This window comes from Catenulispora pinisilvae (assembly GCF_015356865.1).
GTDB classification, from domain to species: Bacteria; Actinomycetota; Actinomycetes; order Streptomycetales; family Catenulisporaceae; genus Catenulispora; species Catenulispora pinisilvae.
Genome location: NZ_JAAFZA010000030.1, coordinates 1 through 57671 on the forward strand (window position 1 = coordinate 1; position 57671 = coordinate 57671).

The 57671-nt window shown below is 70.3% G+C and carries 42 protein-coding genes and 2 pseudogenes (1 of these 44 running past the window's edge); 19 read left to right on the forward strand and 25 right to left on the reverse strand.

From position 1 onward, the window contains the following. Nucleotides 1-74: 74 nt before the first annotated feature. Nucleotides 75-2084 carry an ABC transporter ATP-binding protein gene (locus IZR01_RS11020; RefSeq protein ID WP_194923750.1) on the reverse strand — a complete coding sequence of 670 codons (2010 nt, stop codon included), beginning with the start codon at nt 2082-2084 and terminating at the stop codon, nt 75-77. 185 nt (nt 2085-2269) lie between these two features. On the opposite strand from IZR01_RS11020, the gene IZR01_RS11025 reads away from it, so the two are divergent. The 5 genes from IZR01_RS11025 to IZR01_RS11045 all read left to right on the forward strand — a co-directional run bounded on the left by IZR01_RS11025 (nt 2270) and on the right by IZR01_RS11045 (nt 8604). Beyond that, nucleotides 2270-4510, forward strand: coding sequence for a beta-sandwich domain-containing protein (locus IZR01_RS11025; protein WP_194923751.1), 2241 nt, complete (start codon nt 2270-2272; stop codon nt 4508-4510). A 92-nt stretch (nt 4511-4602) separates the two neighbouring features. Continuing rightward, on the forward strand, nt 4603-6429 hold the full coding sequence (locus IZR01_RS11030) for a KAP family P-loop NTPase fold protein (protein WP_194923752.1): 1827 nt from the start codon (nt 4603-4605) through the stop codon (nt 6427-6429). 11 nt (nt 6430-6440) lie between these two features. Continuing rightward, nucleotides 6441-7244 carry a heparin lyase I family protein gene (locus IZR01_RS11035; protein WP_194923753.1) on the forward strand — a complete coding sequence of 268 codons (804 nt, stop codon included), beginning with the start codon at nt 6441-6443 and terminating at the stop codon, nt 7242-7244. Between the two features lie 140 nt (nt 7245-7384). Beyond that, nucleotides 7385-8422: a LacI family DNA-binding transcriptional regulator gene (locus IZR01_RS11040; protein ID WP_194893136.1), complete on the forward strand. Its 1038-nt coding sequence runs from the start codon at nt 7385-7387 to the stop codon at nt 8420-8422. Nucleotides 8423-8460: 38 nt separating this feature from the next. Beyond that, nucleotides 8461-8604 (forward strand): alpha/beta fold hydrolase, encoded by a 144-nt coding sequence (locus IZR01_RS11045; protein WP_194923754.1) that lies wholly within the window; start codon nt 8461-8463, stop codon nt 8602-8604. 77 nt (nt 8605-8681) lie between these two features. Here IZR01_RS11045 and IZR01_RS11050 read toward each other — a convergent pair whose 3' ends face one another. Next, the gene (locus tag IZR01_RS11050; protein ID WP_194923755.1) at nt 8682-9371 is read right to left on the reverse strand and encodes a TetR/AcrR family transcriptional regulator; all 690 of its coding nucleotides are present in this window, start codon (nt 9369-9371) and stop codon (nt 8682-8684) included. Between the two features lie 86 nt (nt 9372-9457). Between IZR01_RS11050 and IZR01_RS11055 the strand changes: the two genes are divergently transcribed. After that, on the forward strand, nt 9458-10591 hold the full coding sequence (locus IZR01_RS11055) for an FAD-dependent oxidoreductase (protein WP_194923756.1): 1134 nt from the start codon (nt 9458-9460) through the stop codon (nt 10589-10591). An 87-nt stretch (nt 10592-10678) separates the two neighbouring features. Here IZR01_RS11055 and IZR01_RS11060 read toward each other — a convergent pair whose 3' ends face one another. The 5 genes from IZR01_RS11060 to IZR01_RS11080 form a co-directional block, all read right to left on the reverse strand. Beyond that, complete coding sequence (locus IZR01_RS11060; protein ID WP_194923757.1) at nt 10679-11284, reverse strand: TetR/AcrR family transcriptional regulator; 606 nt, start codon at nt 11282-11284, stop codon at nt 10679-10681. Between the two features lie 83 nt (nt 11285-11367). After that, on the reverse strand, nt 11368-12150 hold the full coding sequence (locus IZR01_RS11065) for an enoyl-CoA hydratase family protein (protein WP_194923758.1): 783 nt from the start codon (nt 12148-12150) through the stop codon (nt 11368-11370). A gap of 37 nt (nt 12151-12187) precedes the next feature. After that, a complete protein-coding gene (locus IZR01_RS11070) occupies nt 12188-13351 on the reverse strand; it encodes an acyl-CoA dehydrogenase family protein (protein WP_323746977.1) in 1164 nt (387 codons plus the stop codon). Next, nucleotides 13348-15108: an acyclic terpene utilization AtuA family protein gene (locus IZR01_RS11075; protein ID WP_194923759.1), complete on the reverse strand. Its 1761-nt coding sequence runs from the start codon at nt 15106-15108 to the stop codon at nt 13348-13350. Before IZR01_RS11075 ends, IZR01_RS11070 begins: the two co-directional genes overlap by 4 nt. Continuing rightward, complete coding sequence (locus tag IZR01_RS11080) at nt 15105-15899, reverse strand: TIGR03084 family metal-binding protein (RefSeq protein WP_194923760.1); 795 nt, start codon at nt 15897-15899, stop codon at nt 15105-15107. The genes IZR01_RS11075 and IZR01_RS11080 overlap by 4 nt, the downstream gene beginning before the upstream one ends. 130 nt (nt 15900-16029) lie before the next feature. On the opposite strand from IZR01_RS11080, the gene IZR01_RS11085 reads away from it, so the two are divergent. Continuing rightward, nucleotides 16030-17178, forward strand: a complete 1149-nt coding sequence (locus tag IZR01_RS11085) for a serine hydrolase domain-containing protein (RefSeq protein WP_323746978.1) — start codon at nt 16030-16032, stop codon at nt 17176-17178. A 58-nt stretch (nt 17179-17236) separates the two neighbouring features. Here IZR01_RS11085 and IZR01_RS11090 read toward each other — a convergent pair whose 3' ends face one another. Continuing rightward, on the reverse strand, nt 17237-17578 hold the full coding sequence (locus tag IZR01_RS11090; RefSeq protein WP_194893145.1) for a metallopeptidase family protein: 342 nt from the start codon (nt 17576-17578) through the stop codon (nt 17237-17239). 61 nt (nt 17579-17639) lie between these two features. Here IZR01_RS11090 and orn point away from each other — a divergent pair, with 61 nt between their 5' ends. After that, complete coding sequence (orn, locus tag IZR01_RS11095; RefSeq protein ID WP_194893146.1) at nt 17640-18200, forward strand: oligoribonuclease; 561 nt, start codon at nt 17640-17642, stop codon at nt 18198-18200. Nucleotides 18201-18917: 717 nt separating this feature from the next. Here orn and IZR01_RS11100 read toward each other — a convergent pair. Together IZR01_RS11100 and IZR01_RS11105 are read right to left on the reverse strand one after the other, a co-directional pair. Then, a complete protein-coding gene (locus IZR01_RS11100; RefSeq protein WP_194923783.1) occupies nt 18918-20561 on the reverse strand; it encodes a glycoside hydrolase family 10-like protein in 1644 nt (547 codons plus the stop codon). 20 nt (nt 20562-20581) lie between these two features. Continuing rightward, nucleotides 20582-24028, reverse strand: coding sequence for a phosphodiester glycosidase family protein (locus tag IZR01_RS11105; RefSeq protein ID WP_323746979.1), 3447 nt, complete (start codon nt 24026-24028; stop codon nt 20582-20584). A gap of 511 nt (nt 24029-24539) precedes the next feature. Here IZR01_RS11105 and IZR01_RS54165 point away from each other — a divergent pair. The 3 genes and pseudogenes from IZR01_RS54165 to IZR01_RS11115 all read left to right on the forward strand — a co-directional run. Next, nucleotides 24540-26048 (forward strand): annotated as a pseudogene (locus tag IZR01_RS54165) (MFS transporter); the annotation flags it as partial. A gap of 111 nt (nt 26049-26159) precedes the next feature. Further along, entirely contained in the window at nt 26160-26978 is an 819-nt protein-coding gene (locus tag IZR01_RS54170) for an MSCRAMM family protein (protein WP_369125362.1), read from the forward strand. A gap of 118 nt (nt 26979-27096) precedes the next feature. Beyond that, nucleotides 27097-27867 carry a putative hydro-lyase gene (locus IZR01_RS11115; RefSeq protein ID WP_194893150.1) on the forward strand — a complete coding sequence of 257 codons (771 nt, stop codon included), beginning with the start codon at nt 27097-27099 and terminating at the stop codon, nt 27865-27867. Here the strand turns inward: IZR01_RS11115 and IZR01_RS11120 are convergent. Next, complete coding sequence (locus IZR01_RS11120; RefSeq protein ID WP_194893151.1) at nt 27851-28225, reverse strand: VOC family protein; 375 nt, start codon at nt 28223-28225, stop codon at nt 27851-27853. The two genes, IZR01_RS11115 and IZR01_RS11120, sit on opposite strands and share 17 nt — an antisense overlap. After that, nucleotides 28225-29718, reverse strand: a complete 1494-nt coding sequence (locus IZR01_RS11125) for an MFS transporter (RefSeq protein WP_194923763.1) — start codon at nt 29716-29718, stop codon at nt 28225-28227. Before IZR01_RS11125 ends, IZR01_RS11120 begins: the two co-directional genes overlap by 1 nt. A 100-nt stretch (nt 29719-29818) precedes the next feature. Between IZR01_RS11125 and IZR01_RS11130 the strand changes: the two genes are divergently transcribed. Further along, on the forward strand, nt 29819-30454 hold the full coding sequence (locus tag IZR01_RS11130; protein ID WP_194893152.1) for a TetR/AcrR family transcriptional regulator: 636 nt from the start codon (nt 29819-29821) through the stop codon (nt 30452-30454). A gap of 91 nt (nt 30455-30545) precedes the next feature. Here the strand turns inward: IZR01_RS11130 and IZR01_RS11135 are convergent, their stop codons facing one another. Then, a complete protein-coding gene (locus IZR01_RS11135) occupies nt 30546-31535 on the reverse strand; it encodes an endo-beta-N-acetylglucosaminidase H (protein ID WP_228559206.1) in 990 nt (329 codons plus the stop codon). Nucleotides 31536-31869: 334 nt separating this feature from the next. Here IZR01_RS11135 and IZR01_RS11140 point away from each other — a divergent pair, with 334 nt between their 5' ends. Next, complete coding sequence (locus IZR01_RS11140) at nt 31870-32673, forward strand: SPFH domain-containing protein (protein WP_194923764.1); 804 nt, start codon at nt 31870-31872, stop codon at nt 32671-32673. Between the two features lie 86 nt (nt 32674-32759). Here the strand turns inward: IZR01_RS11140 and IZR01_RS11145 are convergent, their stop codons facing one another. Continuing rightward, nucleotides 32760-33296: a hypothetical protein gene (locus tag IZR01_RS11145; protein ID WP_194923765.1), complete on the reverse strand. Its 537-nt coding sequence runs from the start codon at nt 33294-33296 to the stop codon at nt 32760-32762. Between the two features lie 254 nt (nt 33297-33550). Between IZR01_RS11145 and IZR01_RS11150 the strand changes: the two genes are divergently transcribed. Together IZR01_RS11150 and IZR01_RS11155 are read left to right on the forward strand one after the other, a co-directional pair. After that, nucleotides 33551-35662: a TPM domain-containing protein gene (locus tag IZR01_RS11150; RefSeq protein WP_194923766.1), complete on the forward strand. Its 2112-nt coding sequence runs from the start codon at nt 33551-33553 to the stop codon at nt 35660-35662. A 26-nt stretch (nt 35663-35688) separates the two neighbouring features. Beyond that, nucleotides 35689-36399, forward strand: coding sequence for a PspA/IM30 family protein (locus tag IZR01_RS11155; RefSeq protein ID WP_194893157.1), 711 nt, complete (start codon nt 35689-35691; stop codon nt 36397-36399). Nucleotides 36400-36530: 131 nt separating this feature from the next. On the opposite strand, the gene IZR01_RS11160 is transcribed toward IZR01_RS11155, so the two are convergent. From IZR01_RS11160 to IZR01_RS54175, 6 genes and pseudogenes are all read right to left on the reverse strand, one after another. Beyond that, nucleotides 36531-38318: a glycoside hydrolase family 35 protein gene (locus IZR01_RS11160; protein ID WP_194923767.1), complete on the reverse strand. Its 1788-nt coding sequence runs from the start codon at nt 38316-38318 to the stop codon at nt 36531-36533. A 114-nt stretch (nt 38319-38432) separates the two neighbouring features. After that, the gene (locus tag IZR01_RS11165) at nt 38433-39797 is read right to left on the reverse strand and encodes an ABC transporter substrate-binding protein (RefSeq protein ID WP_194923768.1); all 1365 of its coding nucleotides are present in this window, start codon (nt 39795-39797) and stop codon (nt 38433-38435) included. A 50-nt stretch (nt 39798-39847) separates the two neighbouring features. Then, entirely contained in the window at nt 39848-40768 is a 921-nt protein-coding gene (locus tag IZR01_RS11170; RefSeq protein ID WP_194893160.1) for a carbohydrate ABC transporter permease, read from the reverse strand. Between the two features lie 3 nt (nt 40769-40771). Further along, entirely contained in the window at nt 40772-41686 is a 915-nt protein-coding gene (locus tag IZR01_RS11175; RefSeq protein WP_194923769.1) for a carbohydrate ABC transporter permease, read from the reverse strand. Nucleotides 41687-41798: 112 nt separating this feature from the next. After that, the gene (locus IZR01_RS11180; RefSeq protein ID WP_194923770.1) at nt 41799-42992 is read right to left on the reverse strand and encodes an ROK family protein; all 1194 of its coding nucleotides are present in this window, start codon (nt 42990-42992) and stop codon (nt 41799-41801) included. A gap of 807 nt (nt 42993-43799) precedes the next feature. Beyond that, nucleotides 43800-43877, reverse strand: a pseudogene (locus IZR01_RS54175) (winged helix-turn-helix transcriptional regulator); the annotation flags it as partial. 69 nt (nt 43878-43946) lie between these two features. Here IZR01_RS54175 and IZR01_RS11190 point away from each other — a divergent pair. From IZR01_RS11190 to IZR01_RS11200, 3 genes are all read left to right on the forward strand, one after another. Then, on the forward strand, nt 43947-44594 hold the full coding sequence (locus IZR01_RS11190; protein ID WP_194896053.1) for an NAD(P)-dependent oxidoreductase: 648 nt from the start codon (nt 43947-43949) through the stop codon (nt 44592-44594). 409 nt (nt 44595-45003) lie between these two features. Next, nucleotides 45004-47958: a DUF4132 domain-containing protein gene (locus IZR01_RS53145; RefSeq protein WP_194923771.1), complete on the forward strand. Its 2955-nt coding sequence runs from the start codon at nt 45004-45006 to the stop codon at nt 47956-47958. Between the two features lie 5 nt (nt 47959-47963). Next, entirely contained in the window at nt 47964-48602 is a 639-nt protein-coding gene (locus IZR01_RS11200; protein WP_228559208.1) for a class I SAM-dependent methyltransferase, read from the forward strand. Here IZR01_RS11200 and polX read toward each other — a convergent pair. From polX to IZR01_RS11215, 3 genes are read right to left on the reverse strand one after another with little or no spacing between them, the layout of a single operon-like run. After that, nucleotides 48590-50377, reverse strand: coding sequence for a DNA polymerase/3'-5' exonuclease PolX (gene polX / locus IZR01_RS11205; RefSeq protein WP_194923773.1), 1788 nt, complete (start codon nt 50375-50377; stop codon nt 48590-48592). The genes IZR01_RS11200 and polX overlap by 13 nt on opposite strands. 22 nt (nt 50378-50399) lie before the next feature. Then, nucleotides 50400-51290 carry an NAD-dependent epimerase/dehydratase family protein gene (locus IZR01_RS11210; protein WP_323746980.1) on the reverse strand — a complete coding sequence of 297 codons (891 nt, stop codon included), beginning with the start codon at nt 51288-51290 and terminating at the stop codon, nt 50400-50402. Beyond that, complete coding sequence (locus IZR01_RS11215; protein ID WP_194923774.1) at nt 51287-52576, reverse strand: enolase C-terminal domain-like protein; 1290 nt, start codon at nt 52574-52576, stop codon at nt 51287-51289. The genes IZR01_RS11210 and IZR01_RS11215 overlap by 4 nt, the downstream gene beginning before the upstream one ends. A 125-nt stretch (nt 52577-52701) precedes the next feature. On the opposite strand from IZR01_RS11215, the gene IZR01_RS11220 reads away from it, so the two are divergent. Continuing rightward, the gene (locus tag IZR01_RS11220; protein WP_194923775.1) at nt 52702-53718 is read left to right on the forward strand and encodes a LacI family DNA-binding transcriptional regulator; all 1017 of its coding nucleotides are present in this window, start codon (nt 52702-52704) and stop codon (nt 53716-53718) included. Between the two features lie 197 nt (nt 53719-53915). Here the strand turns inward: IZR01_RS11220 and IZR01_RS53150 are convergent, their stop codons facing one another. Together IZR01_RS53150 and IZR01_RS11230 are read right to left on the reverse strand one after the other, a co-directional pair. Beyond that, nucleotides 53916-56123, reverse strand: coding sequence for a WD40 repeat domain-containing protein (locus IZR01_RS53150; RefSeq protein WP_194923776.1), 2208 nt, complete (start codon nt 56121-56123; stop codon nt 53916-53918). A 167-nt stretch (nt 56124-56290) separates the two neighbouring features. Then, nucleotides 56291-57671: the 3' portion of an MMPL family transporter gene (locus tag IZR01_RS11230; protein WP_194896060.1), read on the reverse strand. Its footprint extends 839 nt past the window's final position; the window shows 1381 of its 2220 coding nt (coding positions 840-2220); its start codon lies beyond the right edge, outside the window — the gene reads right to left on this strand; its stop codon occupies nt 56291-56293.

The window sequence follows — 57671 nt, forward strand, 5'->3', positions numbered from 1 at the left end:
GGTCTGAACTGAGCGCTGGGCGATCCCGTCCGCGCCCCGCCCGCGCGCCCCATCCGCGCCCCGCCCGAGACCGCTCAGCCGCCGGCCGGGACCGAGGCTTGCGCGCTGCCGTCCGCACTCGTGCTCGACGATCCTGTGTGAGCGGCGCCGGGCCGGTCCCCGTTCTCAAAGCTCTGCCGCTGCAAGCGATAAGCCTGCGCGTACCACCCATCGCCGGCGACCAACTCCGCGTGCGTGCCCTCCTCGGCGACCACCCCGTCGGCGAACACGTAGATGTAGTCCGCGCACTCCGCCACGTTGCCGAGGCGGTGCGTGATCATCACTATCGTGCCGCCGTACTCGCGCAGCTGCCGGTAGAACGCCGCCTCGGCCGCGGCGTCCAGGCTCGACGTCGGCTCGTCGGCGATCACCAGGGACGCGCGCCGGAAGAAGCCGCGCGCCAGCGCCAGGCGCTGCCACTGGCCGCCGGACACCGACAGGCCGCCGGTGAGGCTGCGTTCCAGCAGCGTGTCGTAGCCGCGCGGCAGGGCGCTGATGAAGCTGTGGGCGCCGGCGCGCTGGGCCGCCTGCTCGACGCGCTCCGGTTCGGGCGGGGCCGTCCACTCGCCGATCCGGATGTTCTCCCCGGCGGTGAACGGGAAGCGGGTGTGGTCCTGGTCGATGAACGCGATCCGGGAGCGCAGCGTCTCGACGTCCATCTCCGCGCTGTCGACGCCGTCCCAGCTGATCCGTCCGGTATCGGGCAGATACAGCCGCGCCAGCAATTTCGCCATCGTTGTCTTCGCGGCGCCGTTCTCCCCCACGAACGCGACCACCTGCCCGCGCCGCACCCGCAGCGAGACGCCCGCGACCGCCGGTTTCGCGGCCCCCTGATACGTGAATCCCACGTCCTCGGCGACGATCTCCGCGAAATCCGCCGGCGCCGTCTCGCGGCCGATCGGCGGCAGGTGCCCGGCGGCGTCGGCGCAGAACGAGCGGTAGTCCTCCAGATACAGGCCCTCGGCATACAGATCGTTGATATCCATCGCCAGGCTGAGCAGCGCCTGCTGCACCCGGCTCACCGCCAGGTACGCCGTCCCGCCGACCGCCAGCGGGATCGCCTGCCGCCACAGCAGCAGCGCCAGCACCGCGTAGACGACCCCGGTGAAGAACCCTGCGATGGCGTTCCCCGCCACCATGCTCATGGTCTCGGCGCGGACCAGTCGCAGCCGCTCGGTCAGGTAGGCGTTGGTGAGCTTGCGATACCGCTCGACCAGATACCCGGACAACGACAGCGCTCGCACGGCCGCGGCCGAACCCGTCGTCGTGGACATCTGGATCAGCAGGTTCTGCCGACGCCGGCCCTCCACCCACCGCACGAAGACCTTGTAGTCCAGGCGCGCCACCCGCACCGCCGCCCACCACCGCGGCACCACCGACAACAACAGCAGCGGCACCAGCACCGGATGCAGGACCGCGAGCACGCCGGCCACGCCGGCCAGCGTCGCAAGGCTCTGCAACACCTGCTGGGTGACCATCACCATGGTGCGCGCCGAGATGGACCCGCGCTCGGCCCGCTGCGAGGCGTCCACCCAGTCCGCCTTGTCGAACGCGACCAACTCGGCGCGCGTGCACAGCTCCTGCAACCGGATCGTCGCCCGGGCGTCCATCATCGGCCCCAACTGCTGCGCGAACGCCTTGGCCATCGAGTCGCACAGCGACCGCGAGGCGGTCAGGACCAGTACCAGGACCATCGACGGCAGCGCCGCCCGGATCCGGTCCGGTGTGGCCCCGGCCCCGAACAGCGGCGCGAGGACGTCGGTGGTGGCGTAGAGGCTGAAGGCCCCGGCCACCGCGGACGCGGTCTGCACCACCAGCAGGGCCACGGTGCGGGCCTTGGACGCCTCGGCCGCCAACCGGATCGACGTCACGATCAACAGCGGCAGCCGGCGCGCCACGGTGCGGTACTTGGTCCCCGCGGTGTCGATGTACCCGGCTTCCCAGCCGTCCGGGTCCGCCGCCATGTCGTCGACCGCGGTCACCGCCACCGCGTCGACGTCGAACGCCTTGGTCATCCGCCGCCAGAGCCGAGCCCATCGCGCCATCCGACCAGTCTCGCCGACCCGCGGTGAATCGTCGAACCCTTACATCGTCGCGGTGGCTCCTGCACGAACTGTGCGCGGAAATCTGCGCGGAACTGATTGAAACTGACCCTTCCCAAACACTTGCGCACGGCGCTCGCGCTTCTTACGGTGACTCCGCGAGATCAGTCCTCTCTCTCGGAGGTGAGATGTCCCTTACCGTCCCCCACCGGCGGCTGTTCGGCGCCGTCGCCGCGGCCGTGATGGTGTTCGGCGTGCTCAGCGCCGCCGCACCCGCGGTCTCGGCGAACGCCGGAACCCCGGAGCCGGCCACCACCGGCACTGCCATTACCGGCACTGCCGCCACCAGCACCGCCGCCACCCCGGCGATCAACACCCACCCCTCCTACAACGGCCTGTCGCTGACCCCGCCGATGGGCTTCAACGACTGGGCCGGCTTCGAGTGCAACAGCCAGATGAACGAGGCGCTGTTCACCAAGACCGCCGACGAGATCGTGTCCCTGGGCCTGAACAAGCTCGGCTACGACTACGTCAACATCGACGACTGCTGGATGCAGAAGACCCGCGACGCCAACGGCAACCTGCAGGTCGACGCCACCCGCTTTCCGCACGGCCTGAAGTGGCTCGGCGACTACATCCACAGCAAGGGCCTCAAGTTCGGCATCTACGAGGACGCCGGCTACAACACCTGCCAGGGCGCGGCCGGCAGCTACGGCCACTTCCAGCAGGACGCGGACCTCTACGCCTCCTGGGGCGTGGACTACCTCAAGCTCGACTACTGCTACGAGCCGATGGATCAGTTCCCGGGTAAGACCGAGAGCCAGGTCGCGCAGATCGTCTACACCGAGGCCAGCCAGGCGCTGCTGAACACGCACCGCCCGATGCAGTTCTCCGAGTCGGCCCCGGCCTACGTCTGCTGCTCCGGCCCGGACTTCACCAACGAGCTGACGTGGCTCTACCAGCACGGCAACCTGTGGCGCTTCGGCTCGGACATCTACGACGCCTGGCCGAGCGTGCTGGAGAACTACAGCGAGGACAACACGCCGGGCCTGGCGCAGTGGGCCGGCCCCGGGCACTGGAACGACGCGGACATGCTGGAAGTCGGCAACGGCGGCCTGACGCCGACCGAGGAGCAGACCCAGATGACGCTCTGGTCGGAGATGGCCTCGCCGATCCTGTTGTCCACCGACCTGTCGAAGCTGACACCGACCGAACTCGGGATCGTGTCGAACCCCGACGTCGTGGCCGTGGACCAGGACAAGCTCGGCGCGCAGGGCACGATCGTGCAGTCCGGCACCGGCTACGACGTCCTGGCCAAGCCGCTGGCGAACGGCGACGTGTCGGTCGTGTTGTTCAACAAGGGCGACACCGCGCAGACCGTCACGACCAACGCCGCGACCATCGGACTGCCGGCCCACGACGCGCCGTTCCGGCTGACCGACTTGGTGAGCAAGGCCGTGAGCGCCAGTGACGGCACGATATCCGCGGCCCTGGCGCCGCACGCGACCGTCATCTACCGCGTCCACCGCGGAGCCGACAAGCACCTGCCGATCCACACAGCGGCCACGATCAGCTCCTCGCCGCTCGTCGCCGGCGTCCCGACTCCGGTGACCGTCTCGCTCGGTGACTACGGCTACTTCGACGCCCAGCAGCCCTCGGTCACGCTGAAGCTGCCGACCGGCTGGACCGCCACGCCGAACTCGGCGCGGTTGAAGAACGTCAAGCCGGGCACGTCCGCGACCGCCACGTTCACCGTCACCGCGAGCGCACCCCCGCCGGGCAAGGTGACGACGACGCTGACCGCGTCCGTCGGCTACCGCGACCGCGGGTCGCCGGCGACCGACCGGGCGGACCTGTCCAACGTCACCAACACCCCGTTCCCGACGCTGGCCGGCGCGTTCAACAACATCGCGATCAGCGACGAGAGCAACCCGGCGCCGGGCAACTTCGACGGGAACGGCGACAGCTACTCCGCCCAGGCGCTCGCCGCGGCGGGAGCCACGCCGGGGGCCACGATCAAGGCCCAGGGCGCGACGTTCACCTGGCCGTCCGCGGCGGCCGGGACGAACGACAACGTGGCGGGCAGCGGGGTCATGGTGGACCTCAGCGGGCAGGGTTCCAAGCTCGGCTTCCTCGGCTCGGAGGCCGGCTTCGACACCGACACGGTCACCGTGACCTACACAGACGGCACGTCGACCAGCGCCAGCCTCGGATTCCCGAACTGGTGCTGCGACTCGCCGACCGATCACGGCGCCACCACGGCGCTGGTCACCGACCATCGGAACACGCCGAGCGGACCGGCGAACTTCGGGACCGACTACGACGTGTTCTACAACTCGATCCAGATCGACGCCTCGAAGACGGTGAAGACCGTGACCGTGCCGAACGACGCGGCGATTCACATCTTCGCGATGGCTGTTCAACCCTGACACAGCTGGGATCGCGGCGCCGTCGGCCCTTCCGGGTCCGGCGGCGCCGCATCAGTATGCTGTCGGTCAAACTGAATCGTCGGCATCGGGGGATGAGCAGCATGGTCGGGGAAGACTCCGGGAGCGCGGTGCCCTGGCCCGTGCCGGAACAGGCGGTGGCGGTCGAGGCGTTCGCCGAGGGCGCCGCCGATCCGCTGTCGATGCACCCCTACGCCGAGGTCCTGGCCGACATGGCCGTCGCCCGGCAGACGCCCACCCCGCTGTCGGTACTCATCGACGGTCCGTGGGGCTCGGGCAAGACCACTCTGACCCACATGATCCAGGCCGAGGTCGCCAGGCACCCCGGGCCCTGGCCGCAGCAGCATGTCTTCGTCACCTTCGACGCCTGGGCCAACGAGGACGCCGCCGACCTCGGCGCCGCAGTCGCCGCGTCGGTCATGCGCGAAGCCGGCCGCCACCGGCGACTGGCGGTCCGGTTCCTGAGCCCGTTGCCGGCCCGTCTGCTGCCGTTGCAGCGCCGAGCGGCGCGCGCGGCGGCCATCTACGGTCCGGCAGCGCTGGTGGCGCTGATCATGGCTCGCTGGCAGTCCGCGGCCCACCTGGTCCTGTCCGTCTTCCACAGCCATGCCGGCCAGGCCTCGACCGCCGGCAACGCCGGCGCCCACCTGGCGTCCGGCACCATCGGATTCCTGTTCGCGGCCTACTTCCGGCAGTTGCTTCAGCTCCCCGGGCTGCGCGACGCGGAGAGGTGGGTGAAGGCGCCGGCGGAAGTCGCGGGCACCGGCGACGTCGACACGGTGGCCCGGCAGATCCGCGACCTGCTGGGCCAGGCCCTGCGCGGCCGCCGGCGCCTGGTGCTGGTCGTGGACAACCTGGACCGCTGCAACCGCACGAAGGCGCTACAGATCTGCGACACCATCAGCCACCTGATCGAGGCACCGGGGGTGATCTGCTTCGTGGCCGCCGACGCCGGGGAGCTGCGGGCGGCGGTGGCCGAGCGGCTGCGGCTGGCCGACGACGATCCGGACAACCGCGACGAGGCAGACGCGTTGCTGGACAAGATGTTCTCGCTGCGGCTGCGGCTGCCGGAGATGTCTTCGGACCGGTTGTGGGAGATGATCGCGCACCCGCCGGGCGACCACCCCGCCACGGTGCGCCGCATCCGGCGCGGAGTGCGGCGGCGCATTGCGCGCGCGGCGTCCGAAGCTTTGGCGGCCACGGCGCGCAGACACGACGGCGCGGCGAACCTGACGCCCGGCACCCTGGCGGAGATGACGGAGGCGCTGTGCTCGAACGCCGCGTGGTCCCGGAACTCCTGGCGGGTCAATCCCGCCGACGCCGAGATGCTGGCCGGCGTCGACCTCACCTGGCTGGGGCAGGCAGCGCCCAGTCACCACGGCGACCTGTTCTCCGTCGAGATCCGCCGGGCGACCCGTTTCTACTTCCTGAACTCCGCCGAGCGCCTTGTCAAGCTGGACGACGGCATCAAGCCCTGGCTCCGGCTGCCGCCCCGGCGCGCCAAGCGGCTCTACAACCACGCCCGACTGCTGTACGCGCTGAGCCTGAGCCGCGGCGTGCTCGGCTCGAGCGTCACGCCACGCGACATCGGGCTGTGGGCGGTGCTGTCGGACACCTGGCCGGGCGCGGCGGATGTGATCGCGCGCAACAACGAGGACCTGCGCGCGCTAGTCCGGAACCGCGCATTGACCGACAAGGACCGTGAGGAAGGCCTGGAGCTGATCCTGGAGTCGTTCAAGCTGTCCCAGCGCGAGCTGCGCGAGTCGAAGGCGTTCCTGGTCAAGCTCGTCAGGGCCGGGGATTTCGATGCCTTCGTGCTCGCGGTCCCGGAGCTCGCGGACCTGCTTCCGTTTCAACGGGATGTTGAGGATTCCTCACACTCGGGGCCGGGTCCCGTTTAGCCTTCATGACTATGACCACCGCCTTTCACCGCAGACGACTCGCCTACTGGGGCGCGGCCGCCGCCGCGTTGGTATTGACCGGCGGGGCGATCGCCGTGGCCGAGCAGGCTTCGGCCACCGGCACGTCCGCCTCGGGAGCGTCTGCCGCCGGCTCGTCCTCCTCTGGTACGTCCTCCTCTGGCGCGTCCTCCACTGGGAAGGTGCTCTGGAAGCCGAACACCACGGTCGGGCCCACGTCGTTCGCCTCGGTGCAGTGCGCGACCGGGAACTTCTCCGTCGTCACCAGCGGGAAGGGCAAGGTCTGGCAGGCCTACCAGGCGGCCGGCCAGGAGCGCTGCGAGGCGCTGGGCCCGGTGCTGACCGACGGGCAGACCTTCTACGTCGGCTGGTCGTCGAAGGTGGCCATCGACGACAGCAACGACCGCTACATCTTCCAGCTCAAGTGCGACCCCAGCACCGGCACCGCGAACCACCCGATCGAGATCGACGCGACCGACGGCCGGGTGCGGTTGCAGGAGTGGGACACCAAGCATGTGGCGCACCCGATCTGGACCGCGCCGATCGCGAACAACCAGTGGCACTCCTACGCGCTGAAGATCCACCTGGGGCGCACCGACGGGACCATCGACCTCTGGTACGACGGCAAGAAGCAGACGTTCAGCACCGGGTCGGGGACGTTCACCGGGACCACCTACGACGGCAGCAGTGACTACCTGAAGTGGGGCTCGTACCACCCCTCGTCGGGGGCCGCGTACAACACCTTCACCAGCCCGACGATGGCGACGACGTTGCAGTTGGCGACCGCGGGATCGTAAGGGGCTCACACAGACCCGGCGGGCGGAGGTGCGGGCGGGCACCTTCGCTCGCCACTCTCGGCCCTGTTCAGCACGGATACGTTTCCGTCCGACCATCTGATGATCTATCGCAGCGGACTGTCTTCCGCTATGGTCACTTCATGGTGGACATCCGCGAGCTGGCCCGCCTCAGCGGCGTCTCCCCCGCGACCGTCTCGCGCGCGCTCAACGACCGTGCCGAGGTGAGCCCGGAGACCCGGCGGCGGATCCTGGAGATGGCCGAGCGGCTGGGCTACTCCCCGAACCAGCCGGCCCGGACCCTGGTGCGGCGCCGGTCGGACATGATCGGGCTGATCTGGGACACCGGCTACACCAACCAGGACCGGCGGCACCCCTTCCTGCTGGACCTGTTCGTCGGGATCAAGCAGACGCTGGCCGAGTCCGGCTACCACCTGATGGTCCTGTCCACAGCGGACGCGGCCAGCCCCGAGGACGTCGGCCTCTACCTGCGGGCCGCCCAGCAGCACAGCCTGGCCGGCGTCATCATGATGGGCGTGGAGGCGACCCACCCGGCGATCACCGCCATGGTCGACTCGGGCACCCCGTGCGTCGCCATCGACTTGCCGCTCTACCGCAACCGCACGACGTACGTCACCTCCGACAACCCGGCCGGCGCCGCGACCGCCGTCCGCCACCTGCACTCCCTGGGCCACACCGCGATAGCCACCATCACCGGTCCACTGAGCCTGATGCCGGCCACCGAACGCCTGGCCGGCTACCACGCCGAAATGGCCCGCCTGGGCCTCACCCCGGACCCGCGGCACATCGTCGCCGGCGACTTCTTCCTCACCAGCGGCTACGAAGCAGCCCGCCAACTGATCAGCCTGCCCAACCCGCCCACCGCCATCTTCGCCGCCGGCGACGAAATGGCCATCGGCGCCCTGCACGCCCTGGCCGACGCCGGCCTGCGCGCCCCGCAGGACATCGCGGTGGTCGGCTTCGACGACATCGAGGCGGCGGCACTGGTACGCCCGACACTGACAACGGTCGCGCAGGACCGCGTGGCGCTCGGCGCCGGCGCCGTCGAGGCACTGGTGGACGCACTGGACGGCGAGGTCGCCTCGGCGCACGCGCCGCTGCACGTGGCGACGCGGTTGGTGGTGCGGGGGTCTTGTGGGGCGAAGGTGCTGGCGGGGTAGAGCTTGCGCGGGTGGGGTTCGCGGCTACCCCGCTGCACATGCGGCAAACCGCCGACGGCATCCTCGACGCCGAATACCGCCTGATCGACCCGGGCACCCACATGATGCCCCTGGAACAGCCCGACGCGCTCGCCGCCGAACTGGAGCGGTTCCGGCTCGGCACCGAGAATAGGCGCCCCTGACAGGGGCTCAGCGGGCTGCCCAAGGTGCGGTTGATACAAGGCAACGGTGCGGCCGGGCACGCTCCAGGTCCGGAGAGCTATCCGCGGTTGACCGCCGCGATTCCGGCCAGGATGAGATCAATCCCGGCGAGGAACTGCTCGCGATCGTCGTGCTCCCGCAGATGTTGTCCAGCTTTGTGCATAGCCGGGTACCTGAGCGGGTCCAGCTGCGCCCATCGAGCGGCGACATTGGCCAGGAACGTCTCCCGGTCCATCTTGCTGGCCGCGAGCGCCCGGGCGTTGGCCGCGTTCTGGCCGGCGACGCCGAGGATGTAGTTCACCAGCGCCCCCGCCGAGTCGGGGACGGCTCGTTCCGGGACGTCGAGCGCGTGCAGGTTCGCACTCACGCTCTCGTAGACGTCCAGCAGCGCCGGACGCCACGGCTCCCGGGTGAGCTGTGCGCCGACCCACGGGTGTGCGTCGATCGCGTCGAACAGACCTGCTGCGACGGACCGCAACGCCTCGCGCGGCTTCCCGACGCCGCCGGTGTCCGCCACGACGCGGCCGATTACGTGGTCGGTCGCCGCTCCTAGTAGGTCATCGCGGTCGGCGACGTGGTGGTAGATCGCGCCGTAGCCGGTGGCCAGCCGCACCGTGAGCGCCCGGAGAGTCAGCGCCTCCTCGCCCTCGGCGTCGAGGATCGCGACGGCGGCCTGCACGATCACGTCCCTGGACAGGGCCTCGGTGCGCCGGGGTGCCCGCTGTGACTTGCTCGCCATGGCTGCCATGGCCGTCATTCTGCCAGGTTTGGAGCGGCACTCCAAACCTGTGCTAGCGTGATTGGAGCGACGATCCAAAGCTTTGGGAGGAATCGATGAACAGCCCCGTCACCATCGTGGGAGCCGGCCTCGGCGGCCTGGTCCTGGCCCGCGTCCTGCACCTGAACGGCATTCCGGTCACCGTCTACGAAGCGGAAGCGTCGGCCGCCGCACGTACTCAGGGCGGGCTGCTCGACATCCACCCCTGGAACGGCCAGCCCGCGCTCGAAGCGGCCGGGCTGATCGAGGAGTTCCGCAAGCTGGTCCTGCCGGGGCGCGAGGCCTACCGGGTTGTGGATCAGGCCGGAACGGTTCTGCTCGACTTGCCCGATGACGGGACAGGCGTGCGTCCCGAAGTCCCGCGTGGCGAGCTGAGGCAGCTGCTGTTGGATTCGCTTCCGGACGGCGTCGTGCGGTGGGGACGCAAAATCAGCGGCGCACGGCCTCTGGGCGATGGCCGTCACGAGCTGCGCTTCACTGACGGCACTACAGTCCGCGCCGACCTGCTGATCGGAGCCGACGGCGCGTGGTCGCGTATACGGCCCCTGCTATCCGACGCCAAACCGCAGTACGTCGGCTACACGTCCATCGAGTACTTCCTGTTCGACGCGGAGACGCGACATTCCGCGACAGCACAGGCGGTAGGCGCCGGATCGTTGTTCGCCCTCGCGCCGGGCAAGGGGTTCCTCGCGCATCGGGAAGGCGGAGGCACTGTGCATGCCTATGTTCAGCTCAAAGCGCCCCAGGACTGGCTGACCGATGTTGCTGCATCATCTGCCGCTACATCCGCTATCTCCGCACGCCTCGCCGCCGAGTTCGAAGGCTGGGCACCGGAACTCACCGCGCTTTTCACCGCCGCCGACACCGCACCAGTCGTGCGCCCCCTCCACACCCTGCCGCCCGGGCATCGCTGGGCACGCACCCCCGGCGTGACGCTGCTCGGCGACGCCGCCCACCTCGCCGCGCCGAACGGCGAAGGCGCGAACCTCGCCATGCTGGACGGCGCCGAGCTCGGGCAGGCCATCGCCGCCCACCCCGGCAGCGCCGAGGCCGCCCTGGCGGAGTACGAGCAGGCCATGTTCCCGCGCGCCGCTGCGGCAGCCGGAGAGGAAGACGTCTACGACCTCATGCTCGGCGCCGGCGCCCCACACAGTTGGGTCGCGATGATGACCGGCGGCGATGAAGCCTGAGAAGGTCGGGAATCATGATCGATGCCTGAATTCATTCATCCAACCGCGCGGCACGTCATCCCGGCGGCACGTCATCCCGGCGGCACATCACCCCGGCTGCGCAGCACGCTCCCGCAGCACCGCGTCCAGATGCGCGGCCCAGGCCCGCACCACCTCCGCGCGCCGTGCCGAGTCGTCCGTCAACACGTCCGCGAGGCCGAGCCCGCGTGCCAAGTCGAGTGTCGCCTGCACCAGGCGGTGCCCGCTCTCGTCCTCGTCGCTGACGCCCAGCGCCTCGATCGCCATCCGATGCGCCACGCGCCCGAACTTCTGCTCCAGCGGCACCACCCGCTCGCGCAGCGCCTCATCGGCCGCCGCGGCCGTCCAGACTTGCAACGCCGCCTTGAACAGGGTGCCGGTGAAGTGCTCCACCAGCCGCGCCACCACCGCTTCGGTCGTGACGGTGACGTCCGGAGCCGCCAGCTCGGCGCGCGCCGACTCGATGCGCTCGTCGAACATGTGCTCAAGCGCGGCGGTGATCAGGTCCTCGCGGGTCGGGAAGTGGTGCTGGGCGGCCCCGCGCGAGACGCCGGCGCGTTCGGCGACCACCGCCACGGTCGTCGCGCTCCAGCCCACGTCGGCCAGGCAGTCCACGCACGCCCCGAGCAGGCGGCGGCGGGTGGCCCGGCTTCGGTCCTGCTGTGGTTCGCGCATCGGGGGTGGTCGCCTGTCGTCCGGTCTGGCGGGTGGCTGAAGCTGGGGCGTTGTCAGGGAGTTGTCAGGGCGCTACCGGGGCGTCATTCTGCCCAGCTCGGGGGCCGCTTCTGCAAGAACGCCGTCATCCCCTCCCGCGCCTCCTCCGAGGCGAACAGCCGGGCCGAGGCCGTGGCCAGCTCGTCGGCGCGGGCGTCGAAGGCAGCCAGGACCGGCGCCGTCACCAGCTTCTTCGACTCGGCCAGGCCCTGCGGCGAGCCGAGGCGCAGCGCCGCGACCAGCTCGCCGACAGCAGCCCGCACGTCCGGTGCCGCCGACGTGATCAGGCCGATGACCTCGGCCTGCGCGGCGTCGAACTTCTCGCCGGTCAAGAAGTAGCGCGCGGCGGCCCTGGAGTTCAGTCGCGGCAGCACCGTCAGCGAGATGATCGACGGCGCGACGCCCAGGCGCGCCTCGGTCAGCGCGAACGTCGCCGCCGGTCCGGCCACGGCCAGATCGCAGGCCGCGACCAGGCCCATGCCGCCGGCGCGCACGTGCCCGTCCACCGCCGCCACCACCGGCTTCGGCAGCTCGACGAGCGTGCGCAGCAGCCCGGCCAACGCACGCGCCCGACCCGCCACCGGCCCTTCGGGATCCACCGGCTCCTCGGTCGCCTCGGACAAGTCGGCACCGGCGCAGAAGGTGTTGCCGGTGTGCCCGAGCACCACCACCCGCACGCCGGGATCCGCCGCCGCCTCGCGCAACCCGGCGTGCAGCTGCCCGACCAGCCGCGATGACAGGGCATTGCGATTGTGCGGCGAGTCGAGGGTCAGGGTCGCGACACCGGCCCGCGCCTCATACCGCACCAGGGTCTGCTGCTCACTCACGCCGCTCCACCTTCCTCAACGACCACCGGCAACACGCTCATGACCGGAAGCCCAGCACGCGGGCCGCCAAGCCGGTCATCACCTCGGTCGCACCGCCGCCGATGCCCAGGATCCGGACGTCGCGGTAGTGCCGTTCGACCTCTGATTCCCGCATGTACCCCAGGCCGCCGAACAGCTGAAGTGCTTGCGTGGCAGCCCATTCGGCGGTCTCGACCGCCGTGTTCTTGGCAAAGCAGACCTCGGCGATCAGGTCCTCCTCCCCCGCGACCGACCGGTCGATCAGCGCATGGGTGTAGGTACGCGACACGTCGATCTTCCGCGCCATCTCCGTCAGCGTGTTCTGGACCAGCTGCCGGTCGATGAGAGGCTTGCCGAACGTCTCCCGGTTCCGGGTCCACTCCACCGCCAGGTCCAGGCAACGCTGAGCGTGCGAGTACGCCTGCGCCGCCAACGCCACCCGCTCGGCCAGGAAGTGCTCGGCCAGCTGGTAGAAGCCGCTGTTCTCGGCACCGACCAGGTTCTCGACCGGCACCCGGGCGTCCTGGAACGCCAGCTCGGCGGTATCAGAGCACAGCCATCCCAGCTTCTCCAGCCGTCGACTGACGGTGAAGCCCGGCGTGCCCTTCTCGATCACCAACAATGAGATCCCGTCGGCGCCCGGACCGCCGGTGCGCACCGTCGTCACCACGAAGTCGGCGCGCACGCCGGAGGTGATGAAGGTCTTGGCCCCGTTCACCACGTAGTGGTCACCGTCGCGCCGCGCCGTGGTCTGGATACGCGCCACATCGCTGCCGCCGCCGGGCTCGGTGACGGCGAGCGCCCCGATCTTCGCCCCGGCCAGCGTCGGCTTGACCCAGCGTTCGATCTGCGCGGGATCGTCGGCGGCCACCAGGTGCGGCGTGGCTATGCCGCAGGTGAACAAGGATGCGAACAAGCCGCCGGAGCCGCCGGCGTAGTGCATCTCCTCGTTGACCGTGATGGCGTCGATCAGATCGCCGCCCCCGCCACCGGCTCCGACCGGATGGGCGACGCCGAGCAGGCCCAGCGCACCGGCCTTCTCGGACAGCTCACGCGGCAGTTCGCCGGCCCGCTCCCACGCGTCGAGATTCGGCAGCACCTCCTGCTCGGTGAACCTGCGGACGGTGTCCCGCAGGGCTCTGCGTTCCTCGGTCGACCAAGCGGGGCTGGACAGGCGATTCACCGCTCAGCTCCCTTCAGCACGGAAACGGGAAGCTCGGCGGCACGGGACCGCAGCCATTCGCCGAGGCCCTTGGCCTGCGGATCGAACCGGGCCTGGGCCGCCACCCCGGCGCCGAGGATGCCCTCGACGACGAAGTTCACGGCACGCAGGTTCGGGAAGACGTGGCGGGTGACCGCCAGCTCGGCTGTCTCGGGAAGCAGAGCCTTAAAGCGTTCGACAGTCAGTTCGTGGGCTAGCCAGCGCCAGGCCTCATCACCGCGGGCCCAGACCCCGACGTTCGCGTCGCCGCCCTTGTCGCCGCTGCGCGCCCCGAAGACCAGGCCGAGCGGGGCGAGATGGGTCTGCTCAGTGGGAAGTGCTTGTGGGAGAACAGGATTCGGCGCTGGCTTTAGCTCTAGCGTGAGGGCCGGGTGCGCGATATCGACACGCTCGCCGTCGGGCAGCACCGCGACGTGCGGCACTTCGGCCGCGTCGACGTAAGCGGCGGTGTAGACGCCGTAGGGCGAAGCCGCGCCGGGAGGTGTCGTCAGGTTGAAGCCGGGGTAGCCGGACAGCGCGAGTTCCACCGCCGCACCGCTGAAGGCGCGCCCGATCGTATCCGCGTTCTGATCCCGGACGACGCAGCGCAGCAAGGCGCTGGCGGTCTCCTCGGTGTCGGCGTCGGGCCGGTCGGTACGCACCAGGGTCCACTGGACCGACTCCGGCGCGCTCGTCAGCCCGGCGAGCAGCTGCTGTTTCGCCAGGTCCGCCTTGGCTTCGATCGCCAGGCCGGTCAGAACGAAATCGACCTGGTTACGGAACCCGCCGAGCCGGTTCAACGCCACCTTGAGCTGAGGCGGCGGTGCTTCGCCGACGACCCCGGTGATCCGGACCCGGTCCGGACCCTCCTGCGTCAGCGTCACGGTGTCCAGCCGCGTGGTGACATCAGGGTTCGCATACCGGTGGCCGGTGATCTCGTACAACAGCTGCGCGGTGACCGTCCCCACGCTGACGGCGCCGCCGGTCCCCGGGTGCTTGGTGATGACGCTGGACCCGTCGGCGCGCACCTCGGCGATCGGGAAGCCGGGGCGGCGCAGGTCGGCGATCTCGGTGAAGAAGGCGTAGTTGCCGCCGGTGGCCTGCGCGCCGCATTCGATGACGTGACCGGCCGCCACGGCCCCGGCCAGCCGGTCGTGATCGGTGTGCTGCCAGCCGAAGTGCGCCACGGCCGGGCCGAGGACCAGCGAGGCGTCGGTGACGCGGCCGGTGACCACGACGTCCGCGCCGGCTTGCAGGCAGCGCGCGATGCCGAAGCCGCCGAGGTAGGCGTTGGCCGTCAGCGCCCCGGCGAATCCGAGCTCTGATGAGCGGGCCAGCAGGTTGTCGCCCTCGACGTGGGCGACCTTCGCCGCCAGGCCCAGCTTCGCGGCCACCTCCCGCAGCCTGTCGGCCAACCCCGCCGGATTCAGCCCGCCGGCGTTCGTCACGATCTTGACACCGCGTTCCAGGGCCAGCCCGAGCGCGTCCTCCATCTGCCGCAGGAAGGTCTTGGCGTACCCGGCGTCAGGGTTCTTCATCCGGTCGCGGCCGAGGATCAGCATGGTCAGCTCGGCGAGGTAGTCCCCGGTGAGGACGTCCAGCTCACCGCCTTCCAGCAGCTCGCGGACCGCGCTGAATCGGTCGCCGTAGAAACCGGAGGCGTTGCCGATCCGGAGGATGTCCTGGTTGTCCTGGTTCTGCGAAACCCAGTCCGAAACCCTGTCCGAAACCCCGCTCATGCGAACTGTCCCTTGCTCCGGCCGGACCCACTCGGGCCGGCGAACACCTGCGCGATGTCCAGCCACGCGTCCGCGGCGGCGCCGTCGGCGCGCACCGCGAGGTCGTCTCGGTGCCGACGCTGGGCCACGAGCAGGCAGAAGTCGAGCGCCGGGCCGGTCACGCGCTCGGCGGCGTCCTGCGGACCCCACGTCCACAAGCTGCCGTCCGGCGCGGTGAGCTCGATGCGGAACTCGGCGGCCGGTGGTTGCAGGCCGCGTTGAATGTAGGCGAAGTCTCGGGTGCGGACGCCGAGGTGGGCGACGTTGCGCAGGCGCGCGGTCGGCTCGCGCTTCACGCCGAGGGCGTCGGCGATGTCCTGGCCATGTGCCCAGGTCTCCATGAGGCGCGCGGTGACCATGGTCGTGGCGCCCATCGGCGGGCCGAACCAGGGCAGCTTCTGACCGGGTGGAACCGCCGCGAGGGCGGTCACCAGCTCGTGCCGATCGGCGCGCCAGGCCGCCAGCAGCTCGGCCGACGCCAGCCGCGCACCGCGCTCAGCCTCCTGATCGACGAACCCGGCGCCACTGTCCTGAAGGGCCCGGGTCAGCATCGCGTTGAACTCGGCCGGGTCCCGCGCGGCGAGCCCGGCGACCCGGTCGGTCCAGGCCAGGTGCGCGATCTGGTGCCCGATGGTCCAGCCCGGCGCCGGGGTCGGGGCGCGCCAGGCGTCCGGGTCCAGCGGCGTGACCAGGGCGTCGAGCACTGCGCTCTCCGCCGCCAGGTCTTCGAGCAGGTCGTCGAGCACTGCCATGGCGCCTCCCGGTGGGCGTTCGCTGCTGCGTCCTGCCAGCGAGCCTCGCAGCCCGGATAGAAAAAATCAATCTTGCACGCTTGATTCCTTCGCCGGGCAGCGCGACGGCGCGGCGCGTACCGTGGCTCGCGTGGCAAACGACCTGCACCACCTGCTCCAGTCCGCGGTCGACCGCGGCGAGACACCCGGGGTCGTGGCCCTGGTCGCGCGCGGCGACGACGTCGAGCTGGCGACAGCCGGCGCGACCGAGCCGACCGAGCCCGGCGGATCGCGGCCGATCGCCCGCGACACCCTGTTCCGCATCGCCTCGCTGACGAAGGCGGTCACCGCCGCGCTGGCCATGCAGCTGATCGAGGAAGGGCTCATCGGCCAGGACGACCCGATCAGCCGGTGGCTGCCGGAGCTGGCCGGCCCGATGGTCGTGCGCACCCCCGACGGCCCGCTGGACGACCTGGTCCCGGCTCACCGTCCGATCACCGTCGCGGACCTACTCACGTCCCGCGCCGGCTGGGGCTTCCCGGACGACTTCACGTGGCCGGCCGTCGGCGCGCTGTTCGTGCGGGGCTGGCAGCAGTACGGCCTACAACCCCAGCTGATCCCGGCGCCGGACGAGTGGGTGAAGGACCTCAGCGGGGTGCCGCTGCTCTACCAGCCCGGCGAGCGCTGGCTGTACAACACGTGCAGCGACATCCTGGGCGTGCTGATGGCGCGCGCCACCAGGATGACGCTCCCGGACCTGATGGCCGAGCGCGTCTTCGACCCGCTGGGCATGACCGAGACCAGCTTCGCGGCCCGGCCCGACCAGCTCGACCGCTTCACCGCCTACTACCGCCCCGGCCCCGACGGCATGACCCTGGCCGATCCGCCGACCGGGCAGTGGAGCAGCGTGCCGGCGTTCCCGTCCGGAGCCGGCGGCCTGGTCGGCACGATCGACGACTACCTCGCCTTCGCCCGCACGCTGCTGCCCGGCGGGTCGAACCGGCTGTCCCCGCAGTCGCTCCAGATGATCCTCTCCAACCACCTCACCGCCGAGCAGCGCGCGGCCGCGACCCGGTTCCTGGACGGCCAGGGCTGGGGTTCGGGCGGCGCGGTGGACGTCGCCGAGACCGAACCGTGGAACGTCGTCGGCCGCTACGGCTGGACCGGCGGCACCGGTATGACGGCGCACGTCATCCCGGCTACCAACACCGTCTCGATCCTGCTGTCCACGACCGCTATGCCGGATCCGGCGGCGACGCCGTTGCAGAAGGCGTTCTGGACGTACGCGGCGCGCGGCTGAGCGACGACCAACGACCCAACGTGGTCAACGGGAGTGTGGGGCGCTCCCGCCGACCGCCTCACCAACCGAGTTCGTGCAGCCGCTCGTCATCGATCCCGAAGTGATGCCCCACCTCGTGGATGACGGTGGCCCGCACCTCACGCACGACGTCCTCGTAGCTGTGGCAGATCTTCAGGATCTCGTTGCGGTAGATGGTGATCCGGTCCGGCAGCACGCCGGAGTACCACTCCCCGCGCCCGGTCAACGGAATGCCCTGATACAGACCCAGCAGCCCCGGATACGGAGCCTCGGCCTCGACGACCACCGCGACGTTCCGGATCTGCCGTCCCAGCGTCTCCGGGATGGAGTCCAGCCCTTCGCCGACCAGTTCCTCGAACTGCTCGGGCGAGACCTCGATCACGTGCTCATTGTCGCACCAAATGCCCTGGGGCACTGATGCCGCGCTGCAATAGGGTGCGGCCATGAGCGACAGGCTGGTGTGGATCGACTGCGAGATGACCGGGCTCGACCTGGACAAGGAGGCCTTGATCGAGGTGGCCGTCCTGGTCACGGACAGCGAGCTGAACGTCCTCGGCAGCGGGGTCGAGGTGGTGATCGCGCCGCCGGCCGAGCAGCTGCCGGGCCTGTTGGCGGGGATGGACGAGGTGGTGCGCAGGATGCACACCACCTCGGGCCTGCTGGAGGAGTTGCCGAACGGGATCCCGATGGCCGAGGCGCAGGAGCGGGTCCTGGCCTACGTGCGCGAGCACGTGCCGGAGGCCAGAACGGCGCAGCTGGCCGGGAACTCGGTCGGCTTCGACCGGCGCTTCCTGGCCCGGGACATGCCCGAGCTCGAACAGTACCTGCACTACCGCATCGTGGATGTCACCTCGATCGGCGAGCTGGCCCGCCGCTGGTATCCGAAGGCATACGCCAGAACCCCGCGAAGGACCGGCAATCACCGCGCACTGGGCGACATCCGCGACTCCATCGCCGAACTGCGCTACTACCGCGGCGCGATCTTCGTCCCGCCGGCGACCTGAGCGACCGGCGCGGCACGGACTCGGCGAGGCTAGTGCGGTGACCGGGTTGGTTCGCCGGGTTGGTGGTGTGGTCACCGGCTGGAGGTGGGTGGGGTACGAAAGCCGGCGGTCACGTGCGGGGCTTTGGTCACCGGCTGGGCGTGAGTGGGGTACGAAAGCCGGCGGTCACGTACGGGGTTTAAAGGCGTTGTGAAGAAATCGGCAGGTTTCGGCCAACTGTTTCCGACGCAGGCTGCGGTAGCCGTGTAGGGGGCCGAAACCCGCCGGTTTCTTCACAACATGTGTGCTCACCTTTGCAAGAACGGACCGCCCGGGCACGCGCCCGGCCATGCCGCCGACAACCGGACACGGGTCTTGGCCCCACCCCAGCGCAGTTCCTCAACCGTCACAGCGGCGGGCAGGGACCGGCTAAAGCAGGCATCCCCAACCGCAGCCTTCACGCCTACCCGGCCACGACTGGGCCGGCCACACATGTTGCGTGAAGAACGGCCAGTTTTCGGTCGCCCTGCCACATGACCGCCACCGACCCCACAAAGCCGGCGACCGAAAACTGGCGGTTCTTCCGCAACGCCCTTAAACCCCGCACGCAACCGCCGGCTTTCGTACCCCACTCGCGTCCGGCCGGCGACCACAGACCACACCACCAACCCGCCAAACCAAACCAGTCACCGCACTAGACCGGAGAACCCGAATCGGCGACACCAACTCGGCATCGCGCTACCCAACCACCTGCGGGTTGCTCGTCTCGCTCTCATGATGCAGCCGGTCCAGGGCCGTCACGTGATACGTGTACTGATTCCCCGCCACCGCGCTCGCGTCGGTCCAGCCGTTGAACAGCCCTGATACCGCGCGGACCGTGCCCAGCAGGTTCTTGGCGTCCGCGAAGTCGCACGCGCTCTGCGGCGGGTGGCCGTCGAAGCGGTAGACGGCGTAGTACGCGGCCTCGACGCCGTGCCGGCGACGGAGGTTCAGCCACTGGAGTCGGGTCCCGGCAGCGCTCGGTCGGGCTTCGGTCAGGGCCGTGCGATCGGGGGCGGGGCCGCAGTGGCGCGGCATTTCGGGGACGAGGGCCGGGTATTCGTAGAGGTCGGTGATGAGGCGGGTCTCGAAGCCGAGGGGGTCGGTGAGGAGTTTGGTGATGTTGAAGTAGATGTCACCGGCCACCTCAGGGTACTTACGGTTGAGGATCAGGTGGTTCGGCATCTCGTTCGGGTCCAGCCAGGCTGGCGGGCTGGAGATGCCGATCTTGGAGATGGTCTGGCCGATCAGGAGCTGGGTGCCGGTGCCGTCCACGGTCTTGGACCACCAGTCGACCAGGACGTCGTAGGCGGCCGGCGGGAAGCCGATGTTCCAGTACAGCTGCGGGGCGACGTAGTCCAGCCAGCCCTTCTGGACCCAGCCGCGGGTGTCGGCGGACAGGGCGTCGTAGGACTGAAGGCCGTTGGTCGCCGAGCCCAGGGGGTCGGTGGCCTGGTTGCGCCAGATGCCGAAGGGGCTGATCCCCCACTTCATCCACGGCTTCACCGCGCGCAGCTCGCGTTGCAGAGTGCTGACGAGCTTGTCGACGTTGGCCCGGCGCCAGGTCGCCTTGTCGGGGAAGCCCGCGCCGTAGGTGGCGTACGTCGCGTCGTCCGGGAAGTCCGCCGTGCCGACCGGGTAGGGATAGAAGTAGTCGTCGAAGTGGATGCCGTCGATGTCGTAGCGGCTCGCGACGTCGGTGATCACCTGTACGTCGAAATCCAGGACCGCCGGGACCCCGGGGTTGTAGTAGAGCTCACCGCCGTACTCCACGCACCAGTCCGGATGAACTCGCGCCGGGTGCGTGGGTACCAACTGGTTCGGATCCGGTTGGGTGGACACGCGATAGGGGTTCATCCACGCGTGCAGTTCCAGGTTCCGCTTGTGTGCCTCGGCCACGGCGAAGGCCAGCGGGTCGTAGCCGGGATCCTGTCCCTGCGTCCCGGTCAGGTACTGCGACCACGGCTCGTAGGGCGAGTCATAGAGCGCGTCCGCGGCGGGCCGGATCTGCAAATACACGGCGTTCATCCGCATCCGCACCGCCGCATCCAGCAACGCGACCAACTCAGTCTGCTGCTGTGCCGCACTCAAGCCCGGCGCCGACGGCCAGTCGATGTTGGACACGCTGGCGATCCACACGCCCCGCAGCTGCCGCTTGGGATGCGTGGGGTCGGGGTCGCCGGCGCCGACGCCGGAGCTGGAGCCGGGCAGCCGACTCAGGTCCCCAGCCGGGGCGGCCGCCGCAGCCGGCGAACCGCCGGTCAGCAGCCCGCCGCCGGCCAACGCCGCCGTGACACCCGCCGACGCCGCCAGGAAGCCTCTCCGGCTGGGAACCATCGTCATCATCCACCTCGCCTAATCGTCTACTTCACAGTGATGGAAGCGGATCCGGTCACGCTGCCGGCCGTCACGGACACCGTCACGCTGCCCGGGCAGTGCGCCGTCACCACACCGGTGCTCGGGTCGACCGAGGCGACCCGCGGGTCGGACGACGCCCAGTGCCGCGACACCGGATCGGCGATCGGCACCTGCAACGCCTGGGCGTCGGTCCCGGTCAGCGACGTGCCCACGGCGGCCAGCTGCTCCTTCGCACCGCGCGCCAACGCGGGCGTCGGGGCGGTGACCGCGACCGAGGTCAGCAGCGGCTGCACCGCGAACTGCACCCGGCCGTCCGGCAGGACGTTGAAGAGCCCGTAGTTGTAGAAGCCGCCCTGGTTCACCGGCGCGTACGGCGTCGCCCCGAGGTCGGCGACCACGAAGTTCGGAATGCCGTTCGGAGACTCCGTCCCGTCCGGCAGCCGCACGTCCTCGGCCCAGCCGCGGGCGTGGCCGTAGAGCATCAGTACATGGACACCCGGGTGCGTCTGCTGGTACTTCTGCACCAGCCGCTCGTACATCTGAGCCTCGAACCGGTCGGAGAACTGGCTGTCGTCCCGGGGATGCGGGTCGTAGGCCGGGACGTGGGTGGTGACGATCGCGACCTTCTGCGTGTTCTGCGTCAGCTGCTGCGCCAGCCACAGATACTGCGACTCGTCGGTGTCCACGTTCTGATAGGGATCCGATGCCGTGATCCCGATGTGGCCGCTGTCGGTGACGATGACCCGCGCCGCGCCCTGGTCGTAGGCGTAGTGCGTGGCGCCGAAGACGCTGGCGAAGTTGCCGTTCTCCGGCGTCGCGCCCTGCGTGATCTCGTGGTTGCCGACCGCGTCGTGGTAGGGCACCCCGAGGCCGTCGAACAGGGTCTTGAGATTCGTCAGGTCCGGCAGCTGGCCGTCGTCGGCCATGTCGCCGAGCGCCTGCACCATCGACGGCTTCGCGGCGGCCGGCAGGTTCGCCAGCAGCCCCGGCATCGCCTTCATCGCCACGGTGCCGGTGTTGGTCGGGCTGGCCGCGGTGGTGTGCGCGTCGTCGAACGCCGCGATGGTCGAGCCGCCGGGCTTGAAGGAGTTGACGTCGGTGAACGACAGCCACGACGGGTTCTTCGGGATCGCCGTGTAGGTCGGCGGGACCGGCGGCCGCGGCGAGTACACCGCCTGCAGATCGGCCAGGTGGACGTCGCCGCTCAGGTTCGGGCCGGGCTTGATGACGACCAGGCCCAGGTAGTTGATCCGCAGCGGGTACTGCAATCCCGGCGGCAGCTGCGCCACCACGTACTGCCAGCCGTCGAAGGTGACGCCGGTCGGGTAGAAACTGGTCGGCTGGGCCGTGGACTGCCAGATGCCGACGTTGAGCGTGACGATGCCCGGCGCCAGCCCGGCCCCGGGACGCGAGGCCAGATCGAGGTTGCCCTTGACCCACACCCCGATCCCGATCGGCGCCTGGGTGCCGTTCAACAGCGGGATCTGCTCGCTGTCCGGGTCGTTCAGGTAGACGCTCAGGTCGAAGGTCTTGCTGACGTCCGGGTAGTTGTAGTGGATGTCGAAGGACCCTGCGTCACCGGGCTGCGCCTTGGTCGCCGGGTCGAAGGTCATCGAGCCGTCGGACGTGCTGTGCGCGCCGGGGCTGGGCACCTTGCGCGGGTAGACGTTCATGTACGCGTCGGTGATCGACCACTTCGAGGCGTCGGTGAGCGGATCGACGCCGGTCGTCGAACGGCCGACCGCGATGCTGACCGCGGCGGTCCGGCCGCCGGCGCTCGCGGTCACGGTGACCATGCCGGAGCCGTCGGCCGCGGCGGTGAACGTGCCGTCGGCGGCGACCGAACCCAGCGACGGCTGGTCGACGCTCCACTTCACAGCCGAGGCGGGCAGATCGACCGGGCTACCGTCCGGCGCGGTGGCCGAGGCGGTGATGAGCTGGGTCGCGCCGCTGTCGAGGTCGACCTGACTCGGGGAAACCAACAGATCGCCGAGGCCGGGGAGGACCGTCACCGGGATGGTCGAGTGCGCGTGCCCGGCGGTGGCGTGCAGGATCGCGTGGCCGGGGCGGGAGAACGTCAGGGTGCTGCCGTCGACCGACGCCGTCTTCGGCGGCGAGATCTTCAACGACGTGCCGTCGCGCGCCGGGTTGTCGGCGGCGTCCAGGCCGTAGGCGGACAGCGGAACCTTGGTCCCGGCCAACACGGTCAGCGGCTTGTCGCCGTTGACGACGGCCCGCACCGCCGGGGCGGGGGCCTTCTCGGTGCTGTAGATGAACAGCCCGTTGGCGACCGGGCGCTCGTGGCCGTCGGAGGGGACGTTCAAGACAGAGGCCTGAGTCTGTCCGGGCAGCCGGCCGACCATCTGCGTGGAGCCGCCGCTGTCGAACAGGATCGCGTTGTAGGCGCCGTGCTGCATCATCCAGCCGGCGATCTGCGGGCGGGTCAGGCCCTGCGCGACGTCCTCGCTCTGGTGGCCGTCGAACGCGGCGAAGACGGCGTGCTTGCCGTCCTTGGTGGTGCCGACCGCGGTCACCGGGTTGTCGACGTTGTTCTCGCCGGAGCCCTGGAGCGGCACGGCGCGCTGGCCGTTCCGCACCAGGATCGCGCCGCCGGACAGGCCCTGGACGACGTCGGGGTCGGGGCCGATCTTCTCGCTGACCGCGACCCGGTCGCCGGTGTGAACGCTCTGCGACAGCCACTGCGCCTGGGTACCGGATCCGACCAGGTCCTCGGTGCCCTTGGCCAGCTGCGGCAGCGAGGTCACGCCGGCGGTGACGGAGTCCACGACCAGCGTGGTCCCGTCCAGATGGCCGGCGACGACGGTCGAGGCCGGGATCGGCGAGGGGGTGCCCAGGTCGGGGGTGACGCGCACGATGGCGTTGCCGGACAACGAGTTCACGGCGTTGACCGAGGTGATCGCGGTGCTCGCGGCGCCGTCGGTCAGGGTGCCGGTGTAGGTCTCGGTGCCGATGCCGATGGTGCCGTCGTGCCGGACCCACAGGTCGGCGTTCCAGCTCGGATCAGGGCTCTTCACCAGCCGGCCGTCGATGACGACCATGCCCAGCGGCCGGCCGCTGCCGTAGATCTCGAAGAAGTCGCCGTTGACCCCGGCCACCGCGCCGGTCCGGTGCGCCATCGAGGACGGGACCTCGTCGACCGGGTCGGTGAGGTGGTCATGGGACTCCACAACACCCAACCGCACGTTGGGGTCGGCGAGGTTCACGTCCATCACCTGCGCACGCTGCGCCCCGCCGACGGTCTGAAGCTGATCAGAGTACTGCTGCACCCCGCGGGTCAGCGTCACCTTCGGCGAGACCGACTCATCGACCGCCAACGGCCACTGGTCCGGTGTCTTGGGAAGCCAGGACACTGACGCGCCACCGCTGTTCCCGGCCTTGGCCGGCGGCAGCGCCGAGTGCGCGGGCGCCGCCACGGCGGCACAGCTCGCCACGGCGAGAACGAGCGCCGCGGCCGCTCGGCCCCGTCCTGATCCCCGTGGACTCCTTCGAGTCGACTGCGTCGACACCATGCCCTCCCCTGGCCGGCACCCCGAGGCGCCGCTTGGTATTTTGTGGATTCTACGCGACGCTAGGCAAGATTCAAGGCACTGAATCCACGAGAATCCAAAGTCGAGGTGTCGGGTACCCGACGTCTCGGGGTGTCGGGCACACGTGTGTAGCCCACCGCATCCAGTCGTAAACATGGCGTTCATCTCAGAGTTCGTAAATACGGGCGTCCAGCACTATTGTGGTACGGAGTCGTTTCGTATTGGGGAAGGTGGTGCGGATGTACGCGTTTCAGACCCGCATCACACATAGGCGGCACCGCAATGCGCGAATAAGCCGCTAGTGCGCGGCCCTGTCTTTTCACTCGCATCGCCCTGACGAAATTTCCGCAGGCTTCCCCCTTTCTCGCGAATCTCCGCTATTTCCGTAGTTGCGTTCCGATAGGTGTAATCCCCCATGTCCTTGACCAATCCCGCCGCACCCCAGGTGGACCCGCGCCGCTGGAAGGCGCTGGCCTTCGTGGGCCTCGCCCAGCTGATGGTGGTGCTGGACGGCACCGTGGTGAACATCGCGCTGCCCTCGGCCCAGCACGATCTGGGCTTCTCCGACGCGGACCGGCAGTGGGTGGTCACCGCGTACGCGCTGCCGTTCGGCGCGCTGCTGTTGTTCGGCGGCCGGCTGGCCGACCGGCTCGGGCGCCGGCGGACGTTCCAGGTCGGCGTGGTCGGGTTCGCGCTGGCCTCGGCGCTCGGCGGCGCGGCCGCCAACCTGGGCATGCTGCTCGGCGCCCGCGCGCTCCAGGGCTGTTTCGGCGCGATGCTCGCGCCGTCCGCACTGTCGCTGGTGACCGTGATGTTCACCAAGCCCGCCGAGCGCGCCAAGGCCTTCGGCATCTGGGGTTCCATCTCCGGCAGCGGGGCCGCGGTCGGGCTGATGCTCGGCGGGCTGCTGACCCAGTACCTCAGCTGGCGCTGGACGATGTTCGTGAATGTCTTCATCGCCGTCATCGCGTTCACCGGCTCGGTGGTCACGGTGCGCGAGCCGGACCGGCACCGGGACCACGGCCGGCTGGACTTCCTCGGCATCTTCCTGGTCACCGGCGGACTGGGCAGCCTGGTCTACGGCCTGTCCCGGGCCGAGTCCGACGGCTGGAGCGCCCGGGTGACCATCAGCCTGCTGGCCGCCGCGGGGGCCGCGCTGGTGCTGTTCGTCATCGTCGAGGCGGTCTCCAAGTCCCCGCTGCTGCCGCTGCGCGTGGTCTGGAACCGGGACCGGGGCGGCGCGTACCTGTCGCTGGCGCTGGCGATCATCGGCATGTTCGGCGCCTTCCTGTTCCTCACCTACTACTTGCAGATCGTGCGCGGGATGTCGCCGGTGCGCAGCGGCGCGGCGTTCCTGCCGATGGTCGCCGGCATGCTGATCGGCGCCACCCAGATCAGCGCCCGGCTGATGACCCGGGTGCGGCCGCGCTACCTGATGCCGCCGGGTTTCCTGCTCGGCTCGGCCGGCATGCTGGCCCTGACCCGGATCACCCCGGACAGCAACTACCAGAACTGGGTGCTGCCCGGCACGATCGCGCTGGGGCTGGGCATGGGCTGCGCGTTCATGCCCGCGATGAACGTGGCCACCGGCGGCGTCAGCCCGCGCGACGCCGGCGTCGCCTCGGCGATGGTCAACACCTCGCAGCAGGTCGGCGGCGCGGTCGGCACCGCGCTGCTCAGCACTATGGCGCTGAGCGCCACCCGCACCTACGCCACCAAGCACGCCGTCCCCGGCGCCTCGGCGCAGCAGGCCGCCACCGCGCAGACCCAGGCGATGGTGCACGGCTACGTCACCGCGTTCTGGTGGGCGGCCTGCCTGCTGCTCGCCGCCGCGGTGGTCTCGTTCGCCCTCATCAGCTTCCGGGTCGGCCAGCCGGTCGCCGCGGCCGCCGCCGCACCGGTCGGCACCGAATCCGTCTTCCAGGAAGCGGCCGCCGACGCGGTCGCCGACGCCGAACCGAAGGAGTTCGTGCTCCCCTTGCACGATGCCATCCCCGCCGCCGAGCCGGAACCGAGATCGGACCGGGCCAACGGCGTGTTCGACCGTGCTCCCATCGGACACCAGAACCACACTCCCCCACCGTTCAACGGCGACGGCGTCCTGATCCGCGGCCGGGTCCGGGACCGCGACGGCGCGCCGATGGCGATGGCCGTGATCACGGCGGTATCCCCGCAGGGGCGGCAGGTGGGCCGGGCCCGCAGCGACGCCGACGGCGGCTACCAGCTCGGCGTCCCGCGCACCGGAACCTATGTCCTGATCGTCGCCACCGACGGCCGCGAGCCGGAGGCCTCGACCATCACCGTCCGGGACCGCGGCGTCAGCCACGACATCCTGCTGGCCGAGCGCGGCCGGCTGTCGGTCACGGTCCGCTCCACCGACGGCAGCCGGATCGGCGGCGCCACCCTGATGCTCACCGACACCGGCGGCAACCTGCTCACCAGCCGGCGCACCGGCGAGGACGGCACGCACACCTTCCGCGACCTGCCGGTCGGCGCGCTCACCCTGGCGGTGAACGCGGTCGGGCACCGGCCCGGCGCGCAGGCGATCGCCATCGACGGCCACGGCACCACGCGCGCCGAGGTGGAACTGCATCCGGCGGTACGGCTGATCGGCACGGTGCGGGCCTGGTCCACGGACTCCCCGCTGGCCGACGCCCGGGTGATGCTGATGGACGGGGCCGGGAACGTGGTGGCCACCGCCGACAGCGATCCGGAGGGCTCGTTCGCGTTCGCGGACCTGGACGCCGGCGAGTACACGCTGATCGCCAGCGGGTATCCGCCGGTGGCCAGCGCGGTGCAGGTGGACGGGCGCCGGGACAGTCGGTACGACGTGCAGCTCGGTTTTCCGGAGTAGGCGGCCACGGAAGTCGGTCTGCGGGGCGGTTCAAGCAGCCGTCCCGCAGACAGACTCTCGGTTCGGCTCGTTCAGCCGTCGTGTTGTCGAGCCGCCGCGATCGGCTTACCGTGCGGTTATGCCCGAAACAGCAGCAGAGCTCCGGGCCGGGTTCCGCACCGGAGTGAGCGAGCCCACCTCCGGGCTGGCCCCCGGCTTCCGGCAGGCCAACCTGCTGGTCGTGCCCGCCGACTGGGCCTACGACGTGCTGCTGTTCATCCACCGCAACCCCGAGGCGTGCCCGCTTCTCGACGTCACCGACACCGGCTCCCGGCACACGCCGCTGGCCGAGGGCTCCGATCTGCGCACCGATCTGCCGCGCTACCGCGTGTGGCGGGACGGCCGGCTGGTCGAGGAGCCCACCGACGTCACCGATGTGTGGCCCGAGGATTCGGTGAGCTTCCTCACCGGATGCGGCTTCACGTTCGACAGTGCCCTGACTCAGGCCGGGCTGCCCTGGCGCTATCCGGGCCGCAACGTGGCGATGTACAAGACGAACCGCGAGGCCCGCCCGGCGGGGCGGATGCACGGGCCGCTGGTGGTCTCGATGCGTCCGGTGCCGCCCGAACTCGTCGGGACCGCCGGCCGGATCACGGCCCTGATGCCGGCCTCGCACGGCGCCCCGGTGCAGATCGGCTCGCCGCACGCACTCGGCATCCGGGACCTGGACCGGCCCGACTACGGCGATCCGGCCGAGGCCGAGCCGGGCGACGTGCCGGTGTTCTGGGCCTGCGGGGTGACGCTTCAGGCGGCGCTGGTGGCCACCCGGCCGCCGTTCGCGATCACCCACGCGCCCGGGCACATGTTCCTCACCGACGTCCGCGAACCGAACGTCACGGTACCCGGGTGAGGATCTCCATCGCGTGGCCGTCGGGGTCGTCGAAGTAGACCCCGCGGCCGCCCCACCGGTGGTTGATCTGGCCGCGTCCGTCGCCGCCGGGCTCGGCGTAGTAGTCCAGGCCCAGCTGCTCGATGCGGGCGAAGGCGGCGTCGAACTCCGCGTCGTCGATGAGGAAGGCGTAGTGCTGGGGTTGCGGCTGCGGCTCGGTGACGGTCATGTAGTCGAGCGTCACGCCGTTGGCGACGGTCACCGGCACGAAGTGCCCGACGTCCGCCCCCACCGGCAGGCCGAGGACGCCGGCGAGGAACGCGGCCGAAGCGTGGCTGTCACGGGCCCGGACGATGGTGTGGTTCAGCTGGATGGTCATCAGATCTCCTTGGTTGCGGTTGCGGTTGCGATTGCGGTTGCGGTTGCGGTTGCGATTGAGGTTGCGGTTCGTAGGAGCAGGAACAGTCCCACGGCCATGAGCGCCAGCAGCGCGGCGGCCCATCCGGTCGCCGTGGCGTATCCGTGCACCAGCGCCGCCTGGTGGCCGGACGCGGAGGACGGATGGGAGAGGAGATACGCGGCCGTCGCACTCACCGCGAGCGAGTTCAGCACCGCGGTACCGACCGAACTGCCGACCTGGGTGGCGGCGTTGGCGACCGCGGAGGTTATACCCGCGTCGCGTTGCGTCACCCCGCGGATGGCGAGCTGGAACGCCGGCGGGAACAGCATCCCCATGCCGGTGCCGACCAGGATCTCGGCCGGCAGGATCGGCACCAGGTAGCCGCTGGCCGGGGTCAGCCGGGTCATCAGGAACAGCCCGGCGGCGGCCACCAGCAATCCGCCGGCGATCAGGTACCGGGGGGCGACGCGCAGCGTCAGCCGGTTCCCCAGCTGGTAGCCGCTGACCGCGTTGGCCAGCGCCATCGGCAGCACGGCGGCCCCGGCGCGCGCCGGTGAGTAGTGCAGCACTTCTTGCAGGTGGTACGTCAGCATCAGGAACATCCCGAACGCCCCGATGACCGCGGTGCCGACCGCGAGGCAGGCGCCGACGCGGTGGCGGTCGGCGAGGATCCGCAGCGGCAGCATGGGATCCGGCGCTTGCCTCTGCCTCCAGGCGAAGATCCCGAGCAGCAGGACGCCGCCGATCAGGGCACTGAGAACGAACGGCGACGACCAGCCGTCCCGGGCCGCCTGGCCGCAGCCCAGCACCACGGCCGCGAGCCCGCCGGTGGCCAGCACGGCCGAGCCCGGGTGCAGTCCGCCCCGCGTGGAAGCCGGCTGGTCCGGCAGCACCGCCCGGCCCGCCATGAGCACGACGCCAGCCAGCACGACGTTGACGAACAGGCACCAGCGCCATCCCAGGTACTCGGTGATGACGCCGCCCAACAGCAGTCCGGCCGCCGCGCCGCTGCTGGCCACGGCGCCGTAGACGGCGAACGCCCGAGCCCGCTCGCGCGGCCCGGTGAACGTCACCGCCAGCAGGGACAGCACGCTCGGCGTGATCAGTGCGGCGAACGCGCCCTGCAAGGCCCGGCCGGCGGCGAGCACCGGCAGCGTCGGAGCCAGCCCGGCCAGCAGCGAGGACAGCCCGAATCCGGCGAGCCCGAGCTGGAAGCTCCGGCGCCGGCCGAACAGGTCGGCGACCCGGCCGCCGAACAGCAGCAGGCCGGCGAAGCACACCGTGTAGGCGGTGACCACCCACTGCCGCTGGGCGTCGCCGAAGCCCAGCGCATGCTGGGCCGAGGGCAGCGCGATGTTCACGATCGTGGCGTCCAGGGCGGTCATGAGCTGCGCGGACGCGACGACCACGAGGATCAGCCGGCCCCGGTCCAGGCGTACGGGCGCCGCCTGCGGCGCCGTCATGTCGGTCATCCCCCACACCTCCCATAAACGAAGGGGTTCCCTCCGATACTAAGCGAAGGGTTTCCCTCCGTCTACTGGTAGGGTGGTGACCAAGGCGGAAGGGGTCCACATGCGCGCCGACGCACGCCGCAATCGAGAGCGGCTGCTGGACGCGGCCCGGGACGTGTTCGTGGAACGCGGCCCGGACGCGTCGCTGGAGGAGATCGCCCGCCGGTCCGACGTGGGCATCGCCACGCTCTACCGGCACTTCGTCGATCGCAATACCCTGATGCACACGGTGGTGCTGCACGCGCTGACCTCGACCGTCGCGGCCGCCGAACGAGCGCGCCGGGAGCACGCCGATCCGCTGGAGGCGCTGGCCGCGTACATCCACGCGGTCATCGATCTGCGCACCTCGGCGGTGATCCCGGCGCTGCTGGGGGCGATCGATCTGGACGAGCCGCGGATCAGGCAGGCGCGGACCACGTCCGCGCGGCTCGTCGAGGAGCTGCTGGAGACGGCGCAGCGGACCGGTCGGCTGCGGGCGGACACGGCGTTCGCCGACGTCGGGCTGGTGCTGGTGCGGTGCTCGCAGAAGCTGCCGGGGCCGTTCAGCCAGGACGCTCAACAGGTCCTGGCACACCGGCACGCCGATCTGCTCATCGCCGGCCTGACGGCGGGCCCGGCGCAGCGGCCGTTGAGCGGACCGGCCATGGATCTGGCCGAGTTGCGGAAGATGCTGCCGCAGAACGTGGACGCGTCCTGAGGAAGTACGTGTCCTGAGAAAGCCGCGGTGCGGGCTCCCCGCTCAGGAGGGAGCCCGCACCGCGGCTTTCGATTGGCTCTTAGCCGCTGTACTAGCCGCTGTATACGGCGTTACTGCCGTAGAGCACGTTGGTGAAGCTCGATATGTAGTCGTGGATGTCCGAGGCGCCCAGGTTGTACGTCATGAAGACGCCGTAGCCGCCGTCCACCGTCTGCTGCGCCAGGCTGGCCGCGTCGCTGGACGGGGTCGAGGTGACGTCGATCGCGGCCGGCGAGAGCTGGCTGTTCGGCAGGTTGATGCTCGGCACGTTCCAGGAGTCGTAGTACGGGTTCCACGCGTAGTTGAACAGCGGGCCGACGTCGGTGCCGTTGTAGGTCAGGCTGGAGGCCGACGGGCCGATGTCGTACATCGTGATCAGCTTGTCCGGCATGTCGTTGCGCAGCGCCTGCACCAGGTACACGAAGGAGCTGGCGTTGGGCTGGCCGGTGCCGTTGGTGCCGTAGTCGGCGTACTCGTCGTCGAAGTCGATGCCGTCCAGGCCGTACTGGGTGACGGCGTTGGACAGCCGCTGGGCGAACGCCGCGGCGGCCGACTGGGACGGGAAGTTGGCGAAGCCGGCACCCTGGTGGTTGCCCAGGATCGACAGCTCGACCTTGATGCCCTGCGCCTGCAACGGCCGGATCTGGGTCGCGGCGTTGTCCAGGACGCTCTGCACCTGCGGGTTGAAGTACAGCTGGGCGTTGGTGCCGTCGTAGTTGATGTTGGCGGCGAAGATGACGGCGATGTCGAAGACGTTGGCCCCGCCGTTGGCGAGCGTGTACTTGCCCACGTTCAACATGCTGTTGTTGTTGACCTCCACGTACGCCACGGAGACCGGGCCGCTCTTCGTGGCCGCCTTGGCCGACCCCTTGGCCGAGGCCTTGGCCGAGGCCTTGGCCGAGGCCTTGGCCGACGCCGCGGCCCGCGACTGGCCGTGCGCCGAGGTCGCCGGGGCCGCCTGCGCGACGCCCGCCACACCGGCGAACGCCAGCGTCAGCCCGCCGGCGAGCAGAATCCTCCACCTCGATCTGGAACCGCGCATTGTCGTTGGATCTCCCTTACTGGATGAGGGTGACAGGTAAGCGCTCGGTAGATAAACCGATTCAGTGAGGTGAATATGCTCTCACGTCGGGACCGTGTCAAGACCCGGGTATTACTTGCCGCGGCATGTGATCATGTGTCGGAATTCTGCCGCGGCCCGCATGGGTGGAGCGTTGACACCGACGTTACGCAAGTGCATAGTGGGGCAGCCCTGAAGCGCTTTAGGAAGACGTCGTCTCAGTCCTCTGATTCCGCCGCCCGTTCACGAAGCTGGCTACAGTTACTAGTTCGGCCAGGACGGGGAGTCCTGCGCGGCCATACGGGGAGGACGTGCTGTGGAGTCGGTAGAGAAGCAAGCGTGGCGGATGTCGGGGATCAGGGGGCTGCTGCTGGCGCTGGTGTGTTTGGTGATCCCGCCGTTGGGACTGTTCCTGTTCCGCGCGCTGGTCATCGTCCGGCCGAATGAGGCGGTCGTGCTGACCCGGCTGGGCAAGTACTCCGGGACGGTGCGCGAGCCCGGCTGGTACGCGGTCAACCCGCTGGCGTACAAGAACCGGGTCTCGCTGAAGATCCGGACGAACGACAGCGAGTACCAGAAGGTCAACGACATGGACGGCAATCCCGTCGAGGTGTCGGCGATGGTGGTGTGGCGGGTGGAGGACACGGCCAAGGCGGTGTTCGACGTCCTGGACTACGACGACTTCGTCGGGTTGCAGACCCAGGCCGCGCTGCACCACACGGCCAGCCGCTTCCCGTACGACAGCCACGGCCAGGAGCGGCTCTCGCTCAGCGGCGACCCCGGCGCGGTGGCCGAGGCGCTGCGTACCGAGCTGGGCGAGCGGCTGGTCGCGGCCGGGATCGTGGTCACCGACGTGCGGCTGCGCCGGATCGCGTACGCGCCCGAAGTGGCCGGCAACATGCTGCGCCGGCAGCAGGCCAGCGCGGTGGTCGGGGCGCGCGCGAAGATCGTGGAGGGCGCGCTCGGCATGATCGACTCGGCGCTGACCCATATCGGGCAGGGCGGTCGGGTGGTGTTGGACGAGGACCACAAGGCGCGGCTGGTTTCGAACCTGCTGGTGGTGCTGTGCAGTGAGCAGCAGGTGCAGCCGGTGTTGAACACCGGGCCCGCCGCGGAATAGGCGCCGCGAAAGAAAGCGAAACGACGTGGACTGACCGGCGAGCGCCGGTCAGTTCCGCGAGTACTTCTGACTCCGAACCCGAGGCCTCAGCCCTTCGGGAACTGGAACACCGCGGCGGGAATCAGGCCTCTGTCGTCCGGCGGCGGGGTGCTGCCCTCCGGGTACGCGGCGAAGTTCACGTCCACCGGGTTGATGTCGCTGTCGGTGCCGGCGCCCACGGTCGCGTCGAGGTTGTCGGTCAGGTCCGAGTAGACGGCCACCGGCTCGTTCGTGCGGTTGTCGATGTTGGCCGCGGTCATGCCCATCACCTGGAAGTCGGTGCCGATCGGCAGGCCGTTGCCGCTGATCACGTCGCAGCCGGTGCCGGTGCGCCCGGCGCCGGTGTACAGCGCGACGTTGCCGATGCTCACCAGGCTCAGCGCCGTCGCCATCGCGGTGACGTCCGCGGCCGGGCCGCAGGCGGCGTAGTAGCCGTTGTTCTGCTGCACCGGCAGGTGCTGGGAGCTCTGGGAGCGCTGGGAGTGCACGGCGGCCGAGGCGCTGGCGGCCTGGACGGCGAGCAGGCCGGTGGTCGCCAGGGCGACGGCGGTCGCGAGTCGGGTACGGGTGCGGAGATGGCGCATGTAGTGAGGCTTTCGCTCGATCCGACGGAGCGCTCAGCCTGGCAACGGGCCGCCGCGAAGATCAAGCCGGGTTGCTCCGTTCGGGGCCGGATTGCTCCGGACGGGTGGGACGCCGCGCGCGCCGCCGTTCGTGACCGGTCGGCCTACTCCGGTCGCGGGCCGCCGGAGGCGCTGCCTACCGTCGATCGACGGAACGGGCGAACGGCAGCCGACCACCGAATGACCAGGCAACACAGGGACCACGGGAGACCGGCATGGCGACGGCGACACGGCTGCGGGTGCTCGCCTGCCGTTCGGCGGCGTTGGTGCTGCTGGTCGGCGCCGCCATCGGGTGGGCGCCGCCGGCGAGCACCGCGGCCGTCATCAGTACCGGTTCCATCAGCACCGACTCCATCAGCACCGACTCCCCCGTCCAGCTCGACCGGACCGGGCAGATCACCGACAAGGCCGGCGCGCTCGGCGACCGGCGGGACCAGGTCACGACGGCGCTGAACCGGCTCGACGCGCAGCACGGCGTCCAGCTGTTCGTGGTCTACGTCCGGGACTTCTCGGGCAAGGCGCCCGTCGACTGGGCCAACGAGACGGCGACCAAGAACGGCCTGGGTCTGCACGACGTCCTGCTCGCGGTCGCCACCCACGCGCGTCAGTACGGCTACTCCACGGACACCGACTCCGGCGTGACCCCCGCGCAGCTGGCGTCGGTCGCCGGGACCGCGATCGAGCCCGCGCTGCGGCAGAACGACTGGGCCGGCGCGGCGATCGGGGCGGCCGACGGCATCGGCGCGGTGGTGGCCGGTCAGCCGGTACCGGCGGTCGCCATCACGCCGGGGAATCCCGATCCCGGCGCCTCGTCCTCCTCGGACAGCGGCGCTTGGGTCGCGGGCACGGTGGTGGTCGTCGGCGCCGGCGCGGTGGGCCTGTTCGCCTACTCCCGGTCGCGGCGGCGGCCGGCGGCCCCGGGCTCGGGCGCGAGGTCCGGCCGCTCGGTGAGCCAGGTCCCGCTCAAGGACCTGGACGCGTCCGCCAAGCACGCGCTGGTCGCGACTGACGACGCGGTGCGTACCAGTGAGGAAGAGCTCGGGTTCGCCAGCGCGGAGTTCGGCGACGAGGCGGCGGCGCCGTTCGCCGCGGCGCTGGCCGAGGCCAAGGCCGAGCTGACGGCCGCGTTCCGGATCCGGCAGGCGCTGGACGACGAGATCCCGGAGGACGAGCCCACGCAGCGCCGGATGCTCGCCGAGATCATCGAACGCTGCCAGCGGGCCAACGGCCGGCTGGACGCCGAGGCCAAGGCCTTCGACCGGCTGCGGGCGCTGGTGGAGCACGCGCCGACCGCGCTGGCCGCCGCGACTGAGGTCGCCGCCGCCCAGTCGGCGCGCGTCACCGCGGCGACGGCGCTGCTCCAGCGGCTGCGCGCCGACTTCGCCGACTCGGCCGCCGCGCCGATCGCCGAGCACCCGCAGCAGATCGCCGACCGGCTGGCGTTCGCCGACGACAGCCTGGCCGCGGCGCGGGTGGCGCTGGACGGCGGGGACCGGCGGCGGTCGGCGGTGCTGATCCGGGGCGCCGAGGCGGGAATCGATCAGGCCGGACAGCTGCTGGACGCGATCGACCGGCGCTCGGCCGAACTGGACTCGGCCGCCGCGAAGCTCCCGGCGGCGCTGGCCGAGATGGATTCGGATCTGGCCGACGCGCACGGGCTGGCCGCCTCCCAAGGCGCCGCCGCGACGTCGGCGGACTTGGCGGGACGCGCGGCGCGCGCGCAGCAGGTGTCGGCGACGCTGCGGCAGGAGATGTTCGGGCGCTACGACCCGATCGACGCGCTGCGGCGGGCCGAGGAGGCGGACGCGCTGTTGGACGAGGCGCTGGACGCGGTGCGCGAACGGGAGCAGAACCACCGGCGGGCCCAGAGCCTGCTGGAGCAGGCGACGTTGACGGCGCGCAGCGAGATCGCCGCCGCCGAGGACTTCATCGCCACCCGGCGCGGCGCCGTCGGCAGCCAGGCCCGGACCCGGCTGGCCGAGGCCAAGCGGCTGTTGCAGCAGTCGGCGGCGGCCGCGAGCGGCGATCCGTCGCAGGCCCTGACGCTGGCGCAGCAGGCTGACAGCCGGGCGCGGCAGGCGATGGCCGCGGCGCAGGACGACTCCGACCGCTACCGCTCCCCCTACGGCGGCCAGTCCGGGTCGATGGGCGGCGCCGTCCTGGGCGGCATCATCCTCGGCGACCTGCTGGGCGGCGGACGTGGACGGGGCGGCGGCGGACGCGGCGGCGGCTGGCCCTCCGGCGGCGGCGGGTTCGGCGGCGCCGGCCCCGGCAGCTTCGGCGGCGGCGGCACCCGAGGACGTCTCGGGGGCGGCGGCAGGTTCTGATCCAGCGACGACGAAAGGGCACGACGATGACCAAGCAGACCATCCTGGGCCGGGTGAAGCAGCTGGCGAAGGCGAACATCAACGCCCTGCTGGACTCGGCCGAGGACCCGGGGAAGATGCTCGACCAGCTGATCCGCGACTACACCGACAACATCTCCGAGGCCGAACAGGCGGTCGCCACCACCATCGGCAACCTGCGCCTGATGGAGGCGGACAACGCCGAGGACGTGAAGTCCGCCAAGGAGTGGGGCGACAAGGCCCTGGCGGCCAGCCAGCGCGCGGACGCCCTGCGCACCGCCGGCGACACCGCCGAAGCCGACCGCTTCGACAACCTGGCCAAGGTGGCCCTGGAACGCCAGCTGGCCGCCGAACGCCAGGTGAGCGCCGCCGCCCCGACCATCAAGGGCCAGCAGGAAGTGGTCGAGCAGCTGAAGACCGGCCTGAACAGCATGAAGGAGAAGCTGGGCCAGCTCCGGACCAAGCGCGACGAACTGGTCGCCCGCTCCAAGTCGGCCCAGGCCCAGTCGCACGTCAACGACGCCCTGAAGAGCATCGACATCATGGACCCCTCCAGCGAGGTCAGCCGCTTCGAGGAGAAGGTGCGCCGCGAGGAGGCGAAGGTGAAGGGGCAGCAGGAGCTCGCGGCGTCGAGCTTGGACGCGCAGTTCAACGACTTGGAGGGGCTGGCCGACCAGGCTGAGGTGGCGAAGCGGTTGGCGGCGCTGAAGGCCGGGTGAGGCGAGGCGACTGAGCAGGTTTTGTGGGCGGGGCCGCCGCTCCCTCACAGGCAGCGGCCCCGCCGGTCTCGCAATTCAGTTGGCTTACTCGCTCACATCAGGTGCGTTACACCAGGCACACATCAGCTGGCTCACAGCTCGGTCGGCCCCAGGTTCGGCACCGGCCGCAGCTCGACAGTCGGGCCGCGTGAGCCGTGCAGTTCGAGCACCACCAGCTCGTTCTCCCCCTCGCGCAGCACCGGGCCGGGCACGTACAGCGAACCCTGCGGCCCCCGCGACCAATAGCGCCCCAGGTTGAACCCGTTCACCCAGGCCACGCCCTTGGTCCAGCCGTCCAGGTGCAGGTAGGTGTCCGCCGCCTGCTCCACCCGGAACGTGCCCCGGTGGAAGCAGGGTCCGACCACGGCCCCCACGGCCCCCTTGGTCTCGGTCTCGGTCTCGGTCTCAGCCTCGGCGAAGTCGAGCCCTGACAGCTCGTCCAACGGCAGCGGCCGCGAACTCCAGCCGGTCAGCACGGCGTCGTCGAGGTAGACCGAGCCGATCAGCCCCTTGCGATCCGCGAGCTTCACCCCGTAGTTGACCCGCCCCTGGTTCTCGACCAGTACCCGCAGCTCGGCTCCGGCGCGCGGCACGACGAACGACACCACGTGCTCGTGCCGTTCCCGCTCCAGCACCCCGACCGGTTGCCCGTCGACGAACACCTGCGCACGGTCGGCTACCTGCTCGAACGCCAGCGTCACCGGTCCGGCGGCGGGCAGCCGCGCCTCGTAGAGCACGAACCCGAAGTCCTGCCCCAAGCGCTCCATCGTCAGCGGCGAATCAGCGGTCTGCGCAGTGCCCAGCGCCGCCAAGCTCGCCGGGGCGAACAGCGGCGCGCGCCCGCGCAGCGCCACCGCGACCGGTGGCAGCTTCGGCCCCGCCTCGGGGATCTCCTCTTCCGGCAGCGCCTCGTACTTGCCGATGATGGACCGGAACCGCCGGTATTTCTCGGTCACGTCCCCGGCCTCGTCCAGCGGCGCGTCGTAGTCGTACGACGTGACCGTGGCCCGGTAGGTGCCCTTGTCGTTGGCACCGTTCAGGAAGCCGAAGTTGGTGCCGCCGTGGAACATGTAGAAGCTCACCGACGCCCCGGCCTGAAGGATCTCGTCCAGCGCGGCCCCGGCGTCCTCCGCCGGGCGCACCGCGTGCACGCCGCCCCACGCGTCGAACCACCCGTTCCAGAACTCCGTGCACATCAGCGGCCCGGTCGGCTGCTGCGCCCGCAGCGCGGCCAGCGACGCGGTCGCCTTGCTCCCGAAGTTCGCGGTGGCCAGCACCCCGGGCAGCGCACCGGCCGCCAGGTCCCCGGGCTGGTCGGAGGTGAATAAGGGCACATCGATACCGCGCGACGTCAGCGCCTCATACAGCCGTTCCAGATAGGCGGTGTCGGATCCGTATGCCCCGTACTCGTTCTCGACCTGCACCGCGATGATCGGCCCGCCGCGGGTTCCCAACCGCGGCAAGACGATCGGCAGCAGCGCGTCGAGATACGCCTCGACGGCATCGAAGAAGGCAGGGTTCGTACTCCGCAGGGCGGGGTCCGGCTCGGCGAGCAGCCATGAGGGCAGCCCGCCGCCCTCCCACTCCCCGCAGATGTACGGCCCGGGCCGCAGAAGTACGTGCAGCCCCTCGGCGGCGGCCTGGTCCAGGAACGAGGCCAGATCGAGGATCCCGCTGAAGTCGAAGGTGCCGCGCCGCCGCTCGTGCAGGTTCCACGGCACATAGGTGTCGATAGAGTTCAGGCCCATCAGCCGGGCCTTGCGCAGCCGGTCGGACCACTGCGCCGGATGGACTCGGAAGTAGTGCAGGCCGCCGGCGATGATCCGGAACGGCTGACCGTCGAGGGCGAAGCCGTCGTCGGTGATGTCGAGTACTGCCACGTTCGTCTTGCTCCCTGTACGTTCCCGCGCTTCTTCACGGCAGGACCCAGGTGCGGCCGGGCCACTGACCCGGCCGCACGCTCGGCCCCTCAGGCGCTACTTGCCCCTCAGGCGCTACTTGACGGTGAAGCCCTGGTCCTTGCCGTACTTGATCGAGGCGTCCTGCCAGGCCTTCAACCCGTCGGCCAGCGAGGAGCCGCCGATGTAGGCCTTGCCGGCCGTGTCGTTGAAGATGCTGTTGGCGTAGACCTGGAACGGCAGGTAGGACCAGCCCGGCGCGACCTCGCTGGCGCTCTGCGCGAGCACCTGGTTGATCTTCTGGTCGCCGAAGTACGGGTCGGTCTTGTTCAGGAAGTCCGGCGAGTTCAGCTGCTTCACGGTGGCCGGGAACGCCCCGTTGTCCACGCGGGTCTGCGCGCCCTCGTCCACGGTCGCGTACTTCAGGAACGCGTACGCCAGCTTCTGGTTGGTGCTCGCCTTCATCACCGCCAGCGAGCTGCCGCCGTTCTCCGACGTCACCTTCCCGCCGGCCGTCCACTGCGGCATCGGCGCCACCCGCCACTGCCCGGAGCCGGACTTCACACCGGACTCCAGGGAGCTGGGCATCCACGCCCCGATGGTCAGCGAGGCGATCTTGCCGGCGGCCATGCCCTGGTACCAGGCGTCGCTCCAGGCGCTGACCGGCGACAGGTCGTGGCCGTCGATGAGCTGCTGCCAGGCGGTCGCGAACTTCTGCGTGCCGGCGTCGCCGGCGAAGTTCACGCCGACCGTGGTGCCGCTGACCGAGTACGGCTTGCCGCCGGCCTGCCAGATCATGCTGGTGGTGAACCCGGCATCGCCGGTGTCGTTGGTGATGTAGACGCTGGGATCGGCGGCGTGGATCTTCTTCGCGTCCGCGATGTACTCGTCCCAGGTGGCCGGGGGCGTGGTGATCCCGAACTTGGTGAAGACGGTCTGGTTGTAGAACAGGGCCATCGGGCCGGAGTCCATCGGCAGGCCGTAGACGCCGCCGTCGGCCTGCACCGAGTTCCACGGTCCCGGGGTGAAGGTGCCGTTGAGCGCGGCCGCGCCGAACTGGTCCAGGTTGACCACCGACTTGGTGAGCTCGAACTGCGGCAGCGCGTAGTACTCGATGTGCGCGACGTCCGGGACGCCCTTGCCGGCCTGCACCGCGTTCTGCAGCGCCTTGTACTCGTCGTTGCCGGTTCCGGCGTTGACCAGGTTGACGTGCACCTTCGGGTACTTGGTCTGGAAGTCCGCGACCACCTTCTTCAGTGTCGGCTCCCAGGCCCACACCGTCAGGTTCCCGCCGGCGGACAGCGCCGCCTGCAGGTCCGCGTCGGAGACCGAGGCGGCCTGCGACGAGCCGGACGAGGACTTGCCACCGCCGCTCGATGATGATCCGCAAGCGGTCGCGGCCAACGCCACAGCCAGCGCGGACGCGCCCAGCAGGACGCCGCGACGACGGGTTATCGTCATAGCTGTTCCCTTCTCTTTCCTAGGGGTTCCGCAGTCGGGCCGGGGCGCCGTCAACCTTTCACGCTTCCGGCGCTCAGGCCCGACTGCCAGTACCGCTGGAGCAGCAGGAACGCCGCGATCAGCGGGATGATGGTGACCAGCGAGCCGGTGATGACGAGGTTGAACACCACGTCCCCGCCGGCGGTGTGGGCCTGGTCGTTCCAGGTGCTCAGGCCCAGCGTCAGGGGATACCAGTCCTGGTTCTTCAGCATGATCAGCGGCAGGAAGTAGTTGTTCCAGGTCGTGACCACGTTGAACAGCAGCACCGTGACGATGCCGGGACCCAGCAGCGGCAGGCTGACGGAGAAGAAGGTGCGGAACTCCCCGGCACCGTCCATCCGCGCCGACTCCATGATCTCGGCCGGGACCGCCTCGGCGCTGAACGTCCACATCAGGTACAGACCGAACGGCGAGATCAGCGACGGGATGATGATCGCCCACGGGGTGTCGGTGAGCCCCATCTTGGAGAACATCAGGAAGGTCGGGACGGCCAGCGCCGTGGCGGGCACCGCGACCGCGCCGATGACCGTCGCGAACACGGCCTTCTTGCCCACGAAGTCGAACTTCGCCAGGCCGTAGCCGGCCAGCGTGGCCAGCAAGGTGGCGCCGCCGGCCCCGACCACGACGTACAGCAGGGTGTTGAGCAGCCACCGGGCGAAGATGTGGTGCTCGTAGCTGAACGTGTCGCCGAGGTTGGAGAAGAAGCCGAAGCCCTTGAACCACAGCCCGAAGGAGTTGAACAGGTTCTGCTGGCTCTTGGTCGCGTTGATCGCCAGCCAGGCCAGCGGCAGCAGGCTGTAGACCAGCATCACCGTGCACAGGACGGTCAGCGTGAGGCTCTTGCGGCGCTTGAGCGGCGCGCGCCGGGCCTTGGCCCGGATCGGCGGCGTGGAGTTGCGGGGGCGGCGGGGCCGAACGGTCTCAGTCGTCACGGCTCAGACCGCCTTTCGTATGCCGCGCAGCTGGACGGCGTAGGCGATGATCATCGTGACCACGCCCATGATGATGGCGACCGTCGCGGAGTAGTTGAACTGCTGGCCGTCGAAGGACAGCGAGTAGGCGTAGTAGTTCGGCGTGTAGTACGTGGTGATCGCGTTCGGCGCCAGGTGCTTGAGGATGCTGGGCTCGTTGAACAGCTGGAAGCTGCCGATGATCGAGAAGATGGTGGCGATCACGATGGCCGGACGCAGCGCCGGGAGCTTGATGGACCAGATGATGCGCCACTGGCCGGCGCCCTCGATGGCGGCCGCCTCATACAGCGAGGGGTTCACCACCCGCAGCGCCGAGTACAGGATCAGCATGTTGTAGCCGACCCACTCCCAGGTCACGATATTGCCGATGGACGCCAGGATCAGGTGCGGGGACAGCGGGTCGGGCAGCGTGACACCGAAGTGCTTGTCGATGTCGCGCACCAGGCCGAACTGGGTCCCGTACATGAAGCTCCACATCAAGGTGGCGACGACGGCGGGGACCGCGTAGGGCATGAACACTGATATCCGGAAGAACGCCGCCCCGTAGAGTCGGCCGCTGTCGATGGCCAACGCCAGGAACAGCGCCAGCCCGAGCATGATCGGGACCTGGATGACCAGGAACAACGCGACGCGGGAGAAGGACGTCCAGAACTGCGAGTCCTTGAGGGCGTCGGAGTAGTTCTGCAAGCCGACGAAATGCGTGCCGCCGATCAGCTGGGTCTTGTACAGGCTCAGGTAGATCGAGTAGCCGATCGGGGCGAGGAAGACCAGCGCGAACAGGGCCATGAAGGGGCTGACGAACTTCCAGCCGGCCAGGGATCCGCGCCGCCGTCCCGCGCGGCGGCGGGGGCGGGCGAGGTCCAGGGGTGGGGACGCCATGGTCGGTCTTCGCTCCTTGCTTCGCTGTGTGGCTACTGCTTCGCTGTGTGGCTACTGCTTCGCTGTGGGCTACTGCTTCGCTGTGTGGCTGTGTACCGCGCAAGTAAGGCGACTAGGGCAGGACGAACGTCTCGAAGGCCAGCACCGCCATGCCCAGCGACACCGGGTTGTCGGCGATGCGGGAGGCGGCCAGGGTGACGGCGTCGTAGGGCACGGTCAGGGAGAACTCCTTGACCACCGGCTCCACGGCCGCCAGCAGCGGCTCGCCGAACGCCGCGCTGACCCAGCCGCCGACCACCAGCAGTTCGGGATTGAGCATGTTGACGGCGTTGGCCAGCGCCATGCCCAGCGGCCGGGCGAACCGCTCCAGCGTGGCGACCGCGACCGGGTCGGCGCGCGCCGCCGCCTCGGCCAGCCGGGCCACGGTCGCGGCCTGGTCGCCGGGGACCAGCAGCGGGCTGTCCGGATCGACGTCGGTGAGCAGGTCCAGCAGCGCGGCGGCGCCGATGTAGGCCTCGACGCAGCCGCGGCTTCCGCAGTGGCAGGGCCGGCCGTCGGCGACCAGCACCGTGTGCCCCCACTCCCCCGCGCTGTTGGTACGGCCCCGCAACAGCCGCCCCTCGGCCACGACCCCGAGACCGACGCCGGTGCCGAGGTTCACCACGACGCTGTCGTCGTGGTCCCCGGCCTCGCCGAACATCATCTCGGCCAGCGTTATCGCCTTCAGCGGGTTGTCGAGCAGGACCGGCAGCTCGCAGCGCTTCTGGAACAGGGACTTGAACGGCACGCCGTGCCAGCCCCAGTTCGGCGCGTGGATCGAGACCCCGCCCTCCCGGTCCACCTGGCCGGGCAGGCTGACGCCGACCCCGGCCACGTCGGCCGCGCTCACGCCGTCCAGCGCGGCGATGACGCCCTGGACGGTGTCCACGACGTGTCCGACCACGGAGTCCGGATCGTCGTCGGTCGGCGCCACCGGCATCTGGAAGTGCCCGACCCGGGTCATCGCCTGGTCGAAGATCTCGGCGATGACGTGGGTCTCGGCGAGGTCGACACCGACCAGATAGGGCGCCGCGGCCCGCATCCGCAGCCGGCTGGCCGGCCGCCCCCCGGCCGCCGACCGCGCGCTCTGCGTCTCCTCCAGCAACCCGGCCGCGGTCAACTCGCCGATGATCGTGCCGGCGGTGGCGACCGACACCCCGAGCTGCGCGGCGACATCGCCCCGGGTCAGCGTGCGGCCGCCGTAGAAGCTCCGCATCACTTCCACGCGGTTCGCACGGCGCAGATCGCCGGACAGGCGGGGTCGCATCTCGGTGGGCTCCTCATGGTTCTCAAGTACTTGCGGACCGGGCCGTCGGGCTCGGTGTGGCTTGAGATTACGCAGGCGTGTCGAGTTCGTAAACCCCTTAGCGAAACCGTTATTAAAAGGGTTATCAAATCGAGGCGGGGTGCGGCGGTCAGCCGATGTGGACCGCGGCACGTCCCCCTGGGCGTGCTGCTGCTTCGTGGCGTTGACCGCCGGCGCGGTGACGACGAGACCGGCGAGGAACATGCAGGCGCCGGCGATGAAGGCCGCGGTGTAGCCGTGGGTCATCGCTTGCCCGGCCCTGGACACCAGGGAGAAGTCCGTCCTTGGTGTGCAGCCCGCGGTAGAAACTGGAGGCGGCGTCAGGCAGTTTGCTGTTGGCCGCGCTGGTGGAAATCGTGGACCGGACCGCCAGGCCGAGTGCTCCGCCGATCTGCTGTGCGGCGTTCAGCAGCGCGGAGGCGATTCCGGGACGCCACCAGGGCCGAGAGCACCGTCACGGCCGTCGCCTAAAACCTGGGGCTTTATCTGCAATTCCCGAGGACTTCAGGAAACAACAAGGCCTCAGCATCCGACGCGACGCGCTACACGCCGGTTCCGGCCAGAACGAACCTCACGCTTGACGGCTGAGCATGAGGTGTGAGCACAACAGAGCGCAGGTCGTAGGGCACCGGAGGACATTAGAGGCTACGAAGCGCCTTCTCAAAAAATCCGCGGCACCTGCAATTGATTCACATTTCCGCGACATTCTCTGGCGATATCCGTCGGATCATCCGACCCCGGACTCGGCCGCCGGATCGGCCGAATACCGACCTGCCGGGTGACCAGCCTGTCGCGCTCCAGCTCGCGCAGCGTCTGGGTGAGCATCTTCTGCGAGACGGTGGCCATCTCTTCTAGGCTCGCTCACGTCAAGGTCGAAAATCTCAGGATCGCAACGACGAGAAGACAGGGCACCCCATGACCTCCATCACCGTCATTGGCGGCACCGGCTACACCGGCAGCCACATCATCCGCGAGGCCGCGGCCCGCGGACACCAGGTGACCTCCCTGAGCCGCAGCCTCCCGGCCGAGCAGCTCCCCGGCGTGACCTACCTGGCGGGCTCGGCGACCGACCCGGACGCCCTGCGCCGTGCCGTGACCGGCGCCGACGCCGTCTTCGCGGCGATCTCCCCGCGCGCCGGGCTCGGCGAGGACCTGCTCCCCCTCTACGCGGACCTCGCGGACCTCGCCGCCGCCTCCGGCGCCCGCCTCGGCGTCGTCGGCGGCTTCAGCGCCCTGCGCCCCGCCGCCGGAGCGCCCCGCTTCGCCGAAGGCGACGACGTCCCGCCGGAGTTCGCCGAAGAGGCCCGGGTCATGGCCGCCGTCGTCGACTACCTGATCGACGAGGCACCGGAGAACCTCGACTGGTTCTACGCGAGCCCGGCCGCCTCCTACGGCGCCTACGCCCCCGGAACGCCGACCGGCACCTACCGGACCGGAGGCGACGTCGCCCTGTTCGACGACGACGGCGAGTCGGCCATCTCCGGCCCCGACTTCGCTCTCGCCCTGGTCGACGAGGTCGACAAGCCGCGGCACCACCGCACGCAGTTCGGCGTCACGTCTTAAGAGCGACCGAGGATTGGTGGCCGGTCTGGCGAGGCCGCGCAGCCGCCGCAGCGCACGGAAAACTCGGCGGGGCTCGTGTCTTTGGCGGCTTCGCCGCTGGTGGCTGGGCGTGCCGGACGGACGCCCTCGACCCGGCCCGCGCCTGCGCGCAAATCGGCACGAGCGTCGTGGGCATGCGGCTTGCAAGCGCAGCGCGGCAAGGGACCGGTGCGGCCAGGCTCGGAGCTCCGACGCTGGTTTTCCAATGTCGCTCAGCCCGCCCGGCCACCAATCCTCGGTCGCTCCAAGTCGCCAGGGGCATACCGGGTCGGCGGGTCAGCCGCCGGCCATCGTGTCGCCAGCCCAGTGCCGAAGGAGCTGCCGGGTCCCTCGATAGCCTGTCAGCCACAAGGACACTGCTGGGGGGAACGTGAACGAGGATCCCGAAGACCGGTTCGAGCTGCCACAGAAGTTCCGGCGCGGGGTGCTCCGCCGGGAACGCTGTGAGCGGGCGGAGATCGACAGACTCGCGGCGGTCGTGGCCGATCCGGACGCGCGGGGGAAGGCGACGTGGCGGGCCGTCGATCTCATCGTCGCCGAGGAGGGGCCGGCCGCGGCGGTGCGGGCGTTCGCCGCCGTCACCGATGAAGACGTCAGATATGCCCGCTCCAGTTGGGGCCACGGCAGCGTCTACCACAGCCGGATCTCCGATGTCCGCTGGCCGATGATGCTCCGGCTGCTCGACCTGGTGCGGTCGGCCACCGAGGAGGAGTACGCCGAGGCCGTCGCGACCACGGAGAAGATGCGCGAGGAGTACCCGTCGCCCGCGTCCCGGGCCGCGATGTCGGTGCTGGCGCTGGGCCGGCCGCAGTGGTGCTCGGCGGACATCGCGGAGTACTCGGCGGACGAGGACTTCGACAACCACACTGCCAGGCTGCTGATGCTCGCCACGACTACGCAGGAGCAGGCACGGGAGCTGGGCCGGCGGATCCGGGACTGGACGTGGGTCAACGACGACCGCCGCGCCGAGGGGACGTTCCTGGCCACCGTCGGCGCCGGGGCCGACGAGTTCCTGGTCGGATGCTTGGAGCAGTCCCGGTGGCACGCGCTGAACCTGCTGCCGAAGCTGCCGAGCGAGTTGGCTGTCAATACCCTGATCGGTGAGCTGGGGCCGAAGGACGCGCAGGGCGCGCTTCTTGAGGCGGCTAAACGGTTTCCGCGCCGGGTTCTACGGCTACTCGCCGAAGCCGAGCCCGCTACGCAGGTCGACTATGTGCTGCGGCTGCATGTGGCAGCGCAGCCCGAGGTGGCGCGCAGCGAGTTGCCGGCGCTTTCGGCGGCGGGGCGGCAGCGGGTGGCGGCGCTGCTCGGTCCGGCGGGCGACAATGCCCCGATTCTGGTTGCTACTGCTGCGGATCTGCCCCGCATCCTGGTGACGCCGCCGTGGGAGGATCGCGAACTGGGCAAGCCCGCGGTTTTGAAGAACCTGCCGGTCCCGACTCCTATCTTCTGCTGGCCCACACGCGGACACGTGTCGTCGTCCGCGATTCCCGAGATCGCGCCTTCCCCGAAGGAGGCGGACGACCAGGGCCGACTCGTGGCGACGATGGCGGAACGGCTCAGCTCGGAATACGACCGCTACTCCGAGTCCGCCCACATCTTCTTCCGCCGCCATCCCGAGGGCGCGATACGTCAGCTGCTCCCGAGTGCCCTCGGCCCGACCGGGCTCGGGCTCCGGAAGGCGCAGGCCGCGGTGCGCTTCGTGGCGCGGCAGGGCTGGGCCGACGTCTTAGCCATCGCCGCGGAGTCCGGCCCCGAGACGGCGCGCGCGACTCAGGCGTTGCTGGAACGGTGCGGCCTGGACGCGTTCCCCAAGTCCATGCCGGCGGTGCCGTTGTGGGCGGAGCCGTCTTCGCTGCCGCCGATCCTGCTCGCCGGGCGAGGGTTGGCGTTGCCCGCGTCCGCGGTGCGGCTGGTGGTCCAGATGCTGACGATCTCCTCGCGCCGGGACATCGCTCCGTACGGCGGCATCGAGATCGTCAAAGAGTCCTGCGATGCCAGCTCGCTCGCCGAATTCGCGTGGGGTCTGTTCGAGAACTGGGGCGGGGCGGGCTATCCGACCAAGAAGGTGGGCTGGGCGTTCGACGTCTTGCGGTGGTTCGGGGACGCGGAGACCGCTCGACGGCTCGTGCCGCTGATCCGGGCCTGGCCCGGCGAGGGCGGCTCGGCGCGGGCCGCGGTCGGCATGGATGTCCTGATCGCGATCGGCGGCGACGCGGGGATCCGCGAGGTCTACGACATCTCGCAGCGCTCGCAGTTCGGCGCGCTCCGCGATGACGCCGCCGCGCGGATCGCCATTGTGGCCACGGCGCGGGGGCTGAGCGCGGACCAGCTGGAGGATCGGCTGGTGTTGGACTTGGGCGCGGGCGCCTGCGGCACGTTGCCGCTGGACTACGGAACGCGCCGGTTCACCGTCGGGTTCGACGAGTACCTCCAACCGTTCGTCACCGACGACGCCGGCAAGCGCCGGACCGCGCTGCCGAAGCCGACTGCCAAGGACGATGCGGCGCTCGCTTCCCGGGCTCAGGCGCGCTTCACCGAACTGAAGAAGGACTCGAAGACGCTCGCGGTGCGGCAGGCCGCGCGGTTGGAGCGGGCGATGGTCACCGGACGGAAGTGGTCCGAGGCCGAATTCCGGGCCCTGTTCATCGAGCATCCACTGATGCGGCTGCTCGGCCGGCGGCTGGTGTGGGGGCAGTTCGACGGTGCCGGAACACTGCACGAGGCGTTCCGGATCGCCGAGGATGGGACGCTGGCCGATGTCGATGACGCGCGGTTCGCGTTCGACGCGGGCCTCGCTGAGAGGACCGGCGGCACTGACCGAGCTGGCGGCACCGGAGCGATCGGCCTGGTTCATCCGGTGACCCTGGGCCGCGTCCTCCCCCGCTGGGTCGAGATCTGCCACGACTACGAGATCGTCCAGCCCTTCCCGCAGGTGGGACGCCCGATCTTCGCACTGACCGCCGAGGAACGCGCCGCCGACCGCCTCGCCCGCTTCTGCGACGTCACCATCTCGACCGACCGCCTCCTGGCCCTGCACCGCAGCCCCGGCTGGGGCACGATGCCGCAGTGGGAGGCGGCCCGCGCCGTGGCGACCGCCCGCCGGGTGCCCGGTGACAGACTCCTGATAGTCCAGATCACCCCCGGCTACCGCCCGGGTTCCCTCGCCGACACCCCGCACCAGAGCATCCGCGACATCTGGCTCAGCCCCCTGGACACCGGCCACGGCTACGGCACCCGTGCCCGCGCCCTGCCCCTGGGCGACCTCGACGACGTGGAGGCCAGCGAGATCATCGCGGACCTCACCACGGCCGTGGCACCATGACCCGCATGCGATACACCGACGTGGTCGAGAGCTTGCGCGCGTCCTACGACAACAGCGCCGACCAGCGAGAGGCCACGGGCAAGGAGGACTGGAAGCTCCAGGAGCGGGCCGCGTTCCTGGCCCGATTGCACTCGAACGAAGGCCGGCGGTTGCTGGAGATCGGGGCGGGTGTCGGTACCGACAGCCGCTACTTCCAGGAGCAGGGGCTGGAGGTCGTGGCCACCGACTTGTCGCCGCTGATGGTGGCGAAGTGTCGGGAGAAGGGCTTGGATGCCCGGGTTGTTGGGTTTCTGGAGCTCGGGGCCGAGTTCGAGTCAGAGCCGTTTGATGCGGTGTTCGCCTTCAACTGCTTGCTGCACGTGCCCAACTCGGACTTGCCGAGCGTCCTGCAAAGCGTGCGGCGCCTGCTGCGCCCCGGCGGCCTGTTCCTCGTCGCGGTCTATGGCGGCGACGGCACGGAAGAAGTGTGGGACGGGGACCCGATCACCCCGCACCGCTTCTTCTCCCTGCGCACCGACGAACAGATTCAGGACTTCGCCCGGGAGTCGTTCGAGATCGTCGACTTCCATACGCGCGAGGACACCGGCATTTTCCGATCCCAGGTGCTCACGCTGCGGCGAGCGGAGGTTCATCACCGCGGCTGAGCTTCAACCGCCGCGGGTTTCCGCAGGAACGCGCGCAGTCTGGTCAGGCTCCAAGTATTGATGACATCGTCCTTAGTCAGCCATCCCCGCTGCGCCACCGCGATGCCAAAGCGCTGATTCTCCAACGCGGGCGTGGAATGCGCGTCGCTGTCGATCGCGAACTTCACCCCGTGCTGCTTGGCCGCCATCACCTGCTCGTCGTTCAGGTCGAGCCGCTGCGGTGAGGCGTTGATCTCGAACGCCGTGCCGGTCCGGGCCGCCGCCGCGAAGACCGCGTCGAGGTCCACGTCGATGGGCTGGCGGCGGTCCAGGAGGCGGGTGGTGGGGTGGCCGATGATGTGAACGTAAGGGTTCTCACACGCGCGGATCAGGCGGCGGGTCTGGGCAGCCCGGTCCAGGCCGAAGGAGGAGTGGATCGAGGCCACGCAGATGTCGAAGCCGGCCAGGAACTCCGGCGGCCAGTCCACTTCCCCGTCCGCGTCGATGTTGAGCTCGGTGCCGTGCAGCACCCGCATGCCGCGATACGCGCGGTCCAACTCCCGCACGCGCTCACGCTGCGCGAGCATCTTTTCGTCGGTCATGCGCTGCATCACCAGGTTCGGCGCGTGGTCGGTGACGGCGTAGTAGGCGTAGCCGAGGTCGGCTGCCGTCTCCAGCATCACTTCGAGCGGAGCGAGGCCGTCGGTGAGATCGGTGTGCGTGTGCAGGTCGCCGCGCAGGTCCTTGAGCTGGACCAGGTCCGGCAAACTGTCCTGCGCGGCGGCCTCGATCTCGCCGCGGTCCTCGCGGAGTGTCGGGGGGATCCACGGGAGGCCGAGCGCTGCGTAGACCTCTTTCTCTGTGCGGGATGCGAGCTTCTTGCCGGATCCGCCGGACCCACCAGACTCCTCGAGCCCACCGGACTCATCCGCCCCGACGTCGAAAAGCCCATACTCCGAAAGCTTCATGCCCGCCTTGACCGCGCGCCCCCGCAGCTTGATGTTGTGCGCCCGCGACCCGGTGAAGTAGATCAGCGCAGCACCCCAATCCGCCGGCGGCACCACGCGCAGATCCACCTGCAAGCCCTTGTCCATGCGTACTGAGGTCTTGGTCGTCCCGCTCCCGATCACGTCCGCGACCTCCGGCCACGCGATCAGCGCGGCCATCAGCGGGGCGGAGTCCTTCGCGGTGGCGAGGATGTCGATGTCGCCGACCGTCTCGCGCATCCGACGCAGCGAGCCCGCATAAGCGCACTGCTTGCAACCGGGGACGGCCGCGATCTCCGCCACCAGCTCCTCGGCCAACTCCAGGGCGACGTTCAGCAGCGTCCGGCCCGAGGTCTGGCTCAGCTGGTCGATCCCGTGCCGGATGTTCTCGACAGTGCGCTCGCCGAGTCCGGGAAGGCCCTTCAGCCGACCTTCCTCGGCGGCCTTCCCCAGCTCCTCGACGGACTTGATGCCGAGCTTGCGATACAGGAGCACCGCCGTCTTGGGTCCCACGCCGGGGATCTCCGTGATACCGCGTACGCCGTCCGGGATCTTCGCCCGTAGGCTCTCCAACGCGGCGATGCGTCCGGTGGCCAGGTACTCGCTGATCTTGTCCGCGGTCGAGTCGCCGACGCCGGGGATCTTCCGCAGCCCGGCGTCGTCCAAATGGGCGAGGTCCCCCGGATAGCCGCTGACCGAACGCGCTGCCTTCTCATAGGAACGTGCGCGGAACGCGTTGCCGCCGCTGAGTTGGATGAGGTCGGCGTACTCCCGCAGCAGCGCCCCGACTTCGTCGTTGAGCCGCGCCATGGGGCCAGTTTAGCGGCGCCGATCAATGCCGCCAGGGCAGCGGCTCCACGCCGAGCAGGTGCCGGGCCTGGAACCCGAGCAGCCGCTGCGCCGCCCGCAGGTCGAGCGGGGCCGTGCGCCCCGGCATCGGCGACCGAACGTCCACGTCCGGGTGGTACACGCCGAGCAAGTCAGCGGTCGGATACGGCACGAACGTGTCGGGCGCCGCGACGAACACCTTGTGGTACCCGTGCAGCGGGACTGTGGCCGCCAGCCAGGTGGCCTGCGCCGCGTCTCGCACGTCCAGGTACGTCCACAGCTCCGGCGCCCCGATCGCCGGGTCGGCGGCGGCCAACGGCAGCCGGTCGGCGGCGCGCTCGTCGTTGCTGATGAACGGGAAGCGCAGCGCGACGACGTCCATCCCGTGCCGGCGGGCCATCATCTCCGCGGTGGCCTCGTCGACCTGCTTCGACAGTCCGTACGGGTCCTCGATCTGGAGGGGCGCGTCCTCGTCGACCGGCACGTAGGCGGGGTGCAGCGTCCGGCCGGCCCAGGGCAGGCCGAGGATCGAGAGGCTGCTGGCGATCACCGCGCGGCGGATGCCCCGGTTGCCCGCTTCCTCCAGCACGTTGAAGGTCGCGCGGGTGTTGCCGCCGAAGACCTCCAGCGCCGTGCCGTGCACGGGAGTGGGCAGCGCGGCCAGGTGGACGACCGCGTCCGCGTCGGCCAGCGCCTCGCGGACCAGGTCCGGGTCGGCGGCGTCGCCGACGGCGACCCGGTCGGCACCGGCCTCGGCCAGGTCGCCGGGGTCGGCCAGCACCAGGGCGGTGACGGCGGCGCCGCGGTCGGCGAAGGCCCGGGTGACCACCCGGCCGACCAGGCCGGCGGCACCGGTGACCAGGACCCGGCGCGGGGCGGGGACGTCGGAGCTCACGGGGCCTCCAGACCGCCGTCGGGCCGGCGCACCTGGGCCGACCAGCGCTCGTGCAGGAACTTCACCGGCGGGAACTTGGCCGCGGCACTCTCGTCGAGCTCGATGCCCCAGCCCGGCGCGTCCGACGGGTACAGGTGCCCCTCGCGCACGACCGGCGTGCCGGGAAAGACCTCGTGGGTGGCGTCGTTGTAGGTGTGCGACTCCTGATAGCCGAACGCCGGGGTGGAGATGTCGACGGCGAGGTTGGCCGCGACGCCGACCGGGGAGATGTCGCCCGGCGAGTGGAACGCGGTGCGCACCCCGAGCAGCTCGCACAGGGCGACGATCTTGCGGGTCGGGGTCAGGCCGCCGACCGAGGAGGTGTGCAGGCGCAACAGATCGACACCGCCGTCGCGGACCAAGCGGACGGCGTCCGGCACCGAACCGAGTTGTTCGCCTACTGCGATGGGCACCGGAGATGCTTCTCGCACCTCGGGCAGCCGGTCGTAGAGCTCGGGGGCGATGACGTCTTCGAGGAAGGAAAGCCGGTAGGGCTCCAAGGCCCGCGCCAGAACCACGGCCTGCTTCGGGGTGAGCCGGCTGTGCACGTCGTGCATCAGATTGACCGCGTCGCCCAGGCGCTCGCGGGCGGCGGCGAACAGCCGCGGGGCGGCCCGCAGGTACTGCTCGACGGCCCAGCCGTCCGGGTGCGGCGAGCGCGGGTAGCCGCCGGGGGCGCCGGGCGCGCCGTACGTGCCCAGGCCCGGGCCGCCGACCTGGAGCCGGACGTTCCGGTAGCCCTCCTCGATCAGCTTCTCCGCCTGGTCGAGGGTGTCGTCGATGGTCGGTCCGGCGGCGTGCGAGTACACCTCCACCGCGGCCCGGCTGCGGCCGCCGAGCAGTTCGTAGACCGGCATCCCCGCGCGCTTCGCGGCGATGTCCCACAGCGCCTGATCGAGCCCTGATAAGGCGTTGTTGAGCACCGGCCCGTTGCGCCAGTACGACGAGTAGTGCACCAGGCGGGTGATGTCCTCGATGTCGGCCGGGTGCCGGCCGACGGCCAGCGGACCGACGTGCTCGTCGACCGCGGCGGCCACCGCGGCGTAGCGCTGGGTGAAGGTGGCGCAGCCCAGGCCGTACAGACCGTCGTCGCTGGTGTCGACCCGCACCACGATCAGCGGCGCGCCCTCGGGGGCGGTGACGACGGCCCGGACGCGGGTGATTCGCAGGCTGTCGCGCGCGGCCCACGGGGGCTGGGCTTGCGGGAGGGCGCCGGACGCGTCGAGCAGGCGGTTCGGGTCGTTCACGGTGTGTTGTGTCCCTTCCCCAGAAGGCGCGCCGGTGTGCTTGCGGCCGATGCAAAACGTTTTGTACTGTGGTGACAGTAGGATTTCACGCACCTCGTCGGCGTGTCAACGATTCGGAGAGCTCAGTGGCGCAGCAGGGCCGCAGGCGGCACGTCAGCATCACCGACGTCGCGGCCCAGGCGGGGGTGAGCATCACGACGGTGTCGCACGTGCTGTCCGGTCAGCGGCCGGTGTCGGCGGCGACCACGGCGAAGGTGCGGCAGGTGATCGCCGAGCTCGGATACGAGCCCAACCAGCTGGCCCGGGGACTGCGGCTCCAGCGCACGAACACCGTCGCCCTGGTCATCCCGGACATCACCAACCCCTTCTACCCGCTGATCGCCCGCGGCCTCCAGAACGTCCTGGGCCCGGCGGGCATACAAGTCCTGGTCACCAGCACGGACGCCGACCCGGCCGTGGAGGACGCGGCGGTCCAGCAGATGATCACCCGCCGCGTCGACGGCCTGGCCTTCGCCGGCTACCAGGCCGACCACCGCCGGGTCGCCGCGGCCGCCGAAGTCGGCATCCCGGTGGTGCTGCTCGGCGGCCGCACGACCCGACCGGGCATCGACGTGGTCAGCGCCGACGACGTGGCCGGCGGCGAGATCGCGACCGAGTACCTGATCACCCGCGCCTACCGCCGCATCGCCTTCATCACCGGCGCCGACCGCGTCGGCTCCCCCGCCAACCGCGTCCTGGGCCACCGCCACGCCCTGCGCGAGGCGGGCCTGCCGTACTCGGCGCGGCTGGTCGTCCGCGAGGAGATCAGCCGCGACGGCGGCGCGCGAGCGATGGCGCGGCTCCTGTCCCTGCGGCAAGCCCCGGACGCGGTGCTGTGCACGAACGACGTGACAGCGCTCGGCGCGCTGGACGCGGCGAAGGGCGCCGGGCTGCGGGTGCCGCAGGACGTGGCGGTGATGGGGTTCGACGACATCGAGATCGCCTCGCTGACCACACCCCCGCTCACAACGGTGTCGATCCGCCCGCTGGAGCAGGGCGAGGCGACCGGGCGGCTGCTGTTGGGGCGGCTGGACGGGTCGGCGCCGCGAGAGGCGCAGCGGATTCTGTTCGATCCGGCGGTGGTACGGCGGGAGTCGGCTTAGCCAGTGCCCTGACTACTATCGATGAACGTTGTCACCGAGCGGAAACACATGAGTCCCGTGGCGGCGGGCGACCGCCACGGGACTCCCTACATCGGTTGATGCCGGCACTTGGGGGGTATGTGCCACCAACCTACGCTGGATAGTAGCAGTGTTCGAACATGGTGCAGCGGTGGCGTGTTGAGGGTGGCGCGCGCCGCTCAGCGCCGGGTCAGGTGGACGATTTCCTGGTCGAGCAGGACCACCAGGCCGCCGTCCGGAGTTCCCGCCACCGCCCGCACCTGGCCCCTCGTGGGGAAGGTCAGGTCCGGGCCGACTTGTTCGCCGGTGGCCAAGTCCAGGATGTCCAGGCTCGCGTCGCCGTCGGCGATGATCACCGGGCGGCCGTCGGGCCCCAGCGTCGTCACCGCCAACACCGATCTGTTCGGACCGGGCAGCGGGGCGCCGAGCGGGGTGCGGTCGGTCAGGTCCCAGCGCCGGGTGGTCCAGTCGCAGGCGGCGCTGACCAGGATCGGCCGGCCGGCGAGCAGGCCGGTGGCCAAGGCCGTGATCTCCGCTGTGTGCCCGGTCAGGGGCTCGCCGATGGGCTCGGCGGTGAGCATGTCCCACAGCCGGATCGTGTGGTCGCAGCTACCGGTGACGGCGACGGGGCGACCTTCGACGATCGCCGTGGCCGCCGCGGTGATCCGGTCGGTGTGGCCTTCGAGGCGCTCTGCGACCTGTCGGCCGGCTGTCAGATCCCAGATATAGACGTGCGGACCGGTCTCGTCACCGTAGACGCTGGTGACCGCCAGCACGCGGCCGTCGGCCTCGGCGACCGCGAGGACCCCGATGCCACGGTGGTACCTGGGGTTCTCGACCGGATCACCCAGCGGGTCGCCGATCTGCTCGCCGGTGTCCAGGTCCCACAGGCGCACCATCGCGTCGGGGTGTCCGCCGCCGGAGACCGCGACCGGGCGGCCGTCCACCACCGCACTCGCCACCGTGACCGCCACGCTCTCCTGGCGCGCCAAGGGGTCGCCTTCCGGGCGGCCGGTGGCGAGGTCCCACATGCGGATGGCGCCCGCGGAGTGGCCGCCGAAGGAGACGGGGCCGTGGGTACCGCCCGCGACGACGACCGGGCGGCCGTCCACCACCGCCGTCGCCAGGCCCATCAGGCCGGTGTGGTCGGCGGTGCTCACGAAGACCGGCCCGACGTCCGGCCCCGACTCCGCCTTGCACAGCGCCATCGCCCACACCCCGCCGGCGTGGCCGGTCAAGGGTTCGCCCTCAGCCGACCCGGTGGCCAGGTCCCACAGCCGCACGGTTCCGTCGTCACCGGCGCTGACGGCGATCCGGCGGTCGCCCAGGCCCATCGTCTGGAGCACCCGCACCGGGCCGATATGGCCGCGCAGAGGTTCCCCGACCAGCTTTTCCCGAGACCGGTCGCGGATGCGGAGGGTGCCGTCCTCGCCGGCGGTGACGATGTGCTCCCAGTCCTCCGCCACCGCGGTCACCTTGCCTTCGTGCCCTGATTCGCCCGGCTTCATGAAGCCGTCGGGGGTCACGTTCCACCGGCGCAGCTTTCCGTCCTCGCCGCCGATACGCGCGTCCGGGAAGCCGAGGAGGTGCGTCCCGACCGAGGCCGCGCTGACGCTACCGAAACTGAGGTAGGGCGAGCCCTGGTCCCAGCCCTGGGTCAGGTCCCACAGGTTCGCGTCCCAGTCGCCGGTGACCGCGATGTTCCGGCCGCGGACCGCCCACGCCGTAGCCTCGCGGACCGAGGGACCGGTCAGCGCTTCGCCGACCTGTCGGCGGGTGCTCAGATCCCACAGGCGGACCACACCGTCCAGATCCGCGGTGGCCAGGACCGGGTGTCCGGCCAGCAGCGCCTCGACGACTTCCAGCACCGACGCGGTGTGGCCGGACACCGGTTCGCCGATCGGTTCCTCGGTGGTCGTGTTCCAGACCTGGACGGCGCCGTCCCAGCCGCCGGTGAGCCCGAGGTTGCGGCCGAGGCCGAGGTTGTCGTCGAGGATCAGCGGCAGGGGGCCGGGGCCGTGGTTCGCGACCATGCGGCGCAGCGCCGAGTTGCTGAAGGTGCCCACGCTCCAGCGCACGTCCCAGGCCGCCGGAGGCTCGCCGGGGACGTCGGCCGCCATGATGCGAGCCGCGAAGGCGGGGTCTCCATAGCGCGCGGCGTCCAGCGCCAACACGTGCCGTCGCGCTGCGGCGCTCTCGTCCCGGTGCCAGAACACCGAGGTGCGGTAGACCATCGCAGCCAGCAGCGCGTCCGGGCCGGTCGCGGCGTCGAGCAGCGCCAACACCTCGTCGGGGTCGGCGTTCACCAACCACTGCTGGTCAGACAGAAGGTCAGTGGTCTGCTTGTCAGTGGTCTGCTTGTCAGTGGTCTGCTGAGCATCGGGCACGACGGCAACCGTAGCCGGGGCCTGCGACGGAAAATCAGGGGCTCAGTCCTCTACCGCCAGCGATCGGGCCATGAAAAACCGTGTGGCCGAAGTCCGGCGACTACCGGACTTCGGCCACATGGTCCCTGGCGGCTTAATTCATTGCTGCTTCATTGGCTGCTATCGCGCTACCGCCGCATCGATGCCTCGGCCGCGGGCCCGTGCTCCTGCGAGCCCTGGCCCTGCGGCACCCCGGCGCCATTGCGTACCGCGTCGGCCCGGCCGGGCCACCAAGCCGCGTGTCCGACCAGCGCGGTGACCGCCGGGGTGAAGAACATCGCCATCACGAACGCCGCGATCGCGATGCCCGCCGAGATGGCGAAGCCCATCTGGGTCAGCGTGGACTGGCCGGCCAGCATCAGCGAGGCGAACGAGCCGGCCAGGATCAGGCCGGCCGCGCCGATCGTCGGGCCGGCGTGCCGGACGGCCTCGGCCGCCGCCTCGCGTGGTGTTTTGCCCGCTCGTGACTCCTCTCGGAGTCGGGTGATCATCAGGATGTTGTAGTCGGTGCCCAGCGCCACCACGAACATGTACATGATCACCGGCAGCATGAAGATCAGGCCGTTGTTGCCGCCGGAGTTCTGGAACAGCAGCACCGTGGCGCCCAGGGTCGCCCCGAAGCCCAGTCCCACCGAGGCCATCAGGTACAGCGGGGCGACGATCGAGCGCAGCACCAGGCCCAGGATCAGGGTGATGATGATGGCCGCGACCGGGAACACCACCGCGTAGTCGTGGTTCACCGCCTTGTTGATGTCCACGAAGATCGCGGTCGTCCCGCCGACCAGCGCGCTGGTCCCGGCCGGCGCCGCCTGGTGCGCCGTGGTGCGCAGCGGCCCCTTGACCGTGTTCATCGCCGCCGACGAAGACGGGTCGTTCTTGAGCGTCACCGAATAGAAGGCCACGGTGTCCGTCGAGTTCGGGAACGGATCGGACACCTGCGCGACGCCGGGGACCTTGCCGAGCGTGCCCTGATATTGGGTCAGCTCGTCCTTGGTCAGCTTCGCGCCGTTGGTGGACTGCAACATCACCTGGCTGGGCATGGTGGCACCGGCCGAGGAGGCGGTCTTCAGCTGGTCCTGCCACACCGTCGACTCCGAGCCCTTGCCCTGCGACCCGGACGAGAGGTCGAAGGTCGGCCGGAAGCTGAACGCGGCGACCGCCAGCGCGGCCATGACGATCCCCGAGACCGCGGCGTACCGCGCGGGGTGCCGGCCCATCGAGCGCCCGATGCCGGCGAAGCGCGCGCCCCGGGGTTCGGTCTTCCAGGCCTTCGACGGCCAGAACACCTTGGTCCCGAGCAGCGACACCACCGACGGGATCAGCGTGAGGCCGGCGACCAGGGTGACCGCGACCGCGATGGCCAGTGCCGGGCCGAGCGAGCGGAACAGGCCGAGCGTGGACAGCGTCAGCGCCATGAAGGACACGATGACCGCGCCGGCGGCCGACAGGATCGCCTCGCCGGCCTTGGTGACCGCGGCGGCCACCGCTTCCTTCGGCGCGTCCCCGGCG

Coding starts and splice junctions, on each gene's coding strand:
- IZR01_RS11180 (WP_194923770.1), bottom strand. CDS start 42,992: ATGCGACCCCGCCTGTCCGGCGATCTGCGCCGTGCGAACCGCGTGGAA.
- orn (WP_194893146.1), top strand. CDS start 17,640: ATGAGCGACAGGCTGGTGTGGATCGACTGCGAGATGACCGGGCTCGAC.
- IZR01_RS11045 (WP_194923754.1), top strand. CDS start 8,461: ATGCGGCAAACCGCCGACGGCATCCTCGACGCCGAATACCGCCTGATC.
- IZR01_RS11130 (WP_194893152.1), top strand. CDS start 29,819: ATGCGCGCCGACGCACGCCGCAATCGAGAGCGGCTGCTGGACGCGGCC.
- polX (WP_194923773.1), bottom strand. CDS start 50,377: ATGGCGCGGCTCAACGACGAAGTCGGGGCGCTGCTGCGGGAGTACGCC.
- IZR01_RS11100 (WP_194923783.1), bottom strand. CDS start 20,561: ATGACGATGGTTCCCAGCCGGAGAGGCTTCCTGGCGGCGTCGGCGGGT.
- IZR01_RS11020 (WP_194923750.1), bottom strand. CDS start 2,084: ATGGCGCGATGGGCTCGGCTCTGGCGGCGGATGACCAAGGCGTTCGAC.
- IZR01_RS11190 (WP_194896053.1), top strand. CDS start 43,947: ATGACCTCCATCACCGTCATTGGCGGCACCGGCTACACCGGCAGCCAC.
- IZR01_RS11165 (WP_194923768.1), bottom strand. CDS start 39,797: ATGACGATAACCCGTCGTCGCGGCGTCCTGCTGGGCGCGTCCGCGCTG.
- IZR01_RS11200 (WP_228559208.1), top strand. CDS start 47,964: ATGCGATACACCGACGTGGTCGAGAGCTTGCGCGCGTCCTACGACAAC.
- IZR01_RS11135 (WP_228559206.1), bottom strand. CDS start 31,535: ATGCGCGGTTCCAGATCGAGGTGGAGGATTCTGCTCGCCGGCGGGCTG.
- IZR01_RS11025 (WP_194923751.1), top strand. CDS start 2,270: ATGTCCCTTACCGTCCCCCACCGGCGGCTGTTCGGCGCCGTCGCCGCG.
- IZR01_RS11120 (WP_194893151.1), bottom strand. CDS start 28,225: ATGACCATCCAGCTGAACCACACCATCGTCCGGGCCCGTGACAGCCAC.
- IZR01_RS11075 (WP_194923759.1), bottom strand. CDS start 15,108: ATGAGCGGGGTTTCGGACAGGGTTTCGGACTGGGTTTCGCAGAACCAG.
- IZR01_RS11150 (WP_194923766.1), top strand. CDS start 33,551: ATGGCGACGGCGACACGGCTGCGGGTGCTCGCCTGCCGTTCGGCGGCG.
- IZR01_RS11060 (WP_194923757.1), bottom strand. CDS start 11,284: ATGCGCGAACCACAGCAGGACCGAAGCCGGGCCACCCGCCGCCGCCTG.
- IZR01_RS11145 (WP_194923765.1), bottom strand. CDS start 33,296: ATGCGCCATCTCCGCACCCGTACCCGACTCGCGACCGCCGTCGCCCTG.
- IZR01_RS11125 (WP_194923763.1), bottom strand. CDS start 29,718: ATGACCGACATGACGGCGCCGCAGGCGGCGCCCGTACGCCTGGACCGG.
- IZR01_RS11035 (WP_194923753.1), top strand. CDS start 6,441: ATGACCACCGCCTTTCACCGCAGACGACTCGCCTACTGGGGCGCGGCC.
- IZR01_RS11040 (WP_194893136.1), top strand. CDS start 7,385: ATGGTGGACATCCGCGAGCTGGCCCGCCTCAGCGGCGTCTCCCCCGCG.
- IZR01_RS11175 (WP_194923769.1), bottom strand. CDS start 41,686: ATGGCGTCCCCACCCCTGGACCTCGCCCGCCCCCGCCGCCGCGCGGGA.
- IZR01_RS11030 (WP_194923752.1), top strand. CDS start 4,603: ATGAGCAGCATGGTCGGGGAAGACTCCGGGAGCGCGGTGCCCTGGCCC.
- IZR01_RS11115 (WP_194893150.1), top strand. CDS start 27,097: ATGCCCGAAACAGCAGCAGAGCTCCGGGCCGGGTTCCGCACCGGAGTG.
- IZR01_RS11155 (WP_194893157.1), top strand. CDS start 35,689: ATGACCAAGCAGACCATCCTGGGCCGGGTGAAGCAGCTGGCGAAGGCG.
- IZR01_RS11080 (WP_194923760.1), bottom strand. CDS start 15,899: ATGGCAGTGCTCGACGACCTGCTCGAAGACCTGGCGGCGGAGAGCGCA.
- IZR01_RS11050 (WP_194923755.1), bottom strand. CDS start 9,371: ATGGCAGCCATGGCGAGCAAGTCACAGCGGGCACCCCGGCGCACCGAG.
- IZR01_RS11055 (WP_194923756.1), top strand. CDS start 9,458: ATGAACAGCCCCGTCACCATCGTGGGAGCCGGCCTCGGCGGCCTGGTC.